Genomic DNA, 57,042 nt, shown 5'->3' with positions numbered 1-57,042 from the left:
CGGCTCGAATCCGCGGCACCCTGTCCGCGCGGTCGAGCTCGACGCCGCAGGGCTCGACGCGTGGCTGAGCGCCCTGCCCTGGCAAAGCAGGGCGTGGCATGCCGGCAGCGTGGTCGATGCCATCGGCACCGCCATCTATTTCAACGCCAGCTATTTCGGCATCCGGCAATCACGCCAGGCGCTGTTCGAATGGTTGAACCGCAATGCCAATAGCGTCTCCGGCCTATGGGGCGAGCCAGCTGCCGAGGGATGGCTCCAGCCGGTGAATGGCTTTTATCGCCTGACGCGCGGCACCTATGCTCAGTTTGGCGCAGCACTTCCGCATCCACATGCCGCGCTCGAAACGGTTCATCTCAACTACGTCAGCGCGAAGTATAATGCCTGCAACCTGCTCGATACGATCCATCCGCTGCTGTTGATTACCCGGCAGACCGATTACCGGCGGACAGACGGAGAGGCGATTTCCCGACATCTCATAACAAGAGCCCTGGACAGATGGCGGGACGGCGAAGGATTCCAGTTCGCCGACGGCGCCGAGCCAAGCCTGCAGGGAACAGAGATGTGGCTTTCGGTCATTCACCTTTCAGCCGATTTCCTCGGCCTTGCGGATCACTTCGCCTTCGTCCCCAAGGGCGTGCATCGGACGGCAACGCCGGGGCTCGGTCAGTGATCACCCGTGCAGCGATGCCGTCAGCCAGGCGGCGGCGAGATTGCGGGCATTGCTGCGCTTGGCTTTGACCGGCACGATCACATTGTAGCGATCTTCGGCGGCAAGTTCGCTTGCCTCGGCGCTCACCAGGGTTCCGTCCTCGAGGAACGTGCCGACTAGCATGCGCCATCCGAGCGCGATCCCCTGCCCCGCGCGCGCGGCGGCAATGGTTTCGGTGTAGTGGTTGAAGCGAAGCGATGGCTTGACCTCGATATTGGCGCCGGTGAGCTGTACCCATTGCGACCAGCTGTACCAGGAACGGTCCAGAACGTCGGTTTCGATGAATTCGTCGGTCGAGCCCAGCGGGCCATTTCCGCGACGCCTGAGATAATCTGGTGAGCAGACAGGGGTAATGACGTCGCCGCGCGACGCGATCACCGTTCCGTCGCTGAAGGGCGGCATGCCGTAGCGGATGGCCACGTCGATCTCTCCGTCGTCGAGCGCGATCGGGTTGTCCTGGGAGATCACCCGCACGAGAATTCCGGGATTCGCCCGGCGGAACTCGGCAAGCCTCGGCAGCAGCCAGAAGGACGAGAATGCCACTGTCGCCCCGATCGTCACCACATCCTGGCTGCGCGACTGGATCGCCTCTACGCTCTCGGCGATATCGGCGAAACTCTTGGCGAGCGTCGCGCCGAGACTGACGCAGGCCGCCGTCGGTTCGATCGCTCGGTGCTTGCGCACGAACAGCGGCTGCCCCAGTTCCTCCTCCAGCAAGGCGATCTGCCGACTGACCGCCGCCTGGGTGACACCGAGCTCGGTCGCGGCCGTGGTGAAGCTCTTTCTGCGCAGAACCGCTTCCAGCGTCACCAGTGCTGTCAGCGAGGGGAGCCGCCGTCGAAACTGCATCTCGAACACCTTTTCACATGAGAAAATATTATGCGATCGTAATTTTTTATGCCGTTGAAACCCTGTAACTGCAAGGGCAATCTAGGGAACTCTCACATAAGAGGTTCTCATGCTAAACAAGCTTCCGTCTTCGATTTCGGCCCTTCTCGACGCCCGTGCCGACGGTTATTCTCTGCCGGCCGGCCTTTACATCAGGGAAGATGTGTTCGAAGCGGACGTCGATGTCTTCTTCCACAAGCACTGGATCTGCGTCGGCCTCGACTGTGACGTTCCCGAGCCCGGCGACGCCACGGTGATCGATATCGGCAAGACGAGCTTGATCCTCCTGCGTGACGACGATGGCGAAATTCGCGTCCTGCACAATGTCTGCCGCCATCGCGGCTCCCGCCTTCTCAATCCGGGCAAGACAATCGTTTCGAAGCTCGTCTGTCCCTACCACACTTGGACCTATGAACTGACGGGCGAACTCAGCTACGCCCCTCATATGGGCAAGGATTTCGACAAGGACTGTCACGGCCTGAAGCCGGTTACTTTCAAATCGATCGGCGGCCTGGTCTACGTCTGTCTATCCGACAATCCGCCCGAGGACATTGCCGGCCTCGAGCAGGCGATGGCCGAGCGTCTCGCTCCCTATGAAATCCGCAATGCCAAGATCGCCCACCAGACCGACGTCATCGAGGAAGGCAACTGGAAGCTGACGATGGAGAACAATCGCGAGTGCTACCATTGCTCCGCCAACCATCCGGAACTCTGCGTCTCCTTCGTCGATCTCGACTTCGGCTTCGATCCGGAGACGCTGAGCCCCGAGGATCGTGAGTTGGCGGAAGAGCATTTCCGGCTTTACGAGGAGCGCACGCAGGCATGGGAGACAGACGGTTTCCCCTCGGCTGCTATCGAGCAGCTCACCGACTGCGCCACAAACTTCCGCACCCAGCGGCTGATCATAGCAGGCGCCGGCGAATCCCAGACCCCCGACGCCACCGCCGCATCCTCCAAGCTGCTCGGTCAAATGACCCGCAAGGATCTCGGCGACACGCATCTCTGGGGTCATAACAGCTGGAACCACTTCATGGGCGACCATGCGGTGGTTGCGATCGTCATCCCGCTTTCGGCGGGCAAGACGCTGGTGCGTACCAAGTGGTTGGTCCACAAGGATGCCGTCGAGGGGGTCGATTACGATCTCGACAAGCTGACGGACGTCTGGATCGCGACGACGGACCAGGATGCCGATCTCGTCGCCCGCTCGCATGCCGGCACGCTCGATCCCGCCTATCAGCCAGGCCCCTATTCCCGCTTCTCCGAGACGAACCTCGACAAGTTCGCCACCTGGTACATCGATCGGATGCGCGCTCATGGGTATTGATCTCACATCCATGCGTCTAGGTCAGAGCGCGCAGCAGGTCTGGGATCCGGAGACTGACGAGACCCTCGTCTGTCTCGACGTCCATCAGGAGACGCATGACGTGAAAAGCTTCACGTTCGCGTCGCCCGAAGGTAAGCATTTCCACTTCGATGCCGGCCAGTACTTTCTGTTCGACTTCCCGACGGGTTCGGATGGTGAGGCGCGGTGCTACAGCATCTCGTCGTCGCCCCATCGAAGCAATACTTTTACGGTGACGGTCAAGCGCATGCCCGGCGGCAGGATATCGAACTGGCTCCACGACCATATGGCACCAGGCATGACCGTCAAGGGTCAGGGACCGCTTGGTTATTTCATCCGTCCCAAGGGCGAGAAGATCAAGCTTCTGCTCCTCTCCGGAGGTTCGGGCATCACGCCTGTCATGTCGATCACACGTGATCTGGCAGACCGATACGAAGCGTCGGACATCGTCTTTCTGCACGCGGCGAGAACGCCTGCCGATCTGATCTTTCGCCACGACCTTTCGGGGCTCGCAGCGAGGATGAAGGGACTGCGTCTCCAATTTCTTCCCGAAACGGTCGCCGGCGAATTGTCATGGCCAGGGCTGACCGGCCGGATCTCGCCGGAGTTCCTCAAGCTTGCCGTGCCCGACATCGCCGAACGCGTCGTTATGTGCTGCGGTCCCGCGCCGTTCATGGCAGTGGCGCGTTCGATCACGGCTGCTCTCGGCGTCCCGCCAGAAAACTATATCGAAGAGAGCTTCGACGCCGCGGTCATTGACGAGCCAGGCCTCGACGTCGACGCACAGCCGACAACGAGGACTTTCCAGGTCGAATTCTCGAAACAGAAGAAGACGTTGGAGGTCCCGTCAGACCAGACCGTGCTTGCGGCGGCAAAGAAAGGCAACGTCCGCCTGCCCTCCTCGTGCTCGAATGGGGTCTGCGGCACCTGCAAGTCGAAGCTTGTCTCCGGTTCGGTGGAGATGAACCATAATGGTGGCATCCGGCAACGCGAAATCGACGCCGGCTTCTTCCTGCCCTGCTGCTCCAAGCCGCTCGGCGATCTCGTCATCGAGCGCTGAGTAACGCCGCATTACTCACCGACAACAGGGGATCACTCGGATGCAGCGAGACAAAAGCCGTTCCGCCGAGCCGGCCCGTCTTCAAGGACGAGAGAAAACAGGCCTATCTCAATCCCGAGGGGGCTGACCGGCTTTTGACCACGACGAAGGGCGCGGAGCGGCTGGACAGCTTTCCCTGGGAAAATGTGTGAAAGGTCGCATCGTTCAATGCGATCTTAAAGCTGCCGCGCGATGCTGCGACGGCGTCTGCCCGAATGTGCGCTTGAACGTTCTCGTGAATTGCGACGCGTTTTCAAAGCCGACATCGAGCGCAATCTCGATCAGCGGCGCCTTCGATTGGGCCAGGATCGATTTTGCCCGCTCCATGCGGACGCGGTTGTAGGCTTTGGCGGGAGACATTCCCGTCTTCTCGATGAAGATTCTCTCCAACTGCCGCCGGGAGAGCCCGACCATGGCGGCGAGTTTCTCGATCGGCATGCTGCCATCGACGAACTGCTCCATCGTGATCATCGCCGCCTTGACACGGGCATCGTCATAATCGTCGTAAAGCGGACGCCGGGGCTGAATGTCGGCCGGAGCGCGGGCCTTCTCGATCTGCAGCACTTCAAGCGCGTTTCGTTCGGCATCGCGGCTGATATATTTCCTGACCAGCAGCGCCGCCATATCGGCACTGCTGCTGCCGCCGGCGCAGGATCCGCGCTGGCGATCGAGATTGAAGAGCCGGTCGGAGCGAACGCTGAGTTCGGGGAAACGCTCGCGAAACTCCTTATAATGCAGCCAGCTGACGCAGGAATCATGCCGCTTCATCAGGCCCGCAGCGGCAAGGATGAACGTACCGGTGCACACGCCGATCAGCGGCACCTTCTTGGCATCCGCCTGCTTGAGGAAGGTGATGGTCTGCTGATCGACGGGGTTCTCCACGCTCAGAAGGCCGCCGACGACGGCGATGTAGTCGAAGCGCGTGGGATCGACGAAGTCAGACGTCGGAGCGACCTGGACGCCGCAACTCGAAGTGATCAGATGCCGCGTGCTGCCGATCACCTGCCAGTCCGCAAGCACTCTTCCGGAACGGTCCTGCTCGTCGCTGGCCAGCCGCAGCGTATCCACGAACAGCGCAAAGGCGGACAGCGTGAACGACCGCGACAGAACGAATCCGACCTTGAGCCGGGCGGTGGGCTTTGCGGCGCCGTCTGCCTGCCGATGCTGCCCGGGTCGCATATTCATCTCATCACCGTTCCTGAATGCGCTCATCTGATCTGAAAACCGTGCGCCAGCGGATCGCGGTCGTCAACAAAAATGGTGTTGTGGCCGATGACCCGCGCCCAGCCCCCGATGCTCGGGAGGATGCCGCGATAAGGTCCGATGTTTGCCTCGCCTTCCACCCGGCCCTCGAAGACGGTTCCGATCAGGCTTTCATGACGGTAGCTCGACCCGACGGTAAGCCGTCCCTTTCCATGGAGCTGCGCCATGCGCGCCGATGTGCCGGTGCCGCCCGGCGAGCGATCTATCGCCTTCTCGCCGTAGAAGACCGCGCAGCGCCCGTCCGACACGTCGTTCACCGGGCCGTCACACCAGATCGCGTGATGCACGCCCGATATCCTGGCATCGTCGGGATGAACGGGATTGCAGATATCGGCAAGCGCTGTCCTGAGCTTCTGGCTGCAGCCGACGATGTCGGATGCGCTCATGCCGTCGAGTCCGCTCCAGTTCTCCTGCGGCTCGACGACTGCATAATAGTTGCCGCCATAGGAAATATCGACGCGCAGGCGACCCATTCCGGGCACATCCACCGCGACATCGGCCTCATGAAGATAGCTCGCGACATTGTGGAGACGGACGGAATCGACATATCCATTCTTCTCCTCATAGGTGACGTCGACCCTGCCCGCCGGCGTTTCGATCGCGACTCTTCCCGGCTCACGCGGCTTGACCAGCCCTTCCTCGATCGCAGCGGTCACGGTGCCGATGGTGCCGGCGCCGCACATCGGCAGGCAGCCGCTCACCTCGATGAACAGCACGGCGAAATCGCAATCGGGCCGATAGGCGGGATAGATGATCGAACCCGACATGATGTCATGCCCCCTCGGCTCGAACATCAGCGCCTTGCGCACCCAGTCATGGTCGCGGACGAAAATCTCCCGTCGTTCGCCCATGGGCACGTGCGGAAGCAGGGGGCCGCCTCCGGCAACGAGACGAACCGGGTTGCCGCAGGTGTGCGCATCGATGCAGAAAAAGCTGTTTCTCATCTTTTCACATCCCGCTCATCGCGCCTTGGGCAGACCGCCGCGGTCGAGCAGGCCGCGCGACAGCCGGTCGAGCAGAAGAGCGACTGCAACGATTGCCAGACCTGCTCTCAGGCCGAGCCCCATCTCCATGCGCGTCAGGCCGCGCGTCACTTCGGCGCCGAGACCGCCCGCGCCGACGAGGCCGGCGAGCACCGCCATTGCGAGCGACAAAAGAATGCATTGATTGAGACCGACGAGCAGTGTCTGCTTGGCGAGCGGAATTTCGATCTTCCAGAGGATCGAGCGGGGCAGTGCGCCGATGGCGCTGCCGAGCTCGATGAACACCTTCGGCACCTGATTGAAAGCCAGCGTCGTCAGTCGCAGCATCGGCGGAATGCCATAGACGATGGTGGCGATAATGGCCGGCACGCGTCCAAGGCTGAAGATCATCACCGCCGGAATGAGATAGACCCATGGCGGCACGGTCTGCATCACGTCGAGAATCGGGCGAACCACCGCCTCCAATGTCTTGTAGCGCGAACAAAGCACGCCGATCGGGAAGGCAATGAGGACGGAAATCACAACGGCGACGGTCACAAGAGCAAGCGTCTGCATCGACGCTGTCCACAGCCCGACAAGCAGGCAGAAGACGAGGCAAAGGCCGGCGAGGATCGCGGCGCGCAGGCTGACTGCGAAGAATGCCAGCAGGACGACGATGACGATCAGCGCATAAGGCGGCACGAAGAGCATTGCCGTCTCGATTGCCGACAGGACCGTTTCGACCACGGTGCTGATGGCCGCAAACAGCGGATGAAGATTGGTGTTGAGCCAATCGACGGCTGGGGCTAGGAAGGCGCCCGGCGAAAACTGCAGGATCGCAGGATTCATGACTTCCTCCCTGTTCCCAGGCGGGCAGCACTCTGGGTTATCCGGTCAATCACCATGGTCAGTACCACGATTGCGATCGCGGCATTGATCGAGGTCGCGATATCGAGCGTCCTGATCGCGCCATAGATCGTCTCTCCGAGCCCGCCGGAGCCGACGATGCCGGCGATGACGACCATACCGAAAGCCATCATCAGGCTCTGGTTGATACCCGCCATGATGCTCGGCAGCGCAAAGGGAAGACGGATCTTGAAGAACATTTTCGCCGGCGTCATCCCGAGTGCCTCTCCGAGTTCGATGAATTCCTTGGGCGTCATGCGGATGCCGAGAGAGGTCAGGCGGATGGCCGGCGGCACGGCGACAATCACGGTGGCGATCAGCGCCGTCGCCGGCCCGTAGCCGAGCAAGGCGATCGCGGGCAGCAGGTAGATGTAGGGTGGCATGGTCTGGATGAGATCGAGGCCCGGCTCCATGAAGTGATCGAGAGCCGTGAAGAAGCCGGCGGCAATGCCGACCGGAATGCCGATCGCCAGGGCGATCGTAGTGGCGGTCAGGACCAGAGCCAGCGTGCTCATCGTCTCCGGCCACAGCCCCATCGAAAAACAAAGCGCCAGCGCGACGCCGCTGAGCACCGCGAACCAGGCATTGACCAGCCGCCAGCCGATCAGCGCCACAATGACGGCGACCACGTAAAACGGCGGAAGCTCCAGCAGATAGAGGATCCCGTCATAGAGACCCTCGAGGAGCTGCCTGATATAGTCGAACAGGAATTCCCCGTTGTCGCTCACCCATTCGAGCGCGAAATCCGTCCATTCATCGAAAAAGTCGGTGAAGGTTGAAGTATCCATATCAATACCTCCAGTTGGGATCACGCCGCCGTCAGATCGGGGGCGGAGGTTCCCTTGACACCCATCAAGAGGCTGCGCGGTGTAACGACGCCCACGACTCGATCGTTATCGACGACGGCAATGGCGTCGCGGTCCGATTGCATCGTCAGGGAGATAAGCTCGTCGATATCGGCATCCGGCGTCGTGCGCGCCAGCGACGCGATATCCGAATTCGCAGCGCTCTGCTGGAATTCGGCAACGCTGCGCATGACCGAATGCGCCTTGATCAAATGAAGGCGGGATATGCCGGCGACGAATTCGGCCACATAGGCATCGGCCGGGTTGAGGATGATTTCCTCGGCCGTGCCGGTCTGGATGATGACGCCGTCCTTCATGATGGCGATACGGTCGCCGATGCGGATCGCCTCGTCGAGATCATGGGTGATGAAGACGGCAGATTTGCCGAGGGCTTTGGTCAGCTGGCGGAATTCGTCCTGAAGCTGGCGCCGGATCAGGGGATCGAGCGCGCTGAACGGCTCGTCCATGAGAATGATCTCCGGGTCGGAGGCAAGGGCGCGGGCAAGCCCGACGCGCTGCTGCATGCCGCCGGAAAGCTCATTGGGATAGCGGCTCACCCAGTCGGCGAGGCCGACTTTCTCGAGGGCGGCGGCGGCGGTCTTGTTTCGCTCCGCCTTCGCGATTCCCTGGACCTCGAGGCCGAAGGCCGCATTTTCCAGGACGGTGCGGTGCGGCAGCAGGGCAACGCTCTGAAACACCATGCCGATGTTCTTGGCGCGCATCTGCCTGAGATCGACCGGCGACAAGGAGGCGAGGTCGCGTCCCTTGACGAGCACCTTGCCGGCGCTCGGCGTGATCAGCTTGTTCAAAAGGCGGATCAGCGTCGATTTTCCGCTGCCCGACAGGCCCATGATGCAGAAGATTTCCCCGCGCCGGACCTGGAGGCTCACTTCGGACACGCCGACGACGCAGTTGAATTTCTGCAGGACCTCCTTCTTGTCGAGACCGCGCTCCTTTATCGACTGCATCGCCGCAGCGGATTTGTCACCAAAGACCTTCCAGAGGGATTGGCAGTCGATCAGGACATCCTTGGCATCGATATTGACGGTTTTCATAGCGATCCCCTTTTGAGCCAATCGGCGCTGGCTTCTTCTAGGTGAGAGGGTGGCCGCCCAAAGGATCGGACGGCCACGACGCACTTATTTCTTCTTGATGTTTTCCCAGCGCTTGATCAGGTCGGCATGGGCGCCGATCCAGTCCTGAACGGCCTGGTCCATGGTCTTGCCGTCCTTGACTTCGCCGTTGATGGCGGTGATGTCGGCGATCGGCACATAGACGCTGGCCATGACTTCGCGGGCATGCGGGTTCTCTTCGGAAAAGCCCTTATGGCCGATCCAGTAGTAGCTCTGCGGCGGCGGGAAGACGCCCTTCGGATCCTTGAGGTACTTGACCTCGTACTTCTGGACCATCCAGGACGGCTCCCAGATCGTCACGGCGATCCACTCCTTACGGTCGTAGGCGGATTTCAGCGCCGCCGTCATCGCGGCCGTGCTGCCTTCGACAAGCTGGAGCTTGAGCCCGTAATCCTTGACCGCATTCGATGTGTCGCGCATCAGGCCGGCGCCCGGCTCGATGCCGATGATCTTGCCGCCGAACTTGTCGGCGTTTTCATTGAGCTGTTCCAGCGAGTCGATCGGCACATATTTGGGAACGGCGACGCCCTGATAGAGGCCGTGCGAAACCGGCGAGATCTTTTCGAGACGGTTCTTGTTCTTGTCCCAGTAGTCCTGCGCGACATAGTCCGTCTGCGAGGTGAGCACCTGGATGTCGCCCTTGGCGAGGGCTGCATAGGCAATGCCCCACTCGGAGAATTCGGTGACCTTGACGGTATAGCCGGCGTCTTCGAGAACCTTCTTGGTGATGCCGGTGATCGGCGTGAGATCCTCCCACGACATCGTGCCCATGGTGATCGTCTTTTCTTCCGCGCGGGCCGGCAGAACGCTGATCCCGACCATCGCAGCGGCGCAGAGCGCCTTCCACAAAATTTTCATTGTTGTTACTCCTGTTTTACGTTCCCATTGAAGTCTGCGAGCGGGCAGCTTCGTATTGCGTGACCCGAGGGATCATCCCTCGCGGCCTGCACGCAATTCCTGTAGGCGGATGACCGAGTTGACGCCGAGCCAGGCGATGGGCTCGGGAGGCAATCTCGTCGGTTCCGGCTGGTTTTTGTACGTATCGAGCTCCGAGCTCGCGGCGCCTGTCGCGAGGTCAGCCGCCATCATGCCGGCAAGTGTGCTCTTGACGGTGCCGAGACCATTCTCGCAACAGGCGGAAAACAGCCCCTCTTCGACCTCGCCGAAAGCCGGCACATGGTTCCGGCTGAGGCAGAGCGCGCCCGCCCAGCTATATTCCATCGGCAGGCTTTTCAGCTCGGGGAACCGAGCGTCGAACGAGCGCCGCTGCTCGGCGGCAACGCCGGCCACACGCTTTTCCGATACTTTGAGGCTGGGATCGTAGGTGAACCTCGTCCTGACGACGATCCTTGACAGGCCATCCTTGGAGATCTTGCGCACAGTGGCGCCCATCGGGTCGGCCGGCAGCAGCGCCCAGCGATCGACGCCGGTGACATCGCCGCCAAATTCGTTCTGGGAAAAGGCCGATGTCATCGACGCATACGTGAAGATATGCATCAGCCGACCGCGGAAATGGCCGAAGCTTTCGATGTGGCCGTTCACGCCCAGTATGACCTTCGGCGATGAGACCGAGCCGCGCGGCGTCTTCGCCTTCCAGCTGCCCCCCTCCCGGGAAAGTTCCAGCACCGGCGAATTCTCGTGGATGACGACCTTCGAGGAAAGCCCGTGCGCCAAGCCGCGAATGTAACCGGCCGGCTGAATCATCACCGCGCCGGGCGTGTAGAGCCCTCCGAGGTAATAGCGCGAGCCGGTCATTTCCCGCATGTGATCGGCGTCGAAAACGCTATGCTCCTCACCGATCTTCTCGAGCGACTTCCGATAGTTGTCGTTAAGCGCGAGCCCGCGCGCGGAGGCGGCCGCATTCACCTTGCCCGCGGGGTCGAAGACCTCCTTGGACAGGCCGTATTCGGCCGCCACTTCGGATGCGAAGGAAATCGCCAGACGGTTCTGGCGGATCTCGTCCTTGGTTGCCGCCTCGCCCGCCACCGAATACTCGCCGGAGGAGAGGTTGTGCGGCACGTCGATCATGAAGCCGGAATTTCTCCCAGCCGGCCCCTTGGCAAGCTCGCCGGCATCCAGGACGACGATCTTGTCGCCAGGCCGCGCCTGCGAGAGACGGCGGGCCGCCGAGAGTCCGGCAAAGCCGGCGCCCACGATCAGCCAGTCCGCCAGTATGTCACGCTCAAGCGCCGTTACGGGGAAGGCGCGTCCGCTGATCGCCTCCCATCCCGAAACGCCGGTATCGATCGGCAGGCGCTTGATGACGTGACGGATCATCGGATCGTCTCGTCGACCGATCGTTCGGATACGTCGATCCAGATGGTCTTCAGCTCGCAGTAATTGTCGTGGGCGAAGACCGACTTGTCGCGGCCGCCGAAGCCGGACTCCTTGTAACCGCCAAACGGGGTGGTGGCGTCCCCTTCTCCGAAGCAGTTGACCGTGACGACACCGGCGCGGATCTCGCGCGAGAGCTTGATCGCATTCCGCAGGCTACCGGTATAGACGGAGGCCGTCAGGCCGTAATTCGTATCATTGGCAAGGGCGATCGCCTCAGGGAGCGACTTGAAAGTGGTCACGGAGAGCACCGGCCCGAAGATTTCCTCCTGGAAGAGTCGGCTTGCAGGTGTCACACCCTCGACCACCGTCGGCTCGATGAAGATGCCGTTATAGGTTTCGCCGCCATGGGCAACGGAGAGCTTCTCCGTCTTGGCGTCGTCGAGGAAGGACTTCACCTTCTCGAAATGTGCCTTGCTGACGAGCGCGCCGATGCGGATTTCGGGATCGAGCGGATCGCCCGTCTTCCATTCGCGCAGATAGGCGCCGATGCGCTTCATCAATTCGTCCTTGATTCCGGACTGGACGATGAGACGCGAAGTGGCCGAGCAGTTCTCGCCCATGTTCCAGAAGGCGCCGTTGACAACCTGCTCGGCAACGAGGTCCAGGTCTTCGGCATCGTCGAGAACGACCGCGGGATTCTTGCCGCCGCATTCGAGCACGACTTTCTTGAGGTTCGAGTCCGCGGCATAACGCAGGAAGCGGCGGCCGGTGGGCGTCGAGCCGGTGAAGGCCACCATATCGACATCCTTGTGCAGGCCGATCGGTTCGCCGACGTCCTTGCCGCCGCCGGTCACAACGTTGAAGACACCCGCAGGAATACCCGCTTCATGGGCAAGCTCGGCGACACGCAGCGTCGTGAGCGTCGTTTCCTGTGCCGGTTTGACGATGACCGAGCAGCCGGCCGCAAGCGCCGGGCCGATCTTCCAGGCGAGCATCAGCAGCGGGAAATTCCACGGCAACACGCAGCCGACAACGCCGATCGGCTCACGCACGATCATCGTCAACGCGTTGGCGCCGACAGGGGCGGTGTTGTCATAGAGCTTGTCGATCAGTTCGGCATGCCAACGCAGCGTATGAATTGTATCGGGTACGTCGACCGTCTGGCATTCCCGGATCGGCTTGCCGCTGTCGAGACTCTCCATGACGGCGAGCTCGTGCCGGTTGCGCTCCAGGAGCTTGGCGAGCTTCAGCAGCACGTCCTTGCGCTCGCCCGGAGAGCGAAGCCGCCAGCGTCCGTCGTCAAATGCCTGCTTCGCCTTTTCGACGGCGAAATCGACGTCGCTTGAATCACAGGCGGCGATTTCGGCAAGGACCTCGCCCGTCGCAGGGTTTGTGGAGGTGAAGGTCTTGCCGGAATTGGCCGGACGGAATGTGCCGTCAATGAAAGCATTCGTCGGAAGTTGAAGACCGGCGGCGATCGCCTTGTATTCGGCTGCGGTCAATGGCTCATGCATGATTGGCTCCCGACGTGATCTGGCCGACCGTGCGCTTCAACGTGGAAACGACGGTCTGAAGGGTTCTTTTCTCTTCGGAGTTCAGTCCGCGCAGCGGCGACCGCACGGGGCCGGCTTTCAGGCCGATGATCTCGCAGCCGTGTTTGATCGACTGGACGAACTTGCCGCATTCGAGGAAATCCATCAGCGGCAGCATCGCGCTCATGATCGCCCGGCCCTTGTCGAAGTTCTTCTCGACGACGCAGGCCTCATAGAGGGCGACATGCTCGCGCGGCAGGAAATTGGAGCCGGCGCAGACCCAGCTTTTCGCGCCCCATGCGAAGAATTCGAGCGCCTGGTCGTCCCAGCCGCACGAGAGCGAGATGTGCGGGAATTTCCGGGCCAGCAGGTGAAGATTGCTCATGTCGCCGGAGCTTTCCTTGATGGCGACGACGTTCTTCGACTTGCCGACGCGGGAAAAATACTCATCGCCCATCACCACACCCATGCGGGCAGGGTAGTTGTAGAGCATGATCGGCAGGTTGGCGGCGCGATCGACGGTCAGCGCATGGACTGCGTTCTCGCGTTCGGTCGGCAATGCGTATGGCGGCGACGACACGAGGATCGCGTCCGCACCAATTTCCTTCGCAGCCTTGGCATATTCGACCGAATCTTCGGTCCGCGTGGCGCCTGTGCCGATGATGAGCGGCAGCCGCGTCCCGATGACTTCCTTCGCATAGGCCGCGAGCTCGTAACGTTCCTGGCTGCTCTGGGCGTAGTATTCGCCCGTCGAACCGCCGACAATAATGCCGTGGACGCCGGCCTCAATCAGCGACTCGAGCACGGCAGCGAATGCCGGCCGGTCGATCTGTCCATCCTGATCGAGCGGCGTCACGGCCGGTGTATAGATCCCCTCAAATTTCACGATGACTTCTCCAATAATTGCGTGGCCGGACCGCCGAGATGGGCATCCGCCTTAAGGCCTGGCGGGGCGATGAACATCTCCATGTTCTCGCGAGACAGTTCCCAGTGTTCGAAGACGAGGTCGACCACGGCGCTCTCGTCGTGAGCACCGAGAGCCTCTATGAAGCCGTCATGATGGTCGACGGCAATTTGCAGCCGCCGCCGCATGTCATCGTTTCTCGGGCGGAAGAAGGTGTGGCCGATGCGTGCGTGGTCGATGAGCAGCCGGCCGAGGCTCGGCTGCAGATAGTCATTGCCCGACATCTCACCGAAAATTTCATGAAAGCGATTGTTCTCCAGAACCATCGCCAGCGGGTCCCTAGTCTCGCTGGCGGCCCGGAACCGTTCCTGGGTCTGCCTCAGATCGACAAGCTGCGCGGGCTTGAAGTTCTGTACGGCGAGACGGCCGATGGCCGCATAGATCATCGGCGCGACAAGGAAGAAATTGCGCAGCGTGGAGTGGTTCATCGGAATGACCCGCGCACCCCTGTTCTCGCGGATGTCGATATAGCCCTCGCCGGCAAGGCGACGGAATATGTCCCGCACCGGGGTGCGCGACAGCCCGTACTTCCCGCTCAGACTGACCTCGTCGAGATCAGCGTCCGGATCCAGCTCCATCGTCAGAATCTGGCGTTTCAGGTCTTCGTAGAGATTGCTCTTGGGTGTCTTCGCCATCGTCGATCTCCGGTCGCTTGTTGCTCTACGCCGGGGAAGATGACACGCCGCCCGAACAGAGTCAATAATTGTGTACTCTATGTACACATTAATAATTCCTCGATTACACAATTTACGAAGAGCGTGTTCTGAGCGCGGGCGATGATCGGTGTCCACGGCAAAGGAGACTGTTGCCGCCGATAGCGGGAGGCTTGATGCCGCTGCTTATTTTCGGAAGTGACGGGCATGGCAAAAAGCTCCGCGGCGGCAGCCTTCGCGGAGTTCTTCTCATGGGTTGTCGTGGCAGGTGGGCTGGACTGGCTCCAGCCGAGGTCGATTACAGGACCTCAAGACGCCGGTCATCGCCGGGGGTTACGACATGCGGATGGCGGCTGCATTCGGGGAGCGCCTGTTCGGCGCCCCCCGAAGAATTAGGCGGCCAGGACGCCGCTCTTTTTGGCGGTCCAGGTGGCGATATAGTCCATCAGGCCAGGCGAAAGGCAATCATAAGGCTCGAGCCCCGACGCCTTCAGCTGCGCCCTGACCGCGTCCATCTTCGAAGGATCGAAGCCGCTTTCGATGATCGACGACACGAAGGCTGCGAAAGTCGGCTTTGCCCAGCCACCCTCCTGGAAGCGCTCCGGGTGGACGAAGGACAACCCCTGGAAGGGATGTTCGCGCTCGACCGGTCCGTACATATGCACCCCGCACTCCTTGCAGGCGTGCCGCTGAATCAGGGCGGTGGAATCGACAACTGCGAGCTTGTCGCCGTTTTCCAGCACCTCGACGCTTTCGGTCGGCGCCACCGCCACGACCGAGAAGACGGCGCCTTTCGGCTTCCAGCACTTGGTGCAGCCGCAGACGTGGTTGTGGGCGATATCACCCTTGACCCTCACCTTGACGGGATTGCTCGCGCAATTGCACACAAGCGTTCCGCCTGCGAAAGCAGCGTCAGTCGCTCGAAAGCCTGAATCCACTGCCGGATGTATGGCTATGCTGGTCATTGCTTCTCTCCTTCCCTCCCTGGCCGTTTGCGTTATGCCCGGCCGAGCTATGCAATTATTTTCCCAGCCTCTGCGCGTGCCAGCGCAGATGGTCCTCCATGAATGTCGAAATGAAGAAGTAGGAATGGCCGTAGCCTTCCTGCATGCGAAGCTTGAGGTTGATATCAGCCGCCTCGCAGGCTTGTCTCAGCTCGTCGGGGCGCAATCCATCCTCCAGGAAGCTATCCGCCGTTCCCTGGTCGACGAACAGTTCGGGGAAACGATGACCGTCCTCGATCAACGAGCAGGCGTCATAGGCCCGCCAGGTCGCCTCGTCGGCGCCGAGATATTTCCGGAAGGCCGGCTTCGACCAGCCGGAAACCGAGGGATGGCTGATCGGCGCGAAGGCCGAACAGCTGCGGAAGCGATCCGGGTTCTTCAGCGCGATGGTGATCGCGCCATGTCCACCCATCGAGTGACCGAATATCCCCTGGCGATCCATGTCGACCGGAAACTCCGCAGCAACGAGCCGCGGCAGCTCGTCGACGATATAGCTGTACATGCGGTAATTGGCCGAATAGGGCGGCTCAGTGGCGTCGACATAAAAGCCCGCACCCTTGCCGAACTGCCAGTTGTCGGCCTCATCGGGAACGTGATCCCCGCGGGGGCTGGTATCCGGGCAGACGATGACCAGACCGAGTTCGGCGGCAAGCCGCCGATACTCGCCCTTGTCCATGACGTTGGCATGCGTGCATGTCAGGCCGGACAGATACCATAGAACCGGCAGCTTGCCGGCGGCAGCCTGCGGCGGCACGAACACCGCGAAGGTCATGTCGCAATCGCAGGTCTCGGAGCGTTCCACGTAGACGCCCTGAGTGCCGCCGTAAGACTTATCAGTCGCGATCGTTTTCATTCTTAGTAGACCACCACGCCGCGGATGCTTTCGCCCTTGTGCATCAGGTCGAAGCCCTTGTTGATATCTTCGAGCGGCATGGTGTGGGTGATCATCGGATCGATCTGGATCTTGCCCTGCATGTACCAGTCGACGATCTTCGGAACGTCGGTGCGGCCGCGCGCGCCGCCGAAGGCGGTGCCCATCCAGTTGCGGCCGGTGACCAGCTGGAACGGCCGTGTCGAGATCTCCTGGCCGGCGCCGGCCACGCCGATGATGACCGATTTGCCCCAGCCGCGATGCGAAGCTTCCAGCGCCTGGCGCATCACCTTGGTGTTGCCGGTGCAGTCGAAGGTGTAGTCGGCGCCGCCGATCAGGTCGCCGCCGCGCTTGGTCATGTTGACCAGATAGGGCACGATGTCGTCGCCGACCTCCTTCGGATTGACGAAATGCGTCATGCCGAACTTCTCGCCCCAGGCCTTGCGATCCGGGTTGATATCGACGCCGATGATCATGTCGGCGCCGGCAAGCCGCAGGCCCTGAATGACGTTCAGGCCGATGCCGCCGAGGCCGAAGACGATCGCGGTAGCGCCGACCTCGACCTTGGCGGTGTTGATGACGGCGCCGATGCCGGTGGTGACGCCGCAGCCGATGTAGCAGACCTTGTCGAAGGGCGCGTCGGGGTTGATCTTGGCGAGCGCGATCTCCGGCAGCACGGTGTAATTGGCAAAGGTCGAGCAGCCCATATAGTGATGGATCTTGTCCTTGCCGATCGAGAAGCGCGAGGTGCCGTCCGGCATCACGCCCTGACCCTGGGTTGATCGAATCGAAGTGCAGAGATTGGTCTTGCGCGACGTGCAGGAATAACACTCGCGGCATTCGGGCGTATAAAGCGGAATGACATGGTCGCCCTTCTTGACCGAGGTCACGCCCGGGCCGACATCGACGACGATGCCGGCGCCCTCATGGCCGAGGATGGCGGGGAACAGGCCTTCCGGATCGGCGCCCGACAGGGTGAAATCGTCGGTGTGGCAGATGCCCGTCGCCTTGACCTCCACCAGCACCTCGCCGGCCTTCGGCCCCTCCAGCTGCACGGTCATCACTTCAAGCGGTTTTCCAGCCTGAACGGCTACGGCGGCGCGAACGTCCATTTGATAATCCTTCCTTATTAAATGCAATTTCGGTGTTAGATATGCGCAGATGCGGCCGGGAGATCGGGTACGATCGGCTTCGGCCACACCTTTGTCATCCCGGCTCGACCTGACACCAGACCGCGAGAAGCGGCTGGGCCGTACATCTTATCGCAAAGGATTGCCCCGCATCATTCGCGAAAACTGTTCCGGTCGCGGCGGAAAACCATTGGGAATCGTCCAGGCAGATTTCGCCCGGCGAAAGCAGAATGAAGGCACGCGGCTGCGTCTGAACATGATCGGGAAAGCGCGTGTAGCGATCCATATAGATCACGCCCACCCGGAGATCGGCCCGCTCCTCCAGGCCGCCCGGACCGATCAGGACGGCGTGGGAGTGGGTGTTGCCGAAGTTCAGGCTGGCAAAGGGGCCGGTCCGGCCACGTCTCCACAGCAGTTTGTCGGCGAGACTTTTGAACTGGCCGGCGATCGCCTCATATTTTCGTCCGGATTTTGCCAGATGGCCGATGGCGTCATCCAGCCCTCCTGGCACGCCGGGAAGAGGGTCGCCGTCCGGCCGCACCTTGCCTGTCTTGAGCAGCCTCTGCAGCACCTTGCCGGCAACGAAACTGGCAACGGCGGGAGCCTCAGCCGACAGCATCAGTCCGCCGATATCGTTGAGGAATTCCTGCAGCGGCCGAGGGCGCCTTTCCCTGCCGATGTCGTGCAGCCTGATATAGGCCGGCTTTTCCTCATCATTCAGGAGAAGGTCGGCACCAGGTCTGATTGGACGTCCCACCGCGCGCGCCACGTTCGGTCTCCTCGCTCAGAGCGCCTTTTGCAATTCCGGCAGGGCGTCGAACAGATCGGCGACGAGGCCGTAGTCGGCAACCTGGAAGATCGGCGCCTCCTCGTCCTTGTTGATGGCGACGATCACCTTCGAATCCTTCATGCCGGCCAGATGCTGGATGGCGCCGGAGATGCCGCAGGCGATATAGAGATCGGGCGCCACCACCTTGCCGGTCTGTCCGACCTGCCAGTCGTTCGGGGCATAACCGGCATCGACGGCAGCACGGCTGGCGCCGACGGCAGCACCGAGCTTGTCGGCCACCGGCAGGATGACTTGCCTGAACTTCTCGGCCGAACCGAGTGCGCGGCCGCCCGAGATGATGACCTTGGCCGAGGTCAATTCCGGACGTTCCGACGCCGACAGGGCATCGGAGACGAAACGCGACAGGCCCGGATCGGAGACGGCCGGGATCGCCTCGACCGTTGCCGAACCGCCTTCCGCTGCCGAGGCAAAGGAAGCGGTGCGCACGGTGATCACCTTCTTGGCGTCGCTTGATTGCACCGTCTGGATGGCGTTGCCGGCATAGATCGGCCGCTTGAAGGTATCGGCGGAGACGACCTCGATGATCTCCGAGACCTGGGCGACGTCGAGAAGGGCTGCCACCCGCGGCAGCACCGTCTTGCCGACCGAGGTGGCGGCCGAGACGATCGTGTCATAGGAGCCGGCAAGCGAGACGATCAGATCGGCCAGCGGTTCGGCGAGATTGTTGGCAAGCGCGTCGCTTTCGGCGAGCAGCACCTTGGAGACGCCGGAGAGTTTTGCCGCCTGATCGGCCGCAGCCCTGGCAGCCTTGCCGGCAACCAGGACATGCACATCGGGGCCGATCTGGCTTGCCGCCGTCAGCGCCTTGGCGGTCTGGTCGGAAAGGTGATTGCCGTCATGGTCGGCCAGAAGAAGAATGGTCATGATAGTTGCTCCTGTTCCAGGCCGATCACAGCACGCCGGCTTCGTTCTTCAGCTTGTCGATGAGTTCGGCGACCGACTTGACCTTGACGCCGGCCTTGCGGCCGGACGGCTCCTCGGTCTTCAGCACCTTCAGCCGCGGCGTCGTGTCGACGCCGAAATCGGCCGGCGTCTTCTTGTCGAGCGGCTTCTTCTTCGCCTTCATGATGTTCGGCAGCGAGGCGTAACGCGGCTCGTTCAGTCTGAGGTCGGTGGTGATGACCGCCGGCAGCTTGATCTCGATCGTCTGCAGGCCGCCGTCGACCTCGCGCGTGACCTGAGCCTTACCGTCACCGATCTCGATCTTCGAGGCGAAGGTCGCCTGGGCCGAGCCCAGCAATGCCGCCAGCATCTGGCCGGTCTGGTTCGAATCGTCGTCGATCGCCTGCTTGCCTGATATGATTAGGCCCGGCTGTTCGGCATCGGCCACACCCTTGAGGATTTTGGCGACGGCGAGCGGCTCGACGGCATCATCGGTCTCGACCAGGATTGCCCGGTCGGCGCCCATGGCGAGCGCCGTGCGCAGCGTTTCCTCGGCCTTGGCCGGGCCGATCGACACCACCACCACTTCTTCCGCCTTGCCGGCTTCCTTCAATCTCAGCGCCTCTTCCACCGAAATCTCGTCGAACGGGTTCATCGACATCTTCACATTGGCAAGCTCGACACCCGTGCCATCCGGCTTCACCCGGATCTTCACGTTGTAGTCGACAACCCGCTTGACGGGCACGAGAATCTTCATGGCAAACCCCTATATCCAAAGCGCGTCGCTATCTTTCAGATTCGCTTTCTCTGCGCTTTAACTCTTTGTTTTTACGTAAGCCGTTGTCACAATTGCCGCACAGCTTTGCGCGACATGCTGTAGACAGCCAGCCGTCAATGCGACCGCTCGGCAAGCAACGCCCAGAAGGCGAAGAGCGGCGTCTCCACCGACCTCATGGCATGTTTGATCCCGGGAATATTATAGAACGATCCGCCGATACCAGGCGAAAACCAGTTCCCCTCCCCCTGCTGGAACTCTCCCTTGGACAGCACGAGATAGACCTCCTCCGGCGCATGGTCGTGATCGGGATAGCGCACGTGAGGCGCCATCAATGTCACACCGAACCACAGGTCACTTCGCTCCTCCAATCCACCCGGCCCGACGATCATGGCATTGGCATGCCCATCAACGAAATTGTCGCTGGCCGTGGTGTGGTCATACTTTGTGCGGCGATGCCATTCAAGCATTGGCTCAATGCCTTTGAACCCCTCGATCAATCGCGCCAGCGAAGCATAGGACGTATCGACTGCGAGCGCCATATCGAGATGAGCGCAGACCGGCAACCGGTTTCCCTCTCCCGCGCGGGCAGTCCCCGGGCGCTCCAGCGCCGCGAAGAACTGCCCGATCGAGCGGCGGGCTTCTGGAGCCTCGGCGAACTGGTCGAAAGCGACCGAAGCGGCTTCCAGAAAATGCTGGAGGCTTTCGTTGCGCAAACTCATATCATCCCCTCCGGATCGGCCGGCAGGCGGCCGCTCTGACAATCATATATCCTTCGCGATGCGCAGACCGTCATAGACAGCGGCATGCGTGTTACGGGCAGCGACAGCGTCGCCGATCCGGAACAGCTGGAACTTGCCCTCCGGATTGCGGATGACCGATTGCGGTTGCCCCTGGAGAAGCTGATCGTGCGAGACCTCGCCCAGATTTTTCGACTTGGGCTTCAGCTCGAAATAGAGTTCGTCGAGCGGGATGGTCCCGTGATTTACGACGATCTGGTCGTAGCTGTGCTGCCGGGCAATTCCGCCGTAATCGCTACCGATATGGGCGACGAGCTGATTACCGCTCTTCTCGACGGCCTCCAGCCGATAGGTAACGGTGAAGGTCACGTCGTACTTTTGGAGCGAACGCATATAGGGCACCAGGTTCATGGCCATGACCTCCGGCGCGAAGGACCGGTCCGGCGTCATGATCTCGACCTTGGCACCTGATTTGGCGAGGAACTCCGCCGCCTGGAGACCGGCATGGTCGCCAGCGTCGTCGAAAACAAGCACGTTGGAACCGGGTTTCACATCGCCGGAGATGATGTCCCAAGACGAGACCACCAGTTCGTTGCCGCTGGTGAGCACCTCTGTATGGGGCAGGCCGCCAGTGGCGATGATGACGATATCAGGATTTTCGGCCTCGATCGTGTCGGCTTCCGCCCAGGTGTTGAAGTGGAAGGTGACGCCGTATTTCTCACACTGGCTCATGCGCCAGTCGATAATGCTGATCATTTCCCGGCGGCGTTCGCTTTGGGCGGTGAGGCGGATCTGACCGCCTGGATTGTTCGCTGCTTCGAAAACCGTCACTTGGTGGCCGCGCTCTCCCGCGACGCGCGCCGCCTCGAGCCCGGCCGGGCCGGCGCCGACGATGACGACCTTCTTTCTGACCTCGGCCTTTGCCGCGATATGCGGCATCGTCAGTTCGCGGCCCGTGGCGGCATTGTGGATGCAGTAGGCCGCCCCGCCCTGATAGATGCGATCGAGACAATAATTGGCGCCGACGCAGGGGCGGATATCCTCTTCCCGCTTCTCGATGATCTTGCGGACGATATGCGGGTCGGTCATGTGGGCGCGGGTCATGCCGACCATGTCGACTTTGCCGGCTGCAATCGCATGACGCGCCGTGGCGACGTCGGGAATCTTCGCCGCATGGAAGGTCGGGAAGTTGGTCGCGGCGCGGATTTCACCGGCAAAATCCAGGTGCGGCGAGTTCGCCATGCCCTGGATCGGGATGACGTCGGTCAAACCCGGGTCGGTGTCGATGTGGCCACGAATGACGTTCAGATAGTCGATAAGCCCGCTGTCGCGCAGCCGCTTGGAAATCTCTATGCCTTCGGCCTGCCCGTTGCCGCCGGGCAGACATTCGTCCGCCGTATAGCGCACGCCGAGGATGAATTCGTTCCCGACCCTCTCGCGGATCGCCCTGAACACGTCGAAACAGAAGCGCATGCGGTTCTCGAGCGCACCCCCATAGGGGCCGTCAAGTTCGTTGGTGAGCGGAGACGCGAACTGGTCGATCAGGTGGCCGTAGGCCTCCAGCTCGATTCCATCCATACCCCCGGCTTTCATCCGTTCGGCCGCATCGGCGAAATCCTTGATGATGCGCTCGATGTCCCAATCTTCCAGCTTCTTCGGAAAGGCGCGATGCGAAGCCTCGCGATGATGCGACGGGGCGACGACCGGCAGCCAGTCTCCCTTGTCCCAGCGCGTGCGCCGGCCGAGATGGGTGAGCTGGATCATGATCGCCGCCCCCTCTTCGTGCACGGCGTCAGTCATTTCCCTGATCCAGGGGACGATCTCGTCCTTATAGGCGAGCAAGTTGTTGAAGACGGGCGGACTGTCCCTTGAAACCGCGGCGGAGCCTGCCGTCATCGTCAAGGCCACCCCGCCCTTTGCCCGCTCTACCGTATAGGCCCGATACCTTTCCTTCGGCATGCCGTCCTCGGGATAGGCCGGCTCGTGCGAGGTTACGATGATGCGGTTGCGCAGTGTCAGATGCTTGAGCTGATAGGGTTGAAGTAGGGGATCGTTCGACATGGACCGTGGTTCCGGATTAAAACATCGAAGCAAACGCTAAGGGTAATGTACATATGTGTCAACATTGGAAACACGAAGGTCATTATTTTCGACACTAATGTACATTTTTCTTGTACCAAGCCGCGGAAGTTGATAGGAGATAGTGCATGGACCAGGCTTTGAACGACACCGGCTGGCGCGGATCGCAGGAAGGATGGCTGGAGGCAGCTTACCAGTCATTGCTGGAATCCGGCGTGGATTCGGTGAAAATTCTGCCGCTCGCAAAGAAACTCAATCTCTCGCGAACGAGCTTCTACTGGTTCTTCAAGGATCGGGAGGAACTCTTAAGCGCGCTCGTGGCGCGGTGGCGCGAGAAAAACACCGGCAATATCGTCAAGCAGTCCGAAGCCTATGCGGAGTCGCTCGCAGAAGCTATGCTCAACGTTTTCGATTGCTGGCTGAACACCGACCTCTTCGACGCCAAATTCGAGTTTGCCGTGCGCAGTTGGGCCTTGCAGTCGGACGAACTTCTGGCCGAGGTCCAGCAGGCGGATCAGATCCGGCTGGAGGCGCTCAAACGCATGTTTATACGGTTCGGGTTACCAGAAACGACATCGGATGTCAGAGCGCGGACAACTTACCTCGTTCAGATCGGGTACATTTCCATGCAGTCGAAGGAGGAACTCGCCGTCCGCATGAAACGGATTCCCGAATATATTGCGATCTACACGGGCGAAGTGCCGCTGCAGAGGGAGCTCGACCGCTTCTTCGCGCGGCATGGCTATAGGCCCGGCTGAGGAAACCGAGATGAGCGTTTCCTTGAGGATTGGTATTGTTGGCGGTGGCGGCTGGCTGGGTGGAGCCATCGCCAGCACGATCGTCGATTCCGGCCTGGTCGATCCTCGAAATCTCTGCCTCTCCTATCGCAGCCGGCAGCCCGACCGTTTCCCGGATTCCTTCTGGACCACCGACAGTCAGGAACTTGCCGACTGCTCGGATGTGATCCTTCTCTCCATCCGCCCGGACGACTGGCATCCGCTCGCCCTCGATGCTTCCGACAAGCTCGTGATTTCGGTCATGGCCGGCATTCGCCTGGGCGCCCTTGCGGAGCGCCACAAGACAGGCCGCGTCGTCCGCGCCCTGCCGAATGCCGCTGCCGAAGTGGGGAAATCCTATACCCCCTGGATCGGCGCGACCGACATCACGAGAGATGATCGGGACGTCGTCCGCGCAATCTTCGAAACCTGCGGATCTGAGGACGAGGTCGCAAGGGAAAGCGACATCGATTATCTCACGGGCCTTTCCGGCTCCGGGCCGGCATTCCCAGCACTGCTCGCCGCCGCCATGATGCGCGACGCCGTCATCCGCGGCCTGCCTGCCGAGGTTGCGCGCCGCGCCGTCAATGCGGTGATATCAGGCGCCGGCCGGCTGCTGGAGCGCCGCAACGAATGTCCCGACGACATCGTCCAAACCTTTCTCGACTATCGCGGCACCACCGCGGCAGCCATAGAAGGCATGCGCGCCGCCGGGTTCGACGCTGCGGTGGCGGAAGGACTATCGGCAGCATTCAAGAAATCGGTGAGTATGGGAGCTGTTTCCTGACGACCGTTTTGGGCGGGTACTGCGGCACCCCGCCTGGCCAGATCAGCCGCTAATAGAGGGAACGAGAATGAAGAAACTACTTGCATCGACATGCTTGACGTTCGGCCTGATCGGCGGCGCGTCCTTCGCCGGCGCCGCCGAATGCGGCAGCGTCACCATCGCCAGCATGAACTGGCAGAGCGCCGAAGTTCTCTCCAACCTGGACAAGTTCATCCTGAACGAAGGTTACGGCTGCAGCGCCGACATCACCGTTGGCGACACTGTCCCGACGATCACCTCCATGGCCGAAAAGGGACAGCCGGATATCGCGCCCGAAGCATGGATCGACCTGCTGCCCGACGTCGTCAAGAAGGGCACGGAGGAAGGCCGCATCGTTCAGGTCGGCTCGCCGCTGCCGGATGGCGGCGTACAGGGCTGGTGGATTCCGAAATATCTCGCCGACGCCCATCCCGATATCAAAACGATCGGCGATGCGCTGAAGCATCCGGAACTCTTCCCAGATCCCGAAGATCCGAAGAAGGGCGCCATCGTCAACGGCCCGCAGGGCTGGGGCGGCACGGTCGTCACCTCGCAGCTCTACAAGGCCTTCAACGCCGAGAAGGCGGGCTTCACCCTCGTCGACACCGGCTCTGCCGCCGGTCTCGACGGTTCGATCGCCAAGGCTTACGAGCGCAAGGAAGGCTGGGTCGGCTATTACTGGGCGCCGACCGCGCTGCTCGGCAAGTATCAGATGGTCAAGCTCGAAGCCGGTGTGCCGGAGAATGCTGCCGAGTGGAAGCGCTGCATCACGGTTGCCGACTGCCCCGATCCGAAGCCGGCGGCATGGCCGGTCGATCACGTCGTGACTCTCGTTGCCAAGCCTTTCTCTGAAAAGGTCGGCCCCGAGGTCATGGACTACCTGAAGAAGCGTTCATGGAGCAACGATACGGTCAACAAGCTGATGGCCTGGATGACCGACAACCAGGCGACCGGCGAAGACGGCGCCAAGCACTTCCTGGAGGAAAACAAGGACCTCTGGACCAAGTGGGTCTCGCCTGAGGCGGCCAAGAAGATTGAAGCTGCTCTCTGAGCCAAAATAGCGGTGCGCGAAAAGCGCACCGCTTCTCATGCGCCGACAAAATCAAAAAAGACTGCCGCGGCACTTTGACGAAAGGGGAACGAGATGGAATGGTTTTATAAATTCCCACACATGAACGATGATGCGCTTCGCAATCTGAAGAAAGCGATCGATGACGGCTTTCGCGGATTTACCCGCAGCTACGGCGACGGCATCGAAAGCCTCTTCGTCCCGCTGCAGCATTTCCTCATCGCTGCCGAGCGCTTCATGACGCAAACGCCGTGGCCGATCATTACCCTGATCATCCTCGTCATTGCCTGGTTTGCGAGCCGCAGCTTGAAGATCGTCCTCGGCTGTCTGGCGACGCTGATGCTGATCGGCTACTTCGACATGTGGGACGACACGATGCGGACGGTCTCGATGATCTTCGTCTGCACGGTTCTTTCCATCGCCATCGGTATCCCGATCGGGATCCTTATGGCGCGCTCCGACCGGCTGCAGCGCGTCGTCAATCCGATCCTCGACGTCATGCAGACCATGCCGAGCTTCGTCTACCTCATCCCCGTCGTCATGCTCTTGGGTATCGGCAAGGTGCCGGGCCTGATCGCCGTTGTCATCTACGCCATCCCGCCGATGATCCGCCTGACCGATCTCGGCATCCGGCTCGTCGACAAGGACGTTCTCGAGGCCGCAGATGCCTTCGGCACCTCCAGGTCGCAGAAGCTCTTCAAGGTGCAGCTGCCGCTGGCGCTTCCCACCATCATGGCCGGCATCAACCAGACGATCATGATGGCGCTCGCCATGGTGGTCATCGCTTCCATGATCGGCGTCCAGGGCCTCGGCCAGCCGGTGCTGAAGGCGATCGCCAACCAATACTTCACGCTGGGCATTTTCAACGGCCTTGCCATCGTCGGCATCGCCATCATCTTCGACCGGGTCAGCCAGGCATATGGCAAAAGGCTCCAGAAGCATCGGGAGACCGTCCATGGCTGAGCATCGTTTCGGCGGCATCAAAATCCGCAATCTCTACAAGATCTTCGGCCCCAATCCCACGGCTTATGTCGAAGCGGTGCAGAAGGGCCTGACGAAAGCCGAGCTCAACGCAAAACATGGGCACGTGCTGGGGCTCAGGGATATCAATGTCGAGATTCCCTCCGGCCGAATCCAGGTCATCATGGGCCTTTCCGGATCGGGCAAATCGACGCTCATCCGTCACATCAACCGGCTGATCGACCCGACAGCAGGCGAAGTGCTGGTCGACGGCATCGATGTCGTGAAGATGAACGAGACCGAATTGCGGACGTTCCGGCGGCAGCAGACCGCCATGGTGTTCCAGAAGTTCGCGCTTCTGCCGCACCGCAACGTCCTCGACAACACCATTTTCGGTCTCGAAGTGCAGGGTATGGAGCGCGCGAAAGCCGTTGACGTCGCTATGCGCTGGATCGAGCGCGTCGGCCTGAAGGGCTTCGAACAAAAATACCCCAACCAGCTTTCCGGCGGCATGCAGCAGCGCGTCGGCCTGGCGCGGGCGCTCTCCAACGATGCCCCGGTTCTCTTGATGGACGAGGCCTATTCGGCTCTCGACCCCTTGATCCGCACGGATATGCAGACGGTCCTTCTCGATATTCAGAAAGAGATCAAGAAGACCATCGTCTTCATCACCCACGATCTCGACGAGGCTTTGCGCCTGGGCGACCAGATCGCGATCCTGCGCGATGGCGAGGTTATCCAGCAGGGCACCAGCCAAGATATCGTGCTGCGCCCTGCCGACGACTACATCGCCAACTTCGTCAAGGAGGTCAACCGAGGCCGGGTCATCCATGTCGAGGCCGTCATGACACCTCTGCACACCGTGGTGGCGCCGGGCGGTTTGACGATCGCATCGGGCACGACGGTGGAAGAGGCCCTCCGAATGCTGGCTTCGACACCGGACGATGATGCCAGGGTGGTTTCGCCGTCGGGGGAAACACTGGGCCTTGTCACCTTCCGCCAGCTCGCTGGCGCAATGGTGAATTCGCAGGAGGTGGCCTCCCGACACGACAACACCCTTTCGGTCGCGCTCTGAACCTCCGCAGGCGGCCTCACCCGGCTGGCCGGCGAGACTAGCGCTCGGCGGTCGCCCGGCGAGGCCACAGGGTCATCCTAGCGTGAAGCATCGAACCGGCTTGGCGGCAATTTCCTGATTGCCGGGATGCAGCCTCGCCAGAGGGCAGATCCTCGACCGCATCGGCTAGTACGAGCCGCAACTGACAAAGCTCGAGTCGACGTCAGGTTCAACTCCTATCGATTATCGAGACCGTCGGCGCCGATGCGTGATCCTGGCGACAGGCTCATATTCTCCCGAAACCGGCCTCCAGAAAGGCCTGCCGTTGAGACGCTACCCGGCATCAAAAAGGGCAATCACGAGGCCGGTCATGGCGCGACAGGCAAGGCCGGCCGGCAAGTCCTCCTGCTGGACGAAGACGGCGGCTGGTGCGGCTGCGGAACCGCCTGGAAACCTGCCGAAGACGGGCATTCGGCGACAATACTCTCGCACGACCCCTTCATCGGCAAAGAGCCTCAGCGTACGACCGCCGACGTACCACTGCGCCAGACCCTGAAGAGACTGGGCTTCAAATGGCTCAGGCCGTCGAGATCGGCGGCTGCGCCGCGCCGCCCTAAGCCCCTTATGCCTTCCATGAGGGCCGGCGAGTCGGACCTGGATATTTGATTCCCGGCGCCGAAAAGTGGCGCGGAAAGCGTCAACCTGTACATATTGCGCAGGACTAGTCCAGACTGCGTCACGAAAAGCCGATTGACCGACAATATCGGCGCGCGCCAATTGCTCCATCGCCAGGGAACACTAAACTAAGCCCGACCGGGGCCATGATGGTCTACGGTCTGAAAGCCACCGCTCCATCGATCACCCCATATGATGGACGGGGATTACATCCATACGCACTCCATCCCGTGCGTATGCCAACTGCCTGTCAGCCTGCCGAAGGCTATCTCGAGCGGTCCACTTCAGAACCTTCGGCAGGCGACTCTTGGATGGCGCCTTGAATGTGCCCTATGCGCACGCTGGCTAATCGTTTCATCACGGGATCACCATCAAAGCAGCAGTTCCAAGGCCTTGCCAAGTGCAGCCGGTTCTGTCAGTTCCTGCCGACTGGCCAGGAAAATCCGACAGATGGGAATTATCGATAAAGCATTTAAAAGGTCTGCGTTTCCGACGCCCGCCACGCGCGAGCTCTGCCTGGATCGGCTTGCCCCGGCCAGCAATACCGACACCTGGATCACGTTGAAACTTGCCCGCCTGCCTGCCGCTTACTGCGCTCTGGCTTCTTATCCGCTAATATACAGCCAAGCCTCGTCCGTCATGCCCTGGCAAGCGTGAGGAGAAAGATGACGCTCGGCGACGTGCGAACAAAAAGAGGGACGTACTTCATTCTGATATCTAAGTGGCCGAGGTGTCGCGCCATGCGCGACGTCAGATGAAATAGGGAGGAGAGCATGACGGAAAACAGCGCCCAGCCATTCTCTTTCCGATTCCACGGTTCGTCTTTCGACAATATGGTGGAAACCCTCGGCGGCGCTTTCGGCGCGTTTGATGCCGAGCCTGTCGGCCGCGCCAAGGACTTTCATTGGGGATTGGATTTTTCGGTGGCCGAGAGCGCCGTCCTGCTGACGGGCTACCATGAGGCGGAGTTCCAATTCAACATCGAGCCGACTGTCAGCACGGCGGAGTATCTGTCGCTCGTCGTGCCGCGCCGTGGCGGCATGGGAGTCACCTATGGGACGCGCAAGGCCGAGGCCGGGCAAGGCAAACTGCTTCTCTACAATAATTTCGAACCCGACAGCGTTCTCATGCACGGGCAAGGCAACGTCATCGACGAACTGCTGATCAACTGGCCCGTAATCCTCCAGACGATCGGCCATACGTTCGAAATGCCGTTCAGCGGCTCGCTCGACCTTCTGCCCGAACTGGATCTGTCGACGCCGGCCGGACGGACGATCGGCAACCTCACCGAAACGATCATTTCAGGGATGCGCGACGACGGTCCCCTGCTGCAGTCGCCGATCGCTATGGCTCACATGACCCAGGCGCTCGCCGATCTCGTCGTACGCATGGTGCCACACCGGCTGTCGCATTTCCTTGACAAAGGCGCCGCCCTTATCGCTCCGAGGCATGTGCGCAGAGCCATCGAGTTCATGCAGGCCAATATCGATCAGCCGATCACCATGCCAAAGGTGGCGGAAGCGGCCGGCGTCTCCTGCAGAGCCCTCGAAACCGGTTTTCGCGCATTCAAGGGAACGTCCCCCGCCGCTTATCTGCTGACGCTTCGTCTGCGCGCCGCACGGCAGGATCTAATCGATCCCGAGTGCAGGGATACGATGAAGGCCATCTGTCTCAAATGGGGATTCTTTCATTTCGGCCGCTTTTCCGCGGTCTACAAGGCGACCTATGGCGAATACCCGTCCGAAACGAGAAAGCGCATGAGCCGCCGGTAACTTGCAGCTGAAGCGCACCGCGATCTTTCAGCTTCGCTCTTTGCGCTTTCGGTTTTTAAGGCTTGGCCAATCGGTAGTGCACTCGCATTGTCCTCGGATCCCGATTGACGACTTGAAGCATATCATCACGCTCCGCCAGCGCGCTGAGGTCCCGCAACACAAGGGCATGCGCGATCCCCAGCATGCGCGCAAAGGAGCGGCTGTCGGAAGCGATCCCGAGCTCGGCAGCGACGAGCAGACCGGCCTGCAAGGAGGTCAGTCGGAGGTCCCTATCCTGCGCCGCAGCGACAAGGGCAAGAAACCGGTCGGCGCCGATAGCCTCGTTGCTCACGCGGCGTCTCGCTTGCGCAAGGAAACCATGATCGATTTCGAGGTCGGCGTATCGCTTTCCTCGCCGGCGCTGCCAAGCGGCACGAGCACGTTCAGTTCAGGGTAATAGCCGGCAATGCTGCCCCGCGGAATATCATAGGGCACGAAGCGGAAATCCCGCGCGATACGCTCGATGCCGTCATCGTGCTCGCCGAGCACGTCGACACGGCCACCGGGCTCGGCATTCATCGCCTTCAGATCCGCCGGATGAATGAAGATGACCTGCCGCTCTCCGTAGACACCGCGATATCGGTCATCGAGACCGTAGACAGTCGTATTGTATTGGTCGTGCGACCGGAACGTCTGCAGAGCGAAACGCCCCTCGCCTTTTCGCGCACGCTGATGCACGGTCTCCTCTGGAAGCGCCGGGCAAGAAAATGATGCCCTGCCTGCCGGCGTCTGCCACTCCCGATGGGCGGCCGAGTTGCGCAGATGGAAACCGCGCGGCTTGCGCAGGCGGGCATTGTAGTTTTCAAAGCCGGGAATGGTCGCCGCGATATGATCGCGGATGCGGTCGTAGTCGTTGGCGAGTTCCGCCCAGTCGACCACGGAGGAGCCGACCGTCGCCTGCGCAATGCCGGCAATGATGGCGACTTCCGAGAGGAGATGCGGCGAGGCCGGCCGGTTTATGCCGGCGGATCCATGCACCATGCTCATCGAATCTTCGACACTGACGAGCTGGCCACTGCCGGCAGCGTTCAGGTCCATCTCGGTGCGGCCGAGGCAGGGCAGAATGAAGGACGCCTCGCCTGGCATCAGATGCGAATGGTTCGGCTTGGTGGCGATGTGCACCGTCAGTTTCAGCCGCCGCAGCGCCTTTTCGACCAGCGCGCTGTCGGGCGTGGCGCGGGCGAAATTGCCGCCAAGGCCGATGAAAGCTTCGGCCGAGCCATCAAGCATCGCCCCGATTGCGGCAAGAACATTGTGGCCATGGTTGCGGGGGACGGCAAAGCCGAAATGTTTCTCCAGCGCATCGAGGAAATCGTCCGACGGCTTTTCGTTGATGCCGACGGTGCGGTCGCCCTGCACATTGGAATGGCCGCGAACCGGGCAGAGGCCGGCGCCCGGCTTGCCGATATTGCCGCGCAGGAACATGAAGTTGGCGATCTCGCGGATCGTCGCCACCGAATGCAGATGCTGGGTCACACCCATCGCCCAGGTGCAGATGACCCGTTCAGCCCTGATATAGACCTCGGCCGCCCGTTCGATCTCCTCACGGCTCAGTCCTGACTGGTCCTCGATATCTGCCCAGGCCGTCGCCTCGACCGCGGCCCGGTATTGCGCAAAACCGGCGCAATGGTCGGCCAGGAACGCATGATCGAGAACCGGCGGCAGACCGGCGGCAATCGCAGCGTCTTCCGCGGCCAGCACCGCCTTTGCCATTCCACGCACCGCGGCCATGTCGCCACCGAGCTGCGGCTGCAGATAAAGGCTGGCAATGTCGGTCGAGCCGCCGCGCAGCATCTCGATCTTGTCCTGCGGATCGGAGAAACGCTCCAGCCCGCGCTCGCGGATCGGATTGAAGACGACGATCCGCGCGCCGCGCATCGCCGCCCGGCGCAGGTCGCCGAGCATTCGGGGGTGGTTGGTGCCGGGGTTCTGGCCGATCACGAAGATCGCATCTGCCTCCTCGAAGTCCTCCAGAAGCACGGTGCCCTTGCCGACGCCTACCGCCTGGTTCAGGGCGATTCCACTTGCCTCGTGACACATGTTGGAACAATCGGGAAAGTTGTTGGTGCCGTAGATGCGCACGAACAGCTGATAGAGGAAGGCAGCCTCGTTGCTGGCGCGGCCGGACGTATAGAACTCCGCCCGATTGGGATTATCGAGGCCCTTCAGAATGCTGCCGACCTCGGCAAAAGCATCCTCCCACGCCACCGGCAGGTAACGGTCGCTCGCAGCATCGTAACGCATCGGATGGGTGAGGCGGCCATTGAGCTCCAGCTCGTAATCCGACAGCCGGCGAAGCTCAGAGACCGTGCTCGCCGCGAAGAAGGCGGGTGTCGCCCGCTTTTCCGTGGCCTCCCATGCGACGGCCTTCACGCCGTTCTCACAGAATTCGAACGACGATCCGTGTTCCGGATCGCCCCAGGCGCAGCCAGGGCAATCGAAGCCGTCCGGCTGGTTCGCCTTCAGCATCGTCCGCGCCCCCGAGAGAGGCATGCCGCTTTGCAGCAATTGTTTGCCGCAGCTTTTCAGAGCGCCCCAGCCGCCGGCTGCCGCCGATTTCTTCCCAATGAATTTTGTGTCCATGCGCCCTGTATTGATGAAGGGCGCTAAACATCAAGGGCGTACGAATGATGACTCGATAGAAGAAACCTATCGAGAGAGCTGAAGCGCGTGCTTCTAACCGGTTTCCTTCAGGGCATGCCCGTTCTCGCGGGAATGCGCCAGAATACGGTTGCGACCTTGCGTCTTGGCCTCATAGAGCGCGGCGTCGGCCTCTGCCAAAAGCCGGTTCGGGCTGGTCCGCAGGGTCGCGCCTGTGGCGCAGGATATGCCGATGCTGGCGGTGACCCGCCCGAACTCGCTGCCGGAATGAATGATATTCTCCTGGGCTAGGCGACGCGCGAATTGTTCGGCGACGATCATCGCTCCCTTGGCGCTGGTGTCGGGAAGAAACACGGCGAATTCCTCTCCGCCATAGCGCGCGACGATGTCCGCCGGCCGACTGACGGACTGGCGCAGACACTTGCTGACGACGCGCAGGCATTGGTCGCCGGCGGGATGGCCATAGGTATCATTATAGGCTTTGAAGCGGTCGATATCGACCATCAGCAGGCTGAATGGCGTATTTTTCCTGGCGCTGCCCGCCGTCTCACGTGCGAAGGCTTCGTCGAAAGCGCGGCGATTGACAATGCCGGTGAGCCCATCGGTCTCGGCAAGATTCTTCAATTGCTCCGCCGACAGCCTCAGCGCGATCTCCGCCTGTTTCGTCGCCGTGATGTCCGAGACGACGGCCATCGCCGTGCCATCTCCGGCAATCCTTGTGCGGATGCTGCGCCAATCACCGTTGTGAAGCTGAATTTCCTCATCCTTATTGCTGTGCAGGGAAGCGGCTGCGGTCTTGATCCACTCTTCCGCATTACCCTCTGCGATAGCGGGCCGCTCGCCGGTTTCGACGACGCGGCGCAGGATGTCGCTGATATGCGCGCCGACCACACGGGCAGCCCCGGAGAGCGGAAAGGCGTGACGGTATTGATCGTTGCAAAAGAGAAGAAAGCCTTTGCTGTCGTACATGGCGATGCCATCGGACATGTTCGCCATCGCATGCGACAACAGCTTCTTGCTTTCGCGCAGCTCCCGCTCCAGCGCTGTGCGCTCCGTTACGTCACGCGTTACGCCCGCAAGACCGATGATCCGTCCCTGCTTGTCCCGCACCGGCACCTTGGAAGCAAGCAGGAAGCGGCCTTCGATCCGCTCGTTGGAGTCGATCAGCGGCGTCCCTGTCTCCATCACCTGCTGCTCGAGATGATACAATTCCTCAGCGAGCGGCTGCGACATCAGATTGAAATCCGACAATCCGGTCATCTCCGCCGTCGTTCTGAAACGGAAGAGGCGCGTCATGTTTTCGTTGACGGTAATGAACCGGCTGTTTCGGTCCTTCACATAGAGATAGTCCGGCGATTGCGAAAATGCCGTCACCAGGATGCTTCGTTCGAGCTCCCATTGCTGCGTCTTCAGGAGCACAAAGCCACCGATCACGGTCGCCAGACAATTCAAGGCCGTCAGGGGAAAGCCCACTCCGGCCAGCACATGGGCGGTCACGAGAGTGGGAAGCAGGGCCATCGCTGCAACCAGTATCGCGCCAAGGGCAAGGCCCAGCAGAACAACATCCGTGAAGCCAGGAGATCTCTTGAGGGTCCAGAAATGGCCGGCCACGCCGATGCCGGTTGCGAATGCAATTGTGATAATCCCGTCGACCATCGCCGTGCCGCCGACAGCAAAGCGAAAGACGATCGCCAGCGACGCAGCAAAAGCCGCCGCAATCGGCCCTCCGAACATACCGGCCAATGCAAGCGGCGCAAAACGCAGGTCGATATAGATGCCAGGATGGAATTCGATCGCAAGCAGTATGGATCCGATGGAGGCGCCGCCAGCTATTATCCCGAAGGCGATCTTCTCCTGCCTGAAGGAACGGCGCTGAAACTGGATCGAAAAGAGCGCCCAGAGCGACATCGCCAGAGACACGAAGGAAAGGTTGCCACCAAATTGCGTCCAGATGCCATTCACCGCGTTGGGTCCACCTTCCAAACCATGTAACAACCCTGTCATACGACAATAGTGGTTTGGGCTTCGTTAAATCGGGCAGCTGGATGCCCTATTCACCGACTGATGCACCAGATATCACGCTCCTCTACGGATGCTTGCTGGGTTGGCGCCCTTGTCCCGGGCCATCGCAGGCCAAGGTTTCTCGTTTTAGCTCCGATTCCACCCGGAAGCGTTATTGGTTAGACTGCAGTGTCGAGCACGAGCGGCAAACGAATATGGGATGCGGATAGCTGACATGAAGACGCGACATTGGGACCGCAGGGGAGACGGCGGGCTTACCTTTACCGAACTCGGGTTCGGCACCGCACCACTCGGCAATCTTTATCGGGCGATAACAGATGAGGAGGCGGCAGCGGTTTTAGATGCGGCCTGGCAACACGGCATCCGCTACTTCGACACCGCGCCGCTCTACGGGCTTGGCCTCGCCGAGAGGCGGGTTGGCCGCTTCCTCGCAACGAAGCAGCGTAAAGACTACGTCGTGTCGACAAAAGTCGGCAGGCTCCTCAAGGTCTGCCAACCCGAACAGCGGACCGGCATCGGCAAATTCTTCGATACGCCCAGTCGCCGAGAGGCTTTTGACTACAGCTACGATGGCGTCATGCGATCTTTCGAAGCGTCCTTCGAGCGCACCGGGCTCGACAGCTTCGATATTCTGTTCGTGCACGACCTGGATGTCTTCAATCACGGCACCAAGGCGGCCTGCGACCATTATGTCGAGCAATTCATGAGCGGTGGCTATCCATGACCTCGCTACGCGACCAGCGAGTGGTGAAAGCCATCGGTGGCGGAATAAACGAGTGGGAGATGTGCCAGACGCTTGCCGAGCGTGGCGACTTCGACCTTTTTCTGCTCGCCGGACGCTATACCCTGCTTGAGCAGGAGGCGTTGGAATCCTTTCTCCCCCTGTGCGTCGCCCGCAATATCGGCATTGTGCTCGGCGGGCCGTATAATTCCGGCATATTGGCGACAGGCCCGATTGCCGGCGCGCAGTATAATTACTCTGACGCCCCGTCACACATCCTCGACAAAGTCCGGCGCATCGAGCACATCTGCCTGAAATACAATGTCGCTCTCTCAGACGCGGCTCTCAACTTTCCGTTCTTCCACCCGGCTGTCGTTTCCGTCATCCCGGGCGGCCAGACAATCGATCAGGTGGTGTCAAACGACCGCGCGCGGAACACACATATCCCTCACGAGCTGTGGGAGGAGCTGAAATCGCTTGGCCTAATGCGCGGTGACGCCCCCCTCTCGCCCTGACTTACCTTCTTCATAGCGGACGTACAAATGGCCTTGCACATCAAACGAATATACGAGCCGAAAGAAGACCGTGACGGCACCCGTATTCTGGTCGACAGGTTGTGGCCGCGCGGCTTGAAGAAGCAGGAGGCCGCAGTCGATGTCTGGTTGAAGGACATCGCGCCGAGTCCGGCGCTGCGCCGATGGTTCGGCCACGAACCCGCAAAATGGAGCGAATTCCAGCGCCGCTATCGGGAGGAACTCAAAAAGAATTCATCGGTTGTCGAGGAGCTCGAACGCCTAACCGGGCCGTCGGACGCCACACTTCTCTATGCGGCGAAAGACCAGCTCCACAACCACGCAATCGTGCTTCAGCGCTTCATCGGCGACGACTGAAGCGCTTCGAAAATTTCCGGGAACCTTTCCGAGCGATCTGCATCCAATGCTCGCTTCCATCCGACATAAGGAGACAGATCATGTTCAAACGAATTCTGGGCGCAACCTTCATCGCGGCATCGCTCGGCACCGCCTCAATCGCCGCCGACGCCAAGCCGACCGACCCTCAGATCGCCCACATCGCCTATACGGCGGGGCAGATCGATGTCACCGCCGCGGAGCAGGCGTTGAAGAAGAGCAAGAATGCGGAGGTCATCGAATTCGCCAAAACCATGGAGCGCGACCACAAGGCCGTCAACGACCAGGCGCTCGCCCTCGTCAAGAAGCTGAAGGTGACGCCTGAGGACAACAAGATCAGCCAGTCGCTCTCGACCCAGGCGAGCAAGGAACTGAAGACGCTTGAAGGCCTCGACGGCGCGGCCTTCGACAAGGCCTATGTCGAAAACGAAGTCGCTTATCACAAGTCGGTCAACGATGCCCTTGCCAAGGTGCTGATCCCGTCGGCTCAGAACAAGGAGCTGAAATCGCTGCTGGAAACGGGCCTGACCCTGTTCAAGCAACACCAGACGCATGCCGAGCATCTCGCTTCGATGATCAAGTAGGGTCGCGATGGGCTCGCTGATGAAATTGCTGCCGCTGTTGTTGGTGCTGCTCTGGGGAAGCAGCGGGGTCGCCTCAGCGGCGGAATACCAGGTCACCATCGCAGGCATGAAATTCGGCGCGCCGCCTGCCGAGCTGCATGTCGGCGATGTGATCGTCTGGCGAAACAATGATATATTCCGGCATACGGCGACAGCTCGCGACAAGAGCTTCGATGTCGATCTGCCGCCGAAATCGGAAGCGCGGATGACGGTCGGCCGGGCGGGAGCGGTCGATTTCTATTGCCGTTTTCATCCCGCCATGACGGGCAAACTGGACGTCCGGCCGTAAGGCCGGGCTCCGATCCAAAGCAATGCGGAGACTTGCATGACAGCCATTGCCGTTCCGGTCGCGCAACGCCGGCAGAATATATCAGCACTCGCCGATGCCGAGCTCGTGTCCCTTGCAAAGCAGGGTGACGAGCCTGCCATCCGCGCCATTGTCCAGCGTCACAACCAGCGCCTGTTCCGCACCGCGCGCGCCATCATCCGCAGCGATTGGGAAGCGGAAGACGTCGTGCAGGCCGCCTATGTCAAGGCCTTCACCAATCTGGCGACATTCCGCGGCGAGGCCGCGCTTTCGACATGGCTGACCCGGATAACGCTTAACGAGGCGCTGGGCCGCGTGCGCGCACGAAAGAACACCACCGGGCTTGAGGAAATCGACATGCAGACGACATCGGGGGGCGGCGAAGTCCTCCAGTTCCCCTCCTCGCTCTCCGCAACCGATCCGGAAAGTGAACTGTCGCGAAGCCAGGCGCGGCATCTTCTCGAACAGGCCGTCGACGGACTTCCGGACGAATTTCGCGCCATCTTCGTGCTTCGCGAGGTCGAGGGCATGAGCACGGAGGAGGCCGCATCCTTTCTCGGCATCAAACCCGAAACCGCCAAGACCCGGCTGCATCGGGCGCGCAAGCTGATGCGCCAGTCGATCGAGAAACAGCTCTCAGGCGCATTCTCGGCGCTGTTCCCCTTCGACGGCGCCCGCTGTGCCTCCATGGGCGACCGCGTCATCGCAACCCTTCGCCAGGCATCGTGATATCGGGCAATAGCACGCGCGTGCTTCGACGCAGCAGGTGAGAGACGGGCTCGCTCACCCGCGAGGCCACATCTCGCTCGGGCTGGAGCCGCCGACCGGAGAGCGCAGTCTGAGAGCGATGATATCCGCTTTCGGCACTGCCTTGCTGTAAAGGAACCCTTGCGCCGAGCCGCATCCGTTTGCGGCAAGAAAGGCAGCCTGTTCGGCGGTTTCGACGCCTTCCGCCACCACATTCTGGCCGAGACAGCGCGCGATCGAGAGGATCGCCTTCACCAGTTCCTCATTGCGCCTGTCGGCGCTGTTGATGAAAGACCGGTCGATCTTCAGCGTGTCGATCGGAAAGCGCGCCAGATAGTTCAGCGCCGAATAGCCGGTGCCGAAATCGTCGATGGCGATCGAAAATCCCATGCTGCGAAGTTCAGAGAGCGTCTGCAGCGTCTCGTCCTTCTGATCGAGGAGAAGGCTTTCGGTGATTTCGATTTCGATCCATTCGGCGCGGCAACCGGTCTCTCCGAGAATCTCGGTGATCGACTTTACCAATCCGGCGGATTGGAATTGTTTGCCCGACAAGTTGACCGCCACCTTGTGCGGCGCCTGGCTGCCGTCATTCAATTCGACCGCGGTGTGGCAGGCTTCGCGCAGCACCCATCGCCCAAGCTCGACGATCAGGCCCGTATCCTCTGCGACCGGAATGAAACGGTCGGGAGGGATCATCCCCATCTCGGCGTGACGCCATCTTAGCAAGGCTTCGGATCCGACCATCGCGCCGCTGTCCAGAAGCACCTTCGGCTGGTAGTGCAGTTCCAGCTCTTCGCGCTCGATCGCTCGCCGCAATTCCGATTCCAGCCGCATGCGTTCCTCGGCATTCGCCGTCAGGTCCTTGGAATAGAAGCGAAAATTATTTCGCCCTGAACGCTTGGCGAGATACATCGCCGAATCGGCGTATTTCACCAGGTCATTGGCGTCGGCGCTGTCAGCAGGATAGAGCGCGATGCCGACACTGCAGGAAATGAAAACCTCCTTGCCATCCAGCAGGAAGCCATCCTTAAACTTCTCGAGAATGTTGCTGGCGATGCGGCCGAGATCGTCGCCTTGCCTGAGATCGGGCAGCAAGATGGCAAACTCGTCGCCGCCCAGACGGGCGACAGTGTCGTAATCGCGCACGCTAGCATTGAGGCGCGCGGCGGCCTGACAGAGCAGATCGTCGCCGACGGGATGGCCCATCGTGTCGTTGATCACCTTGAAATGATCGATGTCGATCAGTATCACGCCTGCCCGCTGGCCCCGCGATCCGGCCGAGGTGATCATCTGCCGTAGCCGATCGTTGAACAGCGACCGGTTCGGCAGCGAGGTCAGGGGGTCATAGAAGGCCATCTGGTGGATCTTCTGGCGCGAGGCATTCAGCTCCGTCACGTCACGCGCCACCCCAAGAACCCCGACGACCTCTCCCGCCGCATCCATCACCGGCACCTTGCGTGTTTCAAGAAGAATGGATTGGCCATTCTCCTGCGAAACCACCCACTCCTCATCGCTGAAGATGCACTCGCCAGCCTCGATCGCCGCCTTGTCCGATTCCAGAAAAAATCGAGCCCTTTCGATACCGAACAGATCGAAATCCGTCTTTCCGACAACCTCGGCTTCCGTCAATCCGGTCAGCCGCTCGAAGGTGTGGTTGCACAGGAGATAGAATCCATCCATGTCCTTGACCCAGATCATGTCGGGCATGGTTTGAAGCACGCTGAGCAGCTGCGTCCGCACGGAATTGATGGCGTCTTCAGCCCGTCTTCGCTCAGTTATATCTCGCGAGAATGCCAGGAGCGTGGTGGCAGTGGTCGGATCGGCGCTCGGTCGTCTCGCCACGGAAAGCTCGAACCACCGCGTTTCGCCGCTCGGCAGGGCGATGCAGATGCATCGGCCGTAGGCAACTCCCTCCTGGCCGGCCGTGCGAAGAGCCTCCATCGCGATAGCTGCCTGCTCCGGCGCAAGAATCTCGTTGACCGTCTTGCCGAGCAGCATCTCCTTCTGCTGGGCCAGCAGTTCCGGGTTTCTTGTCCAGACCTGGAGATAGCGGCCGTCCTCATCCACCTCGAACAGAACATCCGGGATGGCGGTGAGGATACCTTCCGCGAATTCGAGCGCCTTCCTGAGCTCCTGCTCCGCCTGCTTGTGCTCGGTAATATCGACAAGGGCGCCGATCAGGCCGGCCGGAGCACCGTTTTCCCCTGGCAACACCGCCTTGTTGAAAACGACGTCCCGTACCGCACCGTTCGCGGTGAGCATCTTTCGTTCGGAGTGCTGGGCTCCGCCTCTCTCGCGGTGCGCCGCGTTATCGACGAAATGGAGTTCAGGCAGATGGTTCGAGGTTAGATCGAAATCGGTTTTCCCGATGATCTCTTCACGTCGGTAGCCGGAAAAATCTTCGAATGCCTTGTTGCAGCCGAGATAGTGGCCTTGCGGGTTCTTGTAAAAAAGCGGAAGCGGAAATGGCCCCAGCAAAGCGTCGAGAAGCGCTTTCCGGTCGATTGCGACGTCCTGATGTTGCATTCCTTTTCCCTCGCCCTCTCCATCTTGCATAAGAAGAGTGGGCTGCCGAGGCGACTGGAACGAGGACTTCGTCATGCGTTTACTCACCATGAGTAACAACCGGATATCTCATCCACCGGCTGAGTGTTCTTCCAAGAAAGCCGCCCAAGTCATTTGAGGGGCGCGGATCCGCTACATCAAGCACGTCGTCGACCCGGAACACTGCGGTCAGAAAATTAAGAGATCGCTCCGTCTGTGGCGGCGCTGCAATTTTCGGCGCGCGATACGGATCGTCCGCGCGCAAAGTGGATAGTCTCGTCGGCAAAATCCCGTCCGCTCGGTCTTTCATTTTCGTTGCGGGAAGACTTACAGGGTTTCAGCGGGACAGCTTGGGACGCGTAGCCGGCGGGCGACTGGGCAAGGGCGAGCTTGCGGCGCGCGGCTACAGCGTCGGCGAGGATTTCGATTGCAGCCTCGTTCCCGGCACGTCGATCATCGGGATGGCACTGTCGAAACACAGGAAGCCTCCGCCCGCATGGTGCTCGACCGCGACAATCAGGTCGCGTTCAGCCGGTTCAAGGGATCGCTGCCGTTTCGCACCGACGTCGGCGGGCTCGATCATTGTGGCAAGCTCGGATTGGAGATGATCGAGGCCAAGAACGGTGAAGTCAGCGCCCAGTCGCAGGCCATGCCGAGCCAGATGTCGGAAGGCTTGATTGTGCTGTGGTGGGAGACATTTTCAACAACAGGACCATGTTTTCGCAAGAGGTTCAAAGACGCCTGCAAGACTGCTGATGCAGCGCTGAGAAGGCTCCTCCGCATTCGCCGGCAGCGTAGCGAATATCCATAATTCGCAACCATGTCCAATAAGCGCAGCAAACGGTGTGCCGACGGTGCATCTTCTACCGGAAATTGGGAAATTAACAAACGCTCAAGTTTTCCAGATACATCTTTCATTTGCTATTTTTTGTCTTGCGTCATGGTGTGTTTTGAAGTTGGCTCTTTCATACTCGCTTGCTCGAATTACGAGCGCCCTCCGCAGTCTCAAAAGTGACAGAGGCGGCAACGTCGCGATCGTCGTCGCCCTTAGCCTCGTACCGATGCTCGTCGCCGTCGGCGCGAGCTTCGACTATATCCGCAGCTACAATGTCCGGCAGAGAATGCAGAGCGACCTTGACGCGGCCCTGATCGCAGCGGTCAAGCAGATCAACAACACCGAAGATACCGACGCTCTCAAGGAGAAGGTTTCCGACTGGTTCCACGCACAGGTGGATAACAGCTACACGCTTGATGATATCGATATCGATACCGTGAACCACAACATCACGGCGACAGCAAGCGGCACCGTTCCGACGACATTCATGAAGATCGCCAACATCGAGACCGTTCCGGTCAGCGTGGGAAGCGCCGTTAAGGGCCCTGCCACGTCCTATCTCAATGTCTATATCGTTATCGATACATCCCCGTCGATGCTGCTGGCGGCAACGACGTCAGGTCAGTCGACCATGTATACCGGCATCAAATGCCAGTTCGCCTGTCACACGGGTGATTCGCACACCATCGGCAAGACGACATACGCGACCAATTATGACTACAGCAAGGAAAAGAAGATAAAGCTGCGCGCCGATGTCGCCGGCGACGCCGTGCGCGAAGTGCTCGACATGATCGACGAATCCGACGAGAATCATGAACGCATCAAGGTCGGATTATACAGTCTGGGGGATACGCTTTCGGAGGTTCTGGCACCGACGCTGAGCACGGATACGGCGCGCGCCCGCCTCGCCGACAGCAGCTACGGCCTCACCAGCGCGACCTCGAAGGCCGCCACTTATTTCGACGTTTCTCTTGCGACGCTCAAAAAGAAAGTCGGCGCCGGAGGGGACGGGACCTCCTCGGGCTCGCCGCTCAAGCTGGTTCTCCTGCTGACGGACGGTGTCCAATCACAGCGCGAATGGGTGACGAATGGCTCAAAATACTGGCCCAAGGTAGCGCCCCTCAATCCCGCTTGGTGCGACTATCTGAAGAACCAGTCAAACACGATGGCCGTGCTCTACACCGAATATCTGCCAATCACCACGGACTGGGGCTATAACGCAACCGTCGGCTCGACCATGGCGAGCGCCAACTGGAAGAGCACCTGGGGCGGCACCATGGACAGCGGCGTGTCGACCAGCATTTCGAGACGCGATTATATTCCCTACGCACTTGCCGACTGCGCATCGTCAAAGAGCCTCTTCATATCGGCATCGTCGTCGACGGAAATCACAGCGGGCCTGTCGACGCTCTTCACTCAATATCTCTCTTCCGTCCGGCTGACCCAATGACCGCAAGAAACCGCTTTGCCCTGCTTCGCCGCCTGCTCGGCGATCGCAAGGGGGTGGCTGCGATCGAATTTGCGATCCTGGCCCTGCCGCTCTTCATCATGATCTTCGGCATCATCGAAGTGTCACTGATGTTCTTCGTCAACTCCTCGCTGGACGCTTCCGTTCATAAAATCTCCCGGATGATCCGCACCGGCGAGGTGGCGTCATCGAAGATCACATTGAATAGCTTCAAGGCCAAGATCTGCGACGACATGCTTTTGGCTTTCAGCTGTTCCAGCGGTCTCGTCGTCAAGGTCAGCGTGCTCTCCGACCTGTCGTCCGCAACCAGCACCGATCCCATCGACGACAGCGGCAAGCTCGCCGTCACCGAGACCTATGATATCGGCAAGGGCAGCGATTACATTCTGGTACAGGCGTTTCTGCCATGGGAAGCCTCGGTCAATTTCTTCAGCCTGTCGAGCGCCAAGCTTTCGGACGGCCGCTATCTCCTTGGGTCCTCCGCTCTGTTTCGCAATGAGCCCTTCTGAGATGATCATGAAACGGAACCTCCCCCTTCTCAGCCTCGCCCGATCCTGCATCGGTCGCCTCGCCTGCGACCGCACGGCCGCTTCGGGCGTGGAATTCGCATTGGTGCTGCCGATCCTGATCGTGCTGCTGTTCGGCACCGTCGATCTTGGCCATGCCCTCACCGTCAGCCGCAAGATAGACGAGATCGCTTCCAGTACAGGCGATATGATCGCGCAGCAGAGCACCTGGGCGAAGACCGACGTCACCAAGCTTCTTTCAGGCGCGAGCTTCATCCTCCAGCCCTATGAGACCACCGGGCTGACGATTACGGTCACGGTCAATGATGTCGACAATAGCGGCAAGGCGACCGTCAACTGGTCCGCCGCGTTCAACACCTCGTCGCTTGCCTCTGGGACGACAAGCGCGATCGACATACCGGCGAAGATCCAGGAGACGGGCGTCCAGGTGGTGCTGACGCGGGTGCAATACACATTGACCACACCGGTGTCGGCGTTTTTCTCGAACTTCACGGGACAGAACGGCTACAGCTTCGACCACCATTTCTTCAATCGCCCGCGCGTGAGCGACACGATCAGTTACAACTAGACTGAATGTTCGTGGTCGTTGGATTATGAGGTCCACGGTCGCTTGCCGTCACGCCGACGATGATGCATTGCGCGCCGCCTCGGCCAGCCTCCTTCGACCGAGAAGAATGCGGGATCAGCGCGCCACTATGGAGAGCTTGCCAAGACATTCGAACAGCAGAACGATTGAATGACATGCATATGAGCGCGTCGCTGCAACGGCGATCCAGCGCTTCGCCCTATCGCAGGCCGATTACCCCGAGCCGGTTCACCCCGCGAGCTTGACGATGCCGTAGGGATTGAACTTGAACTCATCCACGTCATAGCTGGAATCGAAGGAGAGGCTTGCGCCCCGCGCTTTGAGCGTCGAATGGAGACCCTGCTTGCCGATCTCGTCGGCAACTGCATCCATAATGGCAATGACCTGGCTTTCGCTGCCTGATGTCTCCGGCACATAGACCTCCGGCAGCCCCACCAGATGGAAGCCGACGCTTTCCAGATAACCACGCGCCGAGAGCGGCCGCTTCGCGAAAGCCAGCCGCCCGATGCGCTGCTGGGCGAGCGGATCGCTGGCATTCTGCGCTTCGGCGCCTTGGCCGATCAGCACTCTCCATCGATCGAGCCCATGTGCGATGCCGGCGCTTTCGCCCTTGACGGCAACCGCTCCCGCCTCGATCAGCCGCTCGACGAGACGCAGCGCCGTCATCGACACCTTGACGGTGTCTGCCTGCGTCATGCTCGGCCCGAGGACATAGAGGACGGATTGATGATCGGCGACGGCTTTCTCGTCCGCCTCGTTCCAGGCATCGGGCTCGACCCGATCCCAGCAGACGTCGAATGACCGGTTCATGCGGTCATCCGGCTCTGCCTGCGAATAATCCTCATCGACGCTGAAGCCGGTGGCGAAATCACCGATCGCTTTGGCCGCCGCTTGGGACAAGCGGCTGAGGTCGCGATCTCTCCCGAGAAAACAGAGAACATGCCGGGGTGTCACCGACGACGCCTCCCCCCGGGTGATTGCTTCCGGGCTGGTGTCGATAGCGAAAGAAGGTTTCCAGCCGATCAGGCCCCATAGAGACCCCAACAGCGCGCGACGCACGATATGCAAGATCAATGCCTCCGTTCGGTCGAATCTTTACAGCTTACGCTTGTAAACATTTGGCGTAGCAAACGAAAGCGGGATCATCGCCCAGGCGATGCGTCGCGCCCTTAGATTAGCTCAGGCCCAGCTGTCCTCTGGCGTAGATGCGGATGCGGCATTGTCGATGACGGGATGAATGCGCCCCGCCGCTGCGAGCGGATCGCGCCACAACGCAAAGGCGCCGTCAGACTGGAAGATCGGCCTAACCGGTCAGTCCGTTCCGCCGATCGTACGGAGCAGGGCTTCCGCTCCTCACCTGTCGCCGCCATAATGGATGTCGCTCTGGACCGCTTGGAGCTAAGGAGTGATCAGGTGAACATCAAAAGCATCGGATTTGTCGGAACCGGCGTTATCACCGAGGCGATGGTTCGCGGGCTTCTCGCTGAACCGGCCTATGTCTTGGAGATTCACGTCTCTCCACGAAGCGCCCACATCGCGGAAACGCTGGCGGACGCATTCTCAGCCGTGAACATTGCCAAGGACAATCAGGACGTCGTCGATCGCAGCGACATGGTGTTCCTGGCGATACGGCCGCAGGTCGCCGAGGAGGTCGTCCGGGAATTGTCGTTCAGGGCGGGACAGACGGTCGTCAGCGTCGTGGCGGCGACGGAGCGCCATGCCCTCCTCGACTGGATCGGCGCCGACGTGCATCTCGTGCAGGCAATCCCCCTGCCTTTCGTCGCAACGCGCCAGGGCGTCACCGCCATCTACCCGCCCGATGATACGGTCGCAGCGCTGTTCGACACGCTTGGGACGGCCGTCCAATGTCAGTCGAGGAAGGAATACGACCTTCTCGCAGCCGCAAGCGCAACGATGTCCACCTATTTCGGAATCATGGAAACGGTCGGCGTCTGGCTGGAAACGAGCGGCCTCGAAAGAGCGAAAGCAAATGCCTACATCGCCCCTCTCTTCGCGAGCCTGGCGCAAAGGGCAAGCGGCCCCGGCGCCGAGCCGTTCAGCACGCTGAGCCGCGAATTCGCAACCAGGGGCGGGCTGAACGAGCAGGTTCTGACCGACTTCGAGAAAAAGGGCGGCATCGCGGCGCTGACCGAAGCGCTCGACGGCGTGCTCGCCCGCATCGAGGGCAGGAACTAAAAAGTAGGCGGCGTGCAGGCGCTGATAACCTCGCAGGCCACCGGCCCGATGCAGCGGAACCGATGCGGGCGCCGGCTTTCGAAATAATAAGCGTCACCTGGCCCCAGCACGCGTCGTTCGTCGTCGACCGTGACCTCGAGCCTTCCCGAGAGCACGATCCCGCCCTCCTCTCCCTCGTGGACAAGAGGAATTTTTCCAGTGTCGGCACCCGGCTGGTAGCACTCCTTAAGCATCTGCAGGCTGCGCCCGAACAGGGTTTCGCCAACCTGCTTGTAGGAAATGGCACCCTTGCCGATCTCCACCAGCTCCTCAGCCGCGTAGAAAGCCTTTTTCGGACGTTCGGGTTCGAAGGCGAAGAATTCCGCCAGCCCGATCGGGATGCCGTCGAGAATTCGCTTCAGGGCTCCAACCGACGGATTGGAGGCGTTCGATTCGATCAGCGAGATCGTCGAGTTCGGAACACCGGTGCGTTTGGCCAGCTCACGTTGGGAAAGCTTGTGGGCGATGCGAAGATGGCGAAGGCGGCTGCCGATATCGACTGACATGATGGATCCGTTTGCGTTGTTCAGAATATCTAAAATGTGTCGCACGGGCCAAGATATTTCAAGACCTTGCGCCGGTAAAGAAAAGGACTTGTTTGCAAAGGAGAAATCATCATTCTCGACCCATCCCAAGGAGGCCAGAATGGATCAGATGAACAAAACGAACGCGCCCGTACTCGAAAATTTCTGGATGCCATTCACGGCCAACCGGCAGTTCAAGGCCACGCCGCGCCTTTTGGCCGCCGCGGAGGGCATGTACTACACCGACGTTGACGGAAACCGGGTTCTTGACGGCACGGCCGGGCTCTGGTGCTGCAATGCCGGCCACGGCCGCAAGAAGATCTCCCAGGCGGTCGAGCGCCAGCTTGCCACTCTCGATTATGCCCCGACCTTCCAGATGGGCCATCCGATCGCCTTCGATTTCGCCGCGAAGCTCGCCGAAACCGCGCCGGGCGGGGCTGACGCCAAGCTCGACCGTGTATTCTTCACCGGCTCCGGTTCGGAATCGGTCGATACAGCTCTGAAGATCGCTATCGCCTATCAGCGCGCGATCGGCCAGGGCACACGCACGCGCATCATCGGCCGCGAGAAGGGATATCACGGAGTCGGCTTCGGCGGCATTTCCGTCGGCGGCCTCGTCAACAACCGCCGCGTCTTCCCGCAAATCCCGGCCGACCATATGCGCCACACGCTCGACATCGAGCGTAATGCCTTTTCCAAGGGTCTTCCAGCCCATGGGGTGGAACTGGCCGACGATCTCGAACGCCTGGTGCAGTTGCACGGCGCCGAAACCATCGCCGCCGTCATCGTCGAGCCGATGTCGGGATCGGCGGGCGTGGTGCTTCCGCCGAAAGGCTATTTGGAGAAGCTGCGCGCCACTGCCGACAAGCACGGCATCCTGCTGATCTTCGACGAGGTCATCACCGGCTTCGGCCGTCTCGGCACACCTTTCGCGGTGGATTATTTCGGCGTCGTGCCTGACCTCGTCACCACGGCAAAGGGCCTGACCAACGGCGCCATCCCGATGGGCGCAGTCTTTGCCAGCCGTAAGGTCCATGACGGACTCATGGTCGGACCTGACAATGCGATCGAACTCTTCCACGGCTATACCTATTCCGGCCATCCGGTCGCATGCGCCGCCGGCCTTGCCACCCTCGAAATCTACGAGGAAGAAGGGCTGCTGACACGCGCAGCCGAGCTTGCCGACCACTGGCAGGAAGCCGTTCACTCGTTAAAAGGCCTGCCTCACGTCGTCGACATCCGCAATCTCGGACTGGTCGGCGCAATCGAACTCGCTCCCCGTGACGGGGCACCTGGAACCCGTGCCTACGACGTCTTCGTCGATTGCTTCAAGAGGGGCCTGCTGATCCGTGTGACCGGCGACATCATCGCGCTTTCCCCGCCGCTGATCGTCGAGAAGGACCAGATCGACACGATTGTCTCGACGATCGGCGATGCGCTGAAGCGCGCGGCATAATCCCAACCGGCTCTGAGGGCTCTCGCAATGATCGCCGACGGGCTCTTCGAACCGTTCCCCTTCGACGAGATCTACGGAATCCAACAGATTTTCACGTCGGGATCGTCTGCCGGCGGCTCCGGCCAAGCCGAAATCCTGCGAGGTTAGCGCTTCACGGTCTGTGACGGCAACTGGCCGAAACGCTTCCGGTAGTCCGCTGCAAATCGCCCGAGATGGGTGAACCCCCATCTCAGCGCGATTTCGGCGATGGCCTGGGTTCCGTCTGATTCCAGCAGATCGCGATGGGCGGCAGCCATCCTGATTTCATGCAGATAGGCGATCGGAGTGGTGTTCCTGAACTGACGGAAGCCCTGCTGCAAAGTTCGAACGCTTACTTTGGCCGCCATGGCGATTTCGCTGAGCGAGATCGGTTCGGCGATATGTTCCTGCATGAAATCCATGGCCCATTTCACATGACGCGGGGCCGGGAGAGGCGCGGAGCGCGCCAGTTCCTCCGAATAGTGATGGGGACATGTCTCCAGAAGCAGGTACACCGCTGCATCGCAGAGCGATTTGACTGCAAGAGGTGAGCGTTGCAGCAAGCCGTTGCCACTGAGGCCGCTGTGGAGGTTCGAGACGAGTTGCTGCAGGAGAAACCCCGGACCGGCCGTCAGATCGATGTCGGTGCGAAAGCCGACATCGCCGCTGATCGTCCGCTCGCACATATGGGTGAGCTGCGCAGCGATCTTGGCGCGGTCGATGAAAAGGCAGAAATGACGGCGGGGGCCGACGATCCTCGTTCCCCTGACGGCGCCCTGTTCCAGGATTACGCCGCGACCCGGAAGCGAATATATCGGCTCCCGCTTGCCGCCGAACAACATCATCCCCTGTGTCGGCAGGAATATAGAAAGTTTATCGGCGACCCCGTCTCGCCTGCTGGAAATCGAACCTTCGTAAGAGCAATCAGCGACGCTTACATCTTCCATCGAGATGAAATTGCAGCGATATCCAATGGGCGTCGTGCCTTCCGCCGAAACGCTTATCTTGGATGTCGGCGTTGACAATGCTTCTGCGAGCTGATCCGCGTCCGTTCCGTTCTGCACGGTTGCCCGAAAAGACACATTCGCTACTCCCGACGGTTGGACCAGGTTGCCAGGGGCATGCCAATCGGAGCTAGCGGACATTCGTGACCTCGCAAAAGATGACCGCAAGTGACAAGCGTATCATCTCATTCATTCCTCCTGCCGTCTATGCGCGTCAGCCGTATCGGCTAACGGCAAGATCCCTCGCATCGATATCAGGCGTGGCGCCGCCGACGAGGTCGCTGATCAGCCGCGCCGAACCCGTGCTCATGGTCCAGCCGAGCGTGCCGTGACCTGTATTGAGGAACAGGCCTGCGATCTTGGTCGGGCCGATGACCGGCGTGCCGTCCGGCGTCATCGGGCGCAGGCCGGACCAGAAGGAAGCCCTGGAAACGTCGCCCCCCGGGAAAAGATCGGTGACGGAATGTTCGAGCGTGCTGCGGCGGGCGAGACCGAGATCGTTGGTATAGCCTGATATTTCGGCCATGCCGCCGACGCGGATGCGGTCGCCGAGCCGGGTGATCGCGATCTTGTAGGTTTCGTCCATGACAGTCGATTCCGGCGCGCGCGCGGCGTCGGTGATCGGGATGGTCAGCGAATAGCCCTTGACTGGATAAACCGGCAGGCGAATGCCGAGCGGCTTCAGCAGCAGCGGCGAATAGCTGCCGAGCGCGACCACGACGGCATCCGCGCTCAACCGCTCGCGCCCGCGATCAAGATCGCGATCGGTGACGATCCCGCGTACGCGGCCGGCCTCGACGTCGAGAGCCTTGATCGTCGTCCCATAGGCGAAACGGACGCCGAGCGCCTCGGCTCTGTCGGCGAGCGCATTGGTGAACTTGAAGCAATCGCCGGTTTCGTCCTTCGGCGTCAGCAGCCCGCCGACGATCTTGTCGCGCACGTGCTTCAGCGCCGGTTCGACGCGAATGCAGCCATCTCGGTCCAAGACCTCGTAGGGAATGCCGTCGGCGGCGAGCGCCTTGACGTCCTTCGCCGAGGCATCGAGCTGCTGCTGCGTGCGAAACAGCTGCAGAGTTCCCTGCATGCGTTCGTCATAGGTGATACCGGTTTCGGCGCGAAGCTCGGCGAGCGCGACGCGGCTGTAATCGGCAAGACGCAGCATGCGGCTCTTGTTGATCGCGTAGCGCTCGGAGGTGCAGTTCGACAGCATCCTCGCCATCCAGGAGAGCATGGCCATGTCCAATTTCGGGCGCAGGATGAGCGGCGCATGCTTCATGAACAGCCATTTCATGGCCTTCATTGGAATGCCGGGTGCCGCCCATGGGGAGCAATAGCCGAATGAGACTTCGCCGGCATTGGCAAAGCTCGTCTCCAGCGCTGGCCCCGATTGCCGATCGACGACGGTAACCTCGTGGCCTGCCTTGGCCAATTGATAGGCGGATGTGACACCGACGATGCCGGCGCCCAGAACGATGACTTTCATGATGTCCCCAAGGATGGAGCCAGCCGGCTCTCAGCGATATTGCCTGTGATACCGATCGCCGAGACCGGTCAGGATTTCATAAGATATGGTGTCGGCATCCCGCGCAATATCCTCGAGCGTCTGATGCGGACCGAGCACCTCGACAAGGCTGCCGAGCGTCAGCGCGCCTTCGGGCAGCGCCGACATATCGACTGTGATGCTGTCCATCGAAACGCGGCCGACGATCGGCAGGCGGGTGCCTTGGTAATAGACGGCGCCGCGGTCGCTCAGGCAGCGCGGCAAGCCGTCGGCATAGCCGGCGGCAATGGTGGCGAGACGCATTTCCCGTTGCGCGACATGCGCGCCACCATAACCAACCTTGGTGCCCGGTGATACGGTCCGCGTCTGCACGACGGCAACATCGAGACTGACGACCGGCTCCATCGGGTTCGCCGGGCCGGCGCTCGGAGCGCCGCCGTAAAGCGCGATGCCCGGCCGGGCGAGCACGCCGTGATAGGCTTTGCCAAGGAAAACCCCGCCGGAATTGGCGAAGGAGATGTCGAAGCCTGGAAATTCGTCGGCGATGCAGGACATTTCTGCCAGCTGGTCGCTATTCTGCTGACCCTCGGTCTCATCTGCCGAGGCCAGGTGGCTCATGATGAACAGGACTTCGATGTTGGTGCCGTTGCGAAGGGCTGTCGCCAGTTCCGCCCTTTCCTCCGGGGGAAAGCCCAACCGCGACATGCCGGTGTCGAATTGCAGGACGGCAGGCAGGCAGCGCTTCAGCGCGCGCGCCGCCGCCGACCATTGCTGCCACTGGGCGAGCGAATTGAGGACCGGTACAATGTCCAGTTCGGCGCAGGCAATTTCATTGCCCGGCTGCAGGCCGTTCAGAACGAATATCTGGGCTTCCTGCGCGAGCGCCGGCCGCAGCCGCGCTGCCTCGACGAATTGAGCAACGAAGAAGTGCCGGCAACCTTGGGCGTAGAGAGTTTTCGCCACCCGCTCCGCGCCGAGGCCATAGGCATCGGCCTTGACAACGGCGCCTGCGCGCACCGGGCCCAGCATCGACACGAGCTTCCGATAGTTGCGGCCCAGTGCCGCAAGATCGATCGTCAGAAAGCCCGTGGCTCCCTGCGTGATCGTGGCAGTACGTGCATGGGAGACCAAAATAGCGCTGTCCATGTTCACCCTCTTGTTTCCATCGAGTGTATGAAAGAATAAGCGATATTGCCGGTCATTTTGTCTTATAATATTGCACAGCTTGCATATTATGCGCATAATCTACGAAACTTTGGAACAATCGAGCATGCCTGCCCTCGACACGACAGATCGCAACATCCTGAGGCTGCTGCGCCTTGACGCCAGGATGAGCAATGCCAAGCTTGCTGCCGAAATCGGCCTTTCGCCATCGGCCTGCCTCAGACGTATCAAGATCATGGAAAAAACGGGCGTGATCCGCGGCTACACGGCGCTTCTCGATACGAGCAATGCGGACGCGATGATTGCCGTTATCATCAACATCACCCTCGAACGGCAGACGGAGGATTATCTCGACCGTTTCGAGGCGGCCGTCCGCCGTCATCCGGAAATCCGCGAATGTTTCCTGATGACGGGTGGATCCGACTATCTGCTGCGCGTGGAAGTCGCCAATGCCGGCGAATTCGAACGGATCCACAAGGAAATATTATCGGCCTTGCCAGGCGTCCTCAGGATTCACTCCAGCTTCTCGATCCGCAACGTCCTGGCGACGCGCACCAAAAGTAAGCGATGAGCAGGCGTCGGCCTGAATCGCTCTCCAGTCTTGCAGCCCGCGTCTCCAGACGCGTAGACGACACTGATCCTCGAATTGCTTCCCTGAAGCAGTTGCGGTGTCGGGCCGATCACTCCAACGGAGTCACTGATCACTTCGAGGCTCTGTCAGGCTAACCGGATAGAGTTGGCTTGCCCGAACTCCAATGCTTCCTGCGCCAATCGCGCTGCCAGGTCGGCAAACGACTGCGGCCGTCCGAAAGCATAACCCTGGAGAGTGTGGACGCCAAGATCGGCGAGCACTTTGGCATGCTCGAAGGTTTCCACGCCTTCCGCAATCACCTCCATGTCAAGCGCGCGCGCTATGTCGACCAGCGAACTGACAAGCCGGCGGCTGGGAACGGATTGCAGGATCGGCATCACAAGCTGGCGATCGATCTTGACGCGGTCCGGTCTGAGCTCGAGCAGGCCCAGCAAGGAGGCATGCCCCGATCCTAGATCGTCGATCTCGATGTCGATACCGAAGGACTTGATGGCCTGGATGTTCTGGCGCACCCGATCGCTCAGGCTGTCCAGGAATATCGTCTCTATCAGCTCGAAGCTCAATCGGCCGGGCGGGATGTCATAGCCGCCGAGTTTCGTTGTCAATTCGGGATCATCGAGACGCTCGGCGGAGAGGTTGATCGACAGCCGAACGCGCTCGAGCAGCGAGGCCGAGGATTTCATATCCAACAGGACGGCCCTCAGGATGACATCGTCAATCTCTGCGACCAATCCGTTCGACGAGGCGAGAGGCAGGAAATGCGCCGGAGCGAGAATTCCTCTCGTCGGATGGTGCCATCTCGCCAGAGCTTCGACACCGTTTACCCGGAAAGACCTGGCGTCGACCTGCACCTGGTAAAATGGACGGATCTGGCCGAGCGCCAATCCGGATCGCAGATCCTGGACGATCTGCCTTTCGTTCGCCAGCCTCGAGGCCATCTCGTCGGTGAAAATCTCGGCGCGATTCCGGCCATTCCGTTTGGCGTGGTACAAAGCCAGGTCCGACTGGGAGAGCAGCTTGGCAAAATCTGCGCTCATGGCGCTGGCAACGCCAATGGAACACTGCACGCTGAGTGCCCGGTCGACACCAGGAAGCGGGCTTTCCAGGCGTCGCTGAATATGATCGAGCACCGCCCTCGTCCTGTCGGGTTCGTCCTCAGTGACGATGACTGCGAACTCATCGCCGCCGAGGCGCGCTGCGACGTCATTCGCCGAAATGGCCTCCAGAAGAATCTCGCTGACATGACACAGAACGAGGTCGCCGACCGCATGCCCGAAGCGATCATTGATCTCCTTGAAATGGTCCACGTCTATATGGAGAAGCGCAACCTTGACGCCCTCCTGCCTGGCAAGCTCGGACAGGGCGAAATCGAAACTACGCCGGTTCAAGAGACCGGTGAGGTGATCGTGATCGGCCGCGAACCGAGCTTCCGCCCGGCTCCTCTCCAGTTCCTTGTTGAGCAGAACGTCGTCGGTCACATCCCATTCAGCGCCGACAAAGCAGGGGTCGCCGGCCGCATCGACGAAATAGCGAGCGCGCGAACGCAGATAGCGGATCGCTCCGTCTGGTCGAACAATGCGAAATTCCGATGCGTAATCCGATCTGGTTTCGATCGCCCGCAGAAATATTTCATTGGTCGCCGCCAGATCATCGGGGTGGACGCTGTCCAGCCAGATAACATCAAGCGGCGCTTTCGGAACGCCATAGATCAGCTTGAGCTGCTCGTCCCAGCGCGTCTGATTTTTTGAGATATTGTGCTGCCAGATGCCAATCCTGGATGCCTCAAGAGCCAAGCCAAGCTGGCGAAGCAGATTTTCAAGTTCGACATTCGTTCTGGATCGTTTGCTGCTCAAGGCAATCTCGCTGTTACGTTCGCCCGAGTGTCGCATTGAATATCTTAAAGAGTGCTAATCGAACGAAGGCCAAAGACCCTGCTGGCCAATCAGTCAGCCCATAAACGGCCATTGCGATGCACAAATATAACGCTCTTGCGAATGCCACCCCCCTGGTAACAGCACAAATACTAATCACATATTCCGACTGCCCATGAAATAAGCATGCTGGAATCGACTTATTTTTCCCTTTCAGCTCATGAAGTTACTGCCGTCCCTTTGGACTTGGCACACCGATTGCAGGCCTTCAATGTGCATCGGTCAACGGCGACCGCTGCAGATGGGCGCGACATAAGCGCTTACGTCAGACATCGACGTCGCAAGGATTGCCATCCGGGATGCACTCATCCCGTGGACGCATTCCGGCGGCGTTTTTTTGCGTCCGAATTCACCAAGCAGAGGGGAACCTGCAGATGAAGAAGATTTCGACGACTGCGATATCGGCAACCGGCATCACCCGCCGGAGCATGCTCAAGACGACTGCAGCGGCCGCCCTCATCGGCGCCGTCAAGACCGCCTTTCCCTCCGGCGCCTTTGCGGCCGGGGCAGGCCCTGAAGTGAACGGCATCAAGCTCGGCTTCATCGCGCTCACGGATTCCGCGCCGCTGATTATCGCCAAGGAAAAAGGCCTGTTCGAAAAATATGGACTTCCGGAAACGGATGTCGCCAAACAGGCGTCCTGGGGTGCGACGAGAGACAATCTTGTGTTGGGCGGCGCAGCCAACGGTATCGACGGCGCTCACATCCTCTCGCCGCTCCCCTATCTCATGCACACCGGCAAGGTGACGCAGAACAACAAGCCGGTGCCGATGGCAGTCCTTGCCCGGCTCAATCTCGACAGCCAGGGCATCTCCGTCGCCAAGGAATATGCCGAAACCGGCGTCCAGCTCGATGCCTCGAAGCTGAAGGCAGCCTTCGAAAAGAAGAAGACCGAAGGCAAGGAGATCAAGGCCGCCATGACCTTCCCGGGCGGCACCCACGACCTCTGGATCCGCTACTGGCTTGCCGCCGGCGGCATCGACCCGAACAAGGACGTTTCGACCATCGTCGTGCCGCCGCCGCAGATGGTGGCCAACATGAAGGTCGGCAACATGGACGTTTTCTGTGTGGGCGAGCCTTGGAACGAGCAGCTCGTCAACCAGGGCATCGGCTTCACGGCAGCCACCACCGGCGAGCTCTGGAAGGGCCATCCCGAAAAGGCGCTGGGGCTCCGCGCCGAATGGATCGAAAAGAACCCGAATGCCGCCAAGGCCCTGCTGATGGCCGTCATGGAAGCGCAGCAATGGTGCGACAGCATGGACAACAAGGCGGAGATGGCGGAGATTCTCGGCAAGCGTCAATGGTTCAACGTTCCGACCAAGGATGTGCTCGGCCGCCTGAAGGGCGATATCAATTATGGCAATGGCCGCGAGGTCAAGGCGACCGATCTCTACATGAAGTTTTGGAAGGACGGCGCCTCCTACCCGTTCAAGAGCCACGATGCCTGGTTCATGACGGAAAACATCCGTTGGGGGAACCTGCCGGCGACGACCGATGTGAAGGCGCTGGTCAACCAGGTGAACCGCGAGGATATCTGGCGCGAGGCTGCCAAGGATCTCGGCATCGCTGCTGCCGACATTCCCGCATCGTCGTCCCGCGGCAAGGAAACCTTCTTCGACGGCAAGGTCTTTGACCCTGAAAATCCCTCCGCCTACCTGGAGAGCCTTTCGATCAAGGCCGTCTCCTGATCCCGCCTCCGGCGCGCGACCGGCGCGCCGGCCTTCCATTCCCGTGAGGAGCGCGCTGATGTCCGCCCTGGCAAATAAAGAAAATCCCTCGATCGTCGCCTCTGCAAAGCCGGCGGCGAAGGTTCTGTCATTCTCCGGCAAGCAAGCATCGCGGATCGATTTTCGCCGCGCGGCGCTGACCGCACTTCACAATGTCGTTCCGCCGGCCGTCGTGCTGGCTCTCGTCCTCCTCCTCTGGCAGGCGCTCTGTTCATCGGCGGACGCCTCCCTGCCTTCGCCGCACCAGGTCTGGCAGGATAGCTACGACCTCATCGCCTATCCGTTCTTCAACTACGGCTCCCAGGATATCGGGCTCGGCTGGCGGGTGCTGGTCTCGCTGCAGCGCGTGGCTTATGGCTTCGGCCTTGCCGCAGTCACCGGCGTCATCATCGGGGCGATCATCGGTCAATCGGTCTGGGCCATGCGCGGCCTCGATCCGATCTTCCAGGTGCTGCGCACGGTGCCGCCGCTCGCCTGGCTGCCGCTGTCGCTCGCCGCATTCCAGGATTCCAGCCCTTCGGCGATCTTCGTCATCTTCATCACCTCGATCTGGCCTGTCATCATCAACACCGCCGTCGGCGTCCGCAATATTCCGCAGGATTATCGCAACGTCGCCGAGGTACTGCGCCTCAACCAGCTCGAATTCTTCTGGAAGATCATGCTGCCGTCGGCGGCCCCTTACATCTTCACCGGCCTCAGGATCGGCGTCGGCCTTTCCTGGCTCGCCATCGTCGCGGCCGAAATGCTGACCGGCGGCGTCGGCATCGGCTTCTTCATCTGGGATGCGTGGAACTCCTCGCGCCTTCCCGACATCATCGTCGCGCTCGCCTATATCGGCATCGTCGGTTTTGCTCTTGACAAGCTGGTGGCCGCGCTCGGCAAACTCGTCACCCGCGGCGCCATGGCCAACTGAGGACCATACCGATGAACGCCTATCTCAAGCTCGA

Annotated in this window: 51 protein-coding genes and 3 pseudogenes (2 of these 54 only partly in view); 25 read left to right on the top strand and 29 right to left on the bottom strand. The window is 60.7% G+C overall.

Annotated elements, in window-relative coordinates; genetic code table 11:
• Positions 1–670, top strand: a pseudogene (locus ACQ7C1_RS03420) (acyltransferase) (it extends 445 nt beyond the left edge of the window).
• Here ACQ7C1_RS03420 and ACQ7C1_RS03415 read toward each other — a convergent pair.
• Positions 671–1,558, bottom strand: a complete 888-nt coding sequence (locus ACQ7C1_RS03415; RefSeq protein ID WP_221112753.1) for a LysR substrate-binding domain-containing protein — start codon at positions 1,556–1,558, stop codon at positions 671–673.
• 109 nt (positions 1,559–1,667) lie between these two features.
• On the opposite strand from ACQ7C1_RS03415, the gene ACQ7C1_RS03410 reads away from it, so the two are divergent.
• Both ACQ7C1_RS03410 and ACQ7C1_RS03405 read left to right on the top strand, forming a co-directional pair.
• A complete protein-coding gene (locus ACQ7C1_RS03410; RefSeq protein WP_430957323.1) occupies positions 1,668–2,921 on the top strand; it encodes an aromatic ring-hydroxylating oxygenase subunit alpha in 1,254 nt (417 codons plus the stop codon).
• Complete coding sequence (locus ACQ7C1_RS03405) at positions 2,911–3,999, top strand: hybrid-cluster NAD(P)-dependent oxidoreductase (protein ID WP_085781770.1); 1,089 nt, start codon at positions 2,911–2,913, stop codon at positions 3,997–3,999. The genes ACQ7C1_RS03410 and ACQ7C1_RS03405 overlap by 11 nt, the downstream gene beginning before the upstream one ends.
• 204 nt (positions 4,000–4,203) lie before the next feature.
• Here the strand turns inward: ACQ7C1_RS03405 and ACQ7C1_RS03400 are convergent, their stop codons facing one another.
• The 18 genes from ACQ7C1_RS03400 to ACQ7C1_RS03315 form a co-directional block, all read right to left on the bottom strand.
• Complete coding sequence (locus ACQ7C1_RS03400) at positions 4,204–5,217, bottom strand: GlxA family transcriptional regulator (protein WP_430957596.1); 1,014 nt, start codon at positions 5,215–5,217, stop codon at positions 4,204–4,206.
• A gap of 29 nt (positions 5,218–5,246) precedes the next feature.
• Positions 5,247–6,245, bottom strand: a complete 999-nt coding sequence (locus ACQ7C1_RS03395; RefSeq protein WP_085781771.1) for a 4-hydroxyproline epimerase — start codon at positions 6,243–6,245, stop codon at positions 5,247–5,249.
• Positions 6,246–6,260: 15 nt separating this feature from the next.
• Positions 6,261–7,112 (bottom strand): ABC transporter permease, encoded by an 852-nt coding sequence (locus ACQ7C1_RS03390; protein WP_430957322.1) that lies wholly within the window; start codon positions 7,110–7,112, stop codon positions 6,261–6,263.
• Positions 7,109–7,957 (bottom strand): ABC transporter permease, encoded by an 849-nt coding sequence (locus tag ACQ7C1_RS03385; protein WP_430957321.1) that lies wholly within the window; start codon positions 7,955–7,957, stop codon positions 7,109–7,111. Before ACQ7C1_RS03385 ends, ACQ7C1_RS03390 begins: the two co-directional genes overlap by 4 nt.
• A 20-nt stretch (positions 7,958–7,977) precedes the next feature.
• Positions 7,978–9,069 (bottom strand): quaternary amine ABC transporter ATP-binding protein, encoded by a 1,092-nt coding sequence (locus tag ACQ7C1_RS03380; RefSeq protein ID WP_085781774.1) that lies wholly within the window; start codon positions 9,067–9,069, stop codon positions 7,978–7,980.
• A gap of 84 nt (positions 9,070–9,153) precedes the next feature.
• A complete protein-coding gene (locus tag ACQ7C1_RS03375) occupies positions 9,154–10,005 on the bottom strand; it encodes a glycine betaine ABC transporter substrate-binding protein (RefSeq protein WP_430957320.1) in 852 nt (283 codons plus the stop codon).
• Positions 10,006–10,077: 72 nt separating this feature from the next.
• Entirely contained in the window at positions 10,078–11,424 is a 1,347-nt protein-coding gene (locus tag ACQ7C1_RS03370) for an NAD(P)/FAD-dependent oxidoreductase (protein WP_430957319.1), read from the bottom strand.
• Entirely contained in the window at positions 11,421–12,938 is a 1,518-nt protein-coding gene (locus ACQ7C1_RS03365) for an aldehyde dehydrogenase (protein WP_430957318.1), read from the bottom strand. Before ACQ7C1_RS03365 ends, ACQ7C1_RS03370 begins: the two co-directional genes overlap by 4 nt.
• A complete protein-coding gene (locus ACQ7C1_RS03360) occupies positions 12,931–13,842 on the bottom strand; it encodes a dihydrodipicolinate synthase family protein (protein ID WP_085781778.1) in 912 nt (303 codons plus the stop codon). The genes ACQ7C1_RS03365 and ACQ7C1_RS03360 overlap by 8 nt, the downstream gene beginning before the upstream one ends.
• Complete coding sequence (locus tag ACQ7C1_RS03355) at positions 13,839–14,555, bottom strand: GntR family transcriptional regulator (protein WP_430957317.1); 717 nt, start codon at positions 14,553–14,555, stop codon at positions 13,839–13,841. Before ACQ7C1_RS03355 ends, ACQ7C1_RS03360 begins: the two co-directional genes overlap by 4 nt.
• 410 nt (positions 14,556–14,965) lie before the next feature.
• Positions 14,966–15,538 (bottom strand): S-(hydroxymethyl)glutathione synthase, encoded by a 573-nt coding sequence (gene gfa / locus ACQ7C1_RS03350; protein ID WP_430957316.1) that lies wholly within the window; start codon positions 15,536–15,538, stop codon positions 14,966–14,968.
• A 55-nt stretch (positions 15,539–15,593) separates the two neighbouring features.
• Positions 15,594–16,430 (bottom strand): S-formylglutathione hydrolase, encoded by an 837-nt coding sequence (gene fghA, locus ACQ7C1_RS03345; RefSeq protein ID WP_430957315.1) that lies wholly within the window; start codon positions 16,428–16,430, stop codon positions 15,594–15,596.
• Between the two features lie 2 nt (positions 16,431–16,432).
• Positions 16,433–17,560, bottom strand: a complete 1,128-nt coding sequence (locus ACQ7C1_RS03340; RefSeq protein WP_430957314.1) for an S-(hydroxymethyl)glutathione dehydrogenase/class III alcohol dehydrogenase — start codon at positions 17,558–17,560, stop codon at positions 16,433–16,435.
• Between the two features lie 94 nt (positions 17,561–17,654).
• Complete coding sequence (locus ACQ7C1_RS03335) at positions 17,655–18,347, bottom strand: dimethylsulfonioproprionate lyase family protein (protein ID WP_430957313.1); 693 nt, start codon at positions 18,345–18,347, stop codon at positions 17,655–17,657.
• Positions 18,348–18,362: 15 nt separating this feature from the next.
• Positions 18,363–19,292 carry an electron transfer flavoprotein subunit alpha/FixB family protein gene (locus tag ACQ7C1_RS03330; RefSeq protein ID WP_430957312.1) on the bottom strand — a complete coding sequence of 310 codons (930 nt, stop codon included), beginning with the start codon at positions 19,290–19,292 and terminating at the stop codon, positions 18,363–18,365.
• Between the two features lie 25 nt (positions 19,293–19,317).
• Entirely contained in the window at positions 19,318–20,067 is a 750-nt protein-coding gene (locus ACQ7C1_RS03325; protein WP_430957311.1) for an electron transfer flavoprotein subunit beta/FixA family protein, read from the bottom strand.
• Positions 20,068–20,201: 134 nt separating this feature from the next.
• Positions 20,202–20,807, bottom strand: a complete 606-nt coding sequence (locus ACQ7C1_RS03320) for a dimethylsulfoniopropionate lyase (protein ID WP_430957310.1) — start codon at positions 20,805–20,807, stop codon at positions 20,202–20,204.
• Between the two features lie 42 nt (positions 20,808–20,849).
• A complete protein-coding gene (locus ACQ7C1_RS03315; protein ID WP_097601211.1) occupies positions 20,850–22,886 on the bottom strand; it encodes an NADH:flavin oxidoreductase in 2,037 nt (678 codons plus the stop codon).
• A 146-nt stretch (positions 22,887–23,032) separates the two neighbouring features.
• On the opposite strand from ACQ7C1_RS03315, the gene ACQ7C1_RS03310 reads away from it, so the two are divergent.
• The 7 genes from ACQ7C1_RS03310 (at position 23,033) to ACQ7C1_RS03280 (ending at position 30,015) form a co-directional block, all read left to right on the top strand.
• Complete coding sequence (locus tag ACQ7C1_RS03310) at positions 23,033–23,662, top strand: TetR/AcrR family transcriptional regulator (protein ID WP_085781786.1); 630 nt, start codon at positions 23,033–23,035, stop codon at positions 23,660–23,662.
• Between the two features lie 10 nt (positions 23,663–23,672).
• Entirely contained in the window at positions 23,673–24,467 is a 795-nt protein-coding gene (locus ACQ7C1_RS03305) for a pyrroline-5-carboxylate reductase family protein (protein WP_430957309.1), read from the top strand.
• A 67-nt stretch (positions 24,468–24,534) separates the two neighbouring features.
• A complete protein-coding gene (locus tag ACQ7C1_RS03300; protein WP_430957308.1) occupies positions 24,535–25,536 on the top strand; it encodes an ABC transporter substrate-binding protein in 1,002 nt (333 codons plus the stop codon).
• Positions 25,537–25,629: 93 nt separating this feature from the next.
• The gene (locus ACQ7C1_RS03295) at positions 25,630–26,517 is read left to right on the top strand and encodes an ABC transporter permease (RefSeq protein WP_285194856.1); all 888 of its coding nucleotides are present in this window, start codon (positions 25,630–25,632) and stop codon (positions 26,515–26,517) included.
• Positions 26,510–27,589, top strand: coding sequence for a quaternary amine ABC transporter ATP-binding protein (locus ACQ7C1_RS03290; protein ID WP_430957307.1), 1,080 nt, complete (start codon positions 26,510–26,512; stop codon positions 27,587–27,589). The genes ACQ7C1_RS03295 and ACQ7C1_RS03290 overlap by 8 nt, the downstream gene beginning before the upstream one ends.
• A gap of 1,104 nt (positions 27,590–28,693) precedes the next feature.
• Positions 28,694–28,900 (top strand): hypothetical protein, encoded by a 207-nt coding sequence (locus ACQ7C1_RS03285; RefSeq protein ID WP_221128071.1) that lies wholly within the window; start codon positions 28,694–28,696, stop codon positions 28,898–28,900.
• 116 nt (positions 28,901–29,016) lie between these two features.
• Entirely contained in the window at positions 29,017–30,015 is a 999-nt protein-coding gene (locus ACQ7C1_RS03280; protein WP_430957306.1) for a helix-turn-helix transcriptional regulator, read from the top strand.
• A 55-nt stretch (positions 30,016–30,070) separates the two neighbouring features.
• On the opposite strand, the gene ACQ7C1_RS03275 is transcribed toward ACQ7C1_RS03280, so the two are convergent.
• The 3 genes from ACQ7C1_RS03275 to ACQ7C1_RS03265 all read right to left on the bottom strand — a co-directional run bounded on the left by ACQ7C1_RS03275 (position 30,071) and on the right by ACQ7C1_RS03265 (position 34,659).
• Positions 30,071–30,346: a hypothetical protein gene (locus ACQ7C1_RS03275; protein WP_097601205.1), complete on the bottom strand. Its 276-nt coding sequence runs from the start codon at positions 30,344–30,346 to the stop codon at positions 30,071–30,073.
• Positions 30,343–32,637 (bottom strand): FdhF/YdeP family oxidoreductase, encoded by a 2,295-nt coding sequence (locus ACQ7C1_RS03270; RefSeq protein ID WP_430957305.1) that lies wholly within the window; start codon positions 32,635–32,637, stop codon positions 30,343–30,345. The genes ACQ7C1_RS03275 and ACQ7C1_RS03270 overlap by 4 nt, the downstream gene beginning before the upstream one ends.
• A gap of 93 nt (positions 32,638–32,730) precedes the next feature.
• Positions 32,731–34,659 carry a diguanylate cyclase gene (locus ACQ7C1_RS03265; protein ID WP_430957304.1) on the bottom strand — a complete coding sequence of 643 codons (1,929 nt, stop codon included), beginning with the start codon at positions 34,657–34,659 and terminating at the stop codon, positions 32,731–32,733.
• 232 nt (positions 34,660–34,891) lie between these two features.
• On the opposite strand from ACQ7C1_RS03265, the pseudogene ACQ7C1_RS03260 reads away from it, so the two are divergent.
• From ACQ7C1_RS03260 to ACQ7C1_RS03240, 5 genes and pseudogenes are all read left to right on the top strand, one after another.
• Positions 34,892–35,913, top strand: a pseudogene (locus ACQ7C1_RS03260) (aldo/keto reductase).
• A gap of 27 nt (positions 35,914–35,940) precedes the next feature.
• The gene (locus ACQ7C1_RS03255) at positions 35,941–36,288 is read left to right on the top strand and encodes a DUF488 domain-containing protein (protein ID WP_430957303.1); all 348 of its coding nucleotides are present in this window, start codon (positions 35,941–35,943) and stop codon (positions 36,286–36,288) included.
• A gap of 80 nt (positions 36,289–36,368) precedes the next feature.
• Entirely contained in the window at positions 36,369–36,890 is a 522-nt protein-coding gene (locus tag ACQ7C1_RS03250) for a DUF4142 domain-containing protein (protein WP_430957302.1), read from the top strand.
• 7 nt (positions 36,891–36,897) lie between these two features.
• On the top strand, positions 36,898–37,218 hold the full coding sequence (locus ACQ7C1_RS03245) for a cupredoxin domain-containing protein (RefSeq protein WP_430957301.1): 321 nt from the start codon (positions 36,898–36,900) through the stop codon (positions 37,216–37,218).
• 36 nt (positions 37,219–37,254) lie between these two features.
• A complete protein-coding gene (locus ACQ7C1_RS03240; protein WP_430957300.1) occupies positions 37,255–37,965 on the top strand; it encodes an RNA polymerase sigma factor in 711 nt (236 codons plus the stop codon).
• 54 nt (positions 37,966–38,019) lie between these two features.
• Here the strand turns inward: ACQ7C1_RS03240 and ACQ7C1_RS03235 are convergent, their stop codons facing one another.
• Entirely contained in the window at positions 38,020–40,509 is a 2,490-nt protein-coding gene (locus ACQ7C1_RS03235; protein WP_430957299.1) for a sensor domain-containing protein, read from the bottom strand.
• Between the two features lie 386 nt (positions 40,510–40,895).
• On the opposite strand from ACQ7C1_RS03235, the pseudogene ACQ7C1_RS03230 reads away from it, so the two are divergent.
• From ACQ7C1_RS03230 to ACQ7C1_RS03215, 4 genes and pseudogenes are all read left to right on the top strand, one after another.
• Positions 40,896–41,294: pseudogene (locus ACQ7C1_RS03230) on the top strand (carbohydrate ABC transporter substrate-binding protein); the annotation flags it as partial.
• 183 nt (positions 41,295–41,477) lie between these two features.
• Entirely contained in the window at positions 41,478–42,812 is a 1,335-nt protein-coding gene (locus ACQ7C1_RS03225) for a TadE/TadG family type IV pilus assembly protein (protein WP_430957298.1), read from the top strand.
• Complete coding sequence (locus ACQ7C1_RS03220; RefSeq protein ID WP_097601197.1) at positions 42,809–43,339, top strand: TadE/TadG family type IV pilus assembly protein; 531 nt, start codon at positions 42,809–42,811, stop codon at positions 43,337–43,339. Before ACQ7C1_RS03225 ends, ACQ7C1_RS03220 begins: the two co-directional genes overlap by 4 nt.
• A 1-nt stretch (position 43,340) precedes the next feature.
• A complete protein-coding gene (locus tag ACQ7C1_RS03215) occupies positions 43,341–43,925 on the top strand; it encodes a TadE/TadG family type IV pilus assembly protein (protein WP_085781804.1) in 585 nt (194 codons plus the stop codon).
• Between the two features lie 246 nt (positions 43,926–44,171).
• Here ACQ7C1_RS03215 and ACQ7C1_RS03210 read toward each other — a convergent pair whose 3' ends face one another.
• Positions 44,172–45,011, bottom strand: coding sequence for a hypothetical protein (locus ACQ7C1_RS03210; RefSeq protein WP_430957297.1), 840 nt, complete (start codon positions 45,009–45,011; stop codon positions 44,172–44,174).
• A gap of 345 nt (positions 45,012–45,356) precedes the next feature.
• On the opposite strand from ACQ7C1_RS03210, the gene ACQ7C1_RS03205 reads away from it, so the two are divergent.
• The gene (locus tag ACQ7C1_RS03205) at positions 45,357–46,139 is read left to right on the top strand and encodes a pyrroline-5-carboxylate reductase (protein WP_430957296.1); all 783 of its coding nucleotides are present in this window, start codon (positions 45,357–45,359) and stop codon (positions 46,137–46,139) included.
• Here the strand turns inward: ACQ7C1_RS03205 and ACQ7C1_RS03200 are convergent.
• Complete coding sequence (locus ACQ7C1_RS03200) at positions 46,136–46,684, bottom strand: cupin domain-containing protein (RefSeq protein ID WP_085781805.1); 549 nt, start codon at positions 46,682–46,684, stop codon at positions 46,136–46,138. The two genes, ACQ7C1_RS03205 and ACQ7C1_RS03200, sit on opposite strands and share 4 nt — an antisense overlap.
• 139 nt (positions 46,685–46,823) lie before the next feature.
• On the opposite strand from ACQ7C1_RS03200, the gene ACQ7C1_RS03195 reads away from it, so the two are divergent.
• On the top strand, positions 46,824–48,158 hold the full coding sequence (locus tag ACQ7C1_RS03195) for an aspartate aminotransferase family protein (protein ID WP_430957295.1): 1,335 nt from the start codon (positions 46,824–46,826) through the stop codon (positions 48,156–48,158).
• A 143-nt stretch (positions 48,159–48,301) separates the two neighbouring features.
• Here the strand turns inward: ACQ7C1_RS03195 and ACQ7C1_RS03190 are convergent, their stop codons facing one another.
• The 3 genes from ACQ7C1_RS03190 to alr all read right to left on the bottom strand — a co-directional run bounded on the left by ACQ7C1_RS03190 (position 48,302) and on the right by alr (position 51,827).
• Positions 48,302–49,321: an AraC family transcriptional regulator gene (locus ACQ7C1_RS03190; RefSeq protein ID WP_430957294.1), complete on the bottom strand. Its 1,020-nt coding sequence runs from the start codon at positions 49,319–49,321 to the stop codon at positions 48,302–48,304.
• A gap of 73 nt (positions 49,322–49,394) precedes the next feature.
• Positions 49,395–50,663: a D-amino acid dehydrogenase gene (locus ACQ7C1_RS03185; protein ID WP_430957293.1), complete on the bottom strand. Its 1,269-nt coding sequence runs from the start codon at positions 50,661–50,663 to the stop codon at positions 49,395–49,397.
• 30 nt (positions 50,664–50,693) lie between these two features.
• Positions 50,694–51,827, bottom strand: a complete 1,134-nt coding sequence (gene alr / locus ACQ7C1_RS03180; RefSeq protein WP_430957292.1) for an alanine racemase — start codon at positions 51,825–51,827, stop codon at positions 50,694–50,696.
• 124 nt (positions 51,828–51,951) lie between these two features.
• On the opposite strand from alr, the gene ACQ7C1_RS03175 reads away from it, so the two are divergent.
• The gene (locus tag ACQ7C1_RS03175) at positions 51,952–52,416 is read left to right on the top strand and encodes an Lrp/AsnC family transcriptional regulator (protein WP_085782073.1); all 465 of its coding nucleotides are present in this window, start codon (positions 51,952–51,954) and stop codon (positions 52,414–52,416) included.
• A 146-nt stretch (positions 52,417–52,562) separates the two neighbouring features.
• On the opposite strand, the gene ACQ7C1_RS03170 is transcribed toward ACQ7C1_RS03175, so the two are convergent.
• Positions 52,563–54,290, bottom strand: a complete 1,728-nt coding sequence (locus ACQ7C1_RS03170) for a putative bifunctional diguanylate cyclase/phosphodiesterase (protein ID WP_430957291.1) — start codon at positions 54,288–54,290, stop codon at positions 52,563–52,565.
• 452 nt (positions 54,291–54,742) lie between these two features.
• Between ACQ7C1_RS03170 and ACQ7C1_RS03165 the strand changes: the two genes are divergently transcribed.
• The 3 genes in view from ACQ7C1_RS03165 to ACQ7C1_RS03155 are tightly spaced (at most 58 nt apart) and all read left to right on the top strand, a layout consistent with a single transcriptional unit that may run on beyond the window.
• A complete protein-coding gene (locus ACQ7C1_RS03165) occupies positions 54,743–56,056 on the top strand; it encodes a CmpA/NrtA family ABC transporter substrate-binding protein (protein WP_097601190.1) in 1,314 nt (437 codons plus the stop codon).
• Positions 56,057–56,114: 58 nt separating this feature from the next.
• The gene (gene ntrB, locus ACQ7C1_RS03160) at positions 56,115–57,008 is read left to right on the top strand and encodes a nitrate ABC transporter permease (RefSeq protein WP_183698454.1); all 894 of its coding nucleotides are present in this window, start codon (positions 56,115–56,117) and stop codon (positions 57,006–57,008) included.
• An 11-nt stretch (positions 57,009–57,019) separates the two neighbouring features.
• A protein-coding gene (locus tag ACQ7C1_RS03155; RefSeq protein ID WP_085781813.1) for an ABC transporter ATP-binding protein crosses the window boundary here: on the top strand, positions 57,020–57,042 show its 5' portion. Its footprint extends 775 nt past the window's final position; 23 of the gene's 798 nt are visible here — the first part of the coding sequence; it begins with the start codon at positions 57,020–57,022; its stop codon lies beyond the right edge, outside the window.

The sequence above is a fragment of the Rhizobium sp. Nf11,1 genome (assembly GCF_050587665.1).
In the GTDB taxonomy this organism is placed as follows: Bacteria; Pseudomonadota; Alphaproteobacteria; order Rhizobiales; family Rhizobiaceae; genus Rhizobium.
This window is presented reverse-complemented; position numbering and strand designations above follow the sequence as displayed.

Bases quoted from the DNA above. Each gene is read 5' to 3' on its own strand.
- ACQ7C1_RS03415 (WP_221112753.1), bottom strand. From the start codon at position 1,558: ATGCAGTTTCGACGGCGGCTCCCCTCGCTGACAGCACTGGTGACGCTG.
- ACQ7C1_RS03410 (WP_430957323.1), top strand. From the start codon at position 1,668: ATGCTAAACAAGCTTCCGTCTTCGATTTCGGCCCTTCTCGACGCCCGT.
- ACQ7C1_RS03405 (WP_085781770.1), top strand. From the start codon at position 2,911: ATGGGTATTGATCTCACATCCATGCGTCTAGGTCAGAGCGCGCAGCAG.
- ACQ7C1_RS03400 (WP_430957596.1), bottom strand. From the start codon at position 5,217: ATGCGACCCGGGCAGCATCGGCAGGCAGACGGCGCCGCAAAGCCCACC.
- ACQ7C1_RS03395 (WP_085781771.1), bottom strand. From the start codon at position 6,245: ATGAGAAACAGCTTTTTCTGCATCGATGCGCACACCTGCGGCAACCCG.
- ACQ7C1_RS03390 (WP_430957322.1), bottom strand. From the start codon at position 7,112: ATGAATCCTGCGATCCTGCAGTTTTCGCCGGGCGCCTTCCTAGCCCCA.
- ACQ7C1_RS03385 (WP_430957321.1), bottom strand. From the start codon at position 7,957: ATGGATACTTCAACCTTCACCGACTTTTTCGATGAATGGACGGATTTC.
- ACQ7C1_RS03380 (WP_085781774.1), bottom strand. From the start codon at position 9,069: ATGAAAACCGTCAATATCGATGCCAAGGATGTCCTGATCGACTGCCAA.
- ACQ7C1_RS03375 (WP_430957320.1), bottom strand. From the start codon at position 10,005: ATGAAAATTTTGTGGAAGGCGCTCTGCGCCGCTGCGATGGTCGGGATC.
- ACQ7C1_RS03370 (WP_430957319.1), bottom strand. From the start codon at position 11,424: ATGATCCGTCACGTCATCAAGCGCCTGCCGATCGATACCGGCGTTTCG.
- ACQ7C1_RS03365 (WP_430957318.1), bottom strand. From the start codon at position 12,938: ATGCATGAGCCATTGACCGCAGCCGAATACAAGGCGATCGCCGCCGGT.
- ACQ7C1_RS03355 (WP_430957317.1), bottom strand. From the start codon at position 14,555: ATGGCGAAGACACCCAAGAGCAATCTCTACGAAGACCTGAAACGCCAG.
- gfa (WP_430957316.1), bottom strand. From the start codon at position 15,538: ATGACCAGCATAGCCATACATCCGGCAGTGGATTCAGGCTTTCGAGCG.
- fghA (WP_430957315.1), bottom strand. From the start codon at position 16,430: ATGAAAACGATCGCGACTGATAAGTCTTACGGCGGCACTCAGGGCGTC.
- ACQ7C1_RS03340 (WP_430957314.1), bottom strand. From the start codon at position 17,560: ATGGACGTTCGCGCCGCCGTAGCCGTTCAGGCTGGAAAACCGCTTGAA.
- ACQ7C1_RS03330 (WP_430957312.1), bottom strand. From the start codon at position 19,292: ATGACCATTCTTCTTCTGGCCGACCATGACGGCAATCACCTTTCCGAC.
- ACQ7C1_RS03325 (WP_430957311.1), bottom strand. From the start codon at position 20,067: ATGAAGATTCTCGTGCCCGTCAAGCGGGTTGTCGACTACAACGTGAAG.
- ACQ7C1_RS03320 (WP_430957310.1), bottom strand. From the start codon at position 20,807: ATGAGTTTGCGCAACGAAAGCCTCCAGCATTTTCTGGAAGCCGCTTCG.
- ACQ7C1_RS03315 (WP_097601211.1), bottom strand. From the start codon at position 22,886: ATGTCGAACGATCCCCTACTTCAACCCTATCAGCTCAAGCATCTGACA.
- ACQ7C1_RS03310 (WP_085781786.1), top strand. From the start codon at position 23,033: ATGGACCAGGCTTTGAACGACACCGGCTGGCGCGGATCGCAGGAAGGA.
- ACQ7C1_RS03305 (WP_430957309.1), top strand. From the start codon at position 23,673: ATGAGCGTTTCCTTGAGGATTGGTATTGTTGGCGGTGGCGGCTGGCTG.
- ACQ7C1_RS03300 (WP_430957308.1), top strand. From the start codon at position 24,535: ATGAAGAAACTACTTGCATCGACATGCTTGACGTTCGGCCTGATCGGC.
- ACQ7C1_RS03295 (WP_285194856.1), top strand. From the start codon at position 25,630: ATGGAATGGTTTTATAAATTCCCACACATGAACGATGATGCGCTTCGC.
- ACQ7C1_RS03290 (WP_430957307.1), top strand. From the start codon at position 26,510: ATGGCTGAGCATCGTTTCGGCGGCATCAAAATCCGCAATCTCTACAAG.
- ACQ7C1_RS03285 (WP_221128071.1), top strand. From the start codon at position 28,694: ATGGGAATTATCGATAAAGCATTTAAAAGGTCTGCGTTTCCGACGCCC.
- ACQ7C1_RS03280 (WP_430957306.1), top strand. From the start codon at position 29,017: ATGACGGAAAACAGCGCCCAGCCATTCTCTTTCCGATTCCACGGTTCG.
- ACQ7C1_RS03270 (WP_430957305.1), bottom strand. From the start codon at position 32,637: ATGGACACAAAATTCATTGGGAAGAAATCGGCGGCAGCCGGCGGCTGG.
- ACQ7C1_RS03265 (WP_430957304.1), bottom strand. From the start codon at position 34,659: ATGACAGGGTTGTTACATGGTTTGGAAGGTGGACCCAACGCGGTGAAT.
- ACQ7C1_RS03255 (WP_430957303.1), top strand. From the start codon at position 35,941: ATGGCCTTGCACATCAAACGAATATACGAGCCGAAAGAAGACCGTGAC.
- ACQ7C1_RS03250 (WP_430957302.1), top strand. From the start codon at position 36,369: ATGTTCAAACGAATTCTGGGCGCAACCTTCATCGCGGCATCGCTCGGC.
- ACQ7C1_RS03245 (WP_430957301.1), top strand. From the start codon at position 36,898: ATGGGCTCGCTGATGAAATTGCTGCCGCTGTTGTTGGTGCTGCTCTGG.
- ACQ7C1_RS03240 (WP_430957300.1), top strand. From the start codon at position 37,255: ATGACAGCCATTGCCGTTCCGGTCGCGCAACGCCGGCAGAATATATCA.
- ACQ7C1_RS03235 (WP_430957299.1), bottom strand. From the start codon at position 40,509: ATGCAACATCAGGACGTCGCAATCGACCGGAAAGCGCTTCTCGACGCT.
- ACQ7C1_RS03220 (WP_097601197.1), top strand. From the start codon at position 42,809: ATGACCGCAAGAAACCGCTTTGCCCTGCTTCGCCGCCTGCTCGGCGAT.
- ACQ7C1_RS03215 (WP_085781804.1), top strand. From the start codon at position 43,341: ATGATCATGAAACGGAACCTCCCCCTTCTCAGCCTCGCCCGATCCTGC.
- ACQ7C1_RS03200 (WP_085781805.1), bottom strand. From the start codon at position 46,684: ATGTCAGTCGATATCGGCAGCCGCCTTCGCCATCTTCGCATCGCCCAC.
- ACQ7C1_RS03195 (WP_430957295.1), top strand. From the start codon at position 46,824: ATGGATCAGATGAACAAAACGAACGCGCCCGTACTCGAAAATTTCTGG.
- ACQ7C1_RS03190 (WP_430957294.1), bottom strand. From the start codon at position 49,321: ATGTCCGCTAGCTCCGATTGGCATGCCCCTGGCAACCTGGTCCAACCG.
- ACQ7C1_RS03185 (WP_430957293.1), bottom strand. From the start codon at position 50,663: ATGAAAGTCATCGTTCTGGGCGCCGGCATCGTCGGTGTCACATCCGCC.
- alr (WP_430957292.1), bottom strand. From the start codon at position 51,827: ATGGACAGCGCTATTTTGGTCTCCCATGCACGTACTGCCACGATCACG.
- ACQ7C1_RS03175 (WP_085782073.1), top strand. From the start codon at position 51,952: ATGCCTGCCCTCGACACGACAGATCGCAACATCCTGAGGCTGCTGCGC.
- ACQ7C1_RS03165 (WP_097601190.1), top strand. From the start codon at position 54,743: ATGAAGAAGATTTCGACGACTGCGATATCGGCAACCGGCATCACCCGC.
- ntrB (WP_183698454.1), top strand. From the start codon at position 56,115: ATGTCCGCCCTGGCAAATAAAGAAAATCCCTCGATCGTCGCCTCTGCA.